Annotated in this window: 47 protein-coding genes and 1 pseudogene (1 of these 48 cut by a window edge); 31 read left to right on the forward strand and 17 right to left on the reverse strand. The window is 64.7% G+C overall.

What is annotated here, in order from left to right; translation table 11 throughout:
• The 3 genes in view from N511_RS0115345 to kdgT are tightly spaced (at most 46 nt apart) and all read right to left on the reverse strand, a layout consistent with a single transcriptional unit that may run on beyond the window.
• Positions 1-705: the 5' portion of an SDR family oxidoreductase gene (locus tag N511_RS0115345; RefSeq protein ID WP_027680123.1), read on the reverse strand. 54 nt of this gene lie to the left of the window's left edge; the window shows 705 of its 759 coding nt (coding positions 1-705); the start codon lies at positions 703-705; its stop codon lies off the left edge, out of view.
• Positions 702-1160 carry a nuclear transport factor 2 family protein gene (locus N511_RS0115350; RefSeq protein WP_027680124.1) on the reverse strand — a complete coding sequence of 153 codons (459 nt, stop codon included), beginning with the start codon at positions 1158-1160 and terminating at the stop codon, positions 702-704. The genes N511_RS0115345 and N511_RS0115350 overlap by 4 nt, the downstream gene beginning before the upstream one ends.
• A gap of 46 nt (positions 1161-1206) precedes the next feature.
• A complete protein-coding gene (gene kdgT / locus N511_RS0115355; protein ID WP_027680125.1) occupies positions 1207-2223 on the reverse strand; it encodes a 2-keto-3-deoxygluconate transporter in 1017 nt (338 codons plus the stop codon).
• Positions 2224-2501: 278 nt separating this feature from the next.
• Between kdgT and kduI the strand changes: the two genes are divergently transcribed.
• The 4 genes from kduI (at position 2502) to N511_RS0115375 (ending at position 6225) form a co-directional block, all read left to right on the forward strand.
• Complete coding sequence (gene kduI / locus N511_RS0115360; RefSeq protein ID WP_027680126.1) at positions 2502-3338, forward strand: 5-dehydro-4-deoxy-D-glucuronate isomerase; 837 nt, start codon at positions 2502-2504, stop codon at positions 3336-3338.
• 4 nt (positions 3339-3342) lie between these two features.
• The gene (gene kduD / locus N511_RS0115365; protein WP_027680127.1) at positions 3343-4128 is read left to right on the forward strand and encodes a 2-dehydro-3-deoxy-D-gluconate 5-dehydrogenase KduD; all 786 of its coding nucleotides are present in this window, start codon (positions 3343-3345) and stop codon (positions 4126-4128) included.
• 83 nt (positions 4129-4211) lie between these two features.
• Positions 4212-5063: a DNA-binding transcriptional regulator KdgR gene (gene kdgR, locus N511_RS0115370; protein WP_027680128.1), complete on the forward strand. Its 852-nt coding sequence runs from the start codon at positions 4212-4214 to the stop codon at positions 5061-5063.
• A gap of 109 nt (positions 5064-5172) precedes the next feature.
• Positions 5173-6225, forward strand: coding sequence for an aldo/keto reductase (locus N511_RS0115375; protein WP_027680129.1), 1053 nt, complete (start codon positions 5173-5175; stop codon positions 6223-6225).
• Here N511_RS0115375 and prfH read toward each other — a convergent pair.
• The 5 genes and pseudogenes from prfH to N511_RS0115400 all read right to left on the reverse strand — a co-directional run bounded on the left by prfH (position 6222) and on the right by N511_RS0115400 (position 11095).
• Positions 6222-6839 (reverse strand): annotated as a pseudogene (gene prfH, locus N511_RS24310) (peptide chain release factor H). The gene N511_RS0115375 and the pseudogene prfH overlap by 4 nt on opposite strands.
• Positions 6839-7966 carry an RNA ligase RtcB family protein gene (locus N511_RS0115385; RefSeq protein ID WP_027680130.1) on the reverse strand — a complete coding sequence of 376 codons (1128 nt, stop codon included), beginning with the start codon at positions 7964-7966 and terminating at the stop codon, positions 6839-6841. Before N511_RS0115385 ends, prfH begins: the two are co-directional and overlap by 1 nt.
• Positions 7967-8228: 262 nt before the next feature.
• Positions 8229-8435: a DUF2783 domain-containing protein gene (locus N511_RS0115390; RefSeq protein WP_027680131.1), complete on the reverse strand. Its 207-nt coding sequence runs from the start codon at positions 8433-8435 to the stop codon at positions 8229-8231.
• An 18-nt stretch (positions 8436-8453) separates the two neighbouring features.
• Positions 8454-10133 (reverse strand): FAD-dependent oxidoreductase, encoded by a 1680-nt coding sequence (locus N511_RS0115395; protein WP_027680132.1) that lies wholly within the window; start codon positions 10131-10133, stop codon positions 8454-8456.
• A 2-nt stretch (positions 10134-10135) separates the two neighbouring features.
• Positions 10136-11095 carry an MBL fold metallo-hydrolase gene (locus N511_RS0115400; protein ID WP_027680133.1) on the reverse strand — a complete coding sequence of 320 codons (960 nt, stop codon included), beginning with the start codon at positions 11093-11095 and terminating at the stop codon, positions 10136-10138.
• Positions 11096-11392: 297 nt separating this feature from the next.
• Between N511_RS0115400 and N511_RS0115405 the strand changes: the two genes are divergently transcribed.
• From N511_RS0115405 to N511_RS0115420, 4 genes are all read left to right on the forward strand, one after another.
• A complete protein-coding gene (locus N511_RS0115405) occupies positions 11393-12277 on the forward strand; it encodes an IclR family transcriptional regulator (RefSeq protein ID WP_027680134.1) in 885 nt (294 codons plus the stop codon).
• 114 nt (positions 12278-12391) lie between these two features.
• Positions 12392-13444: a branched-chain amino acid ABC transporter permease gene (locus tag N511_RS0115410; protein WP_027680135.1), complete on the forward strand. Its 1053-nt coding sequence runs from the start codon at positions 12392-12394 to the stop codon at positions 13442-13444.
• Between the two features lie 4 nt (positions 13445-13448).
• Positions 13449-15275 (forward strand): branched-chain amino acid ABC transporter ATP-binding protein/permease, encoded by a 1827-nt coding sequence (locus tag N511_RS0115415; RefSeq protein ID WP_027680136.1) that lies wholly within the window; start codon positions 13449-13451, stop codon positions 15273-15275.
• Between the two features lie 11 nt (positions 15276-15286).
• Complete coding sequence (locus tag N511_RS0115420) at positions 15287-16030, forward strand: ABC transporter ATP-binding protein (protein WP_027680137.1); 744 nt, start codon at positions 15287-15289, stop codon at positions 16028-16030.
• 18 nt (positions 16031-16048) lie between these two features.
• Here the strand turns inward: N511_RS0115420 and N511_RS0115425 are convergent, their stop codons facing one another.
• Both N511_RS0115425 and N511_RS0115430 read right to left on the reverse strand, forming a co-directional pair.
• Positions 16049-16387 (reverse strand): hypothetical protein, encoded by a 339-nt coding sequence (locus tag N511_RS0115425; protein ID WP_027680138.1) that lies wholly within the window; start codon positions 16385-16387, stop codon positions 16049-16051.
• A gap of 104 nt (positions 16388-16491) precedes the next feature.
• The gene (locus tag N511_RS0115430) at positions 16492-17001 is read right to left on the reverse strand and encodes a GNAT family N-acetyltransferase (protein WP_027680139.1); all 510 of its coding nucleotides are present in this window, start codon (positions 16999-17001) and stop codon (positions 16492-16494) included.
• A 164-nt stretch (positions 17002-17165) separates the two neighbouring features.
• Here N511_RS0115430 and N511_RS0115435 point away from each other — a divergent pair, with 164 nt between their 5' ends.
• Positions 17166-18038: a D-amino-acid transaminase gene (locus tag N511_RS0115435; RefSeq protein ID WP_027680140.1), complete on the forward strand. Its 873-nt coding sequence runs from the start codon at positions 17166-17168 to the stop codon at positions 18036-18038.
• A 67-nt stretch (positions 18039-18105) separates the two neighbouring features.
• The gene (locus N511_RS0115440; protein WP_027680141.1) at positions 18106-18660 is read left to right on the forward strand and encodes a surface-adhesin E family protein; all 555 of its coding nucleotides are present in this window, start codon (positions 18106-18108) and stop codon (positions 18658-18660) included.
• Between the two features lie 48 nt (positions 18661-18708).
• On the opposite strand, the gene N511_RS0115445 is transcribed toward N511_RS0115440, so the two are convergent.
• From N511_RS0115445 to N511_RS0115455, 3 genes are all read right to left on the reverse strand, one after another.
• Positions 18709-18933, reverse strand: a complete 225-nt coding sequence (locus tag N511_RS0115445; protein ID WP_009239764.1) for a hypothetical protein — start codon at positions 18931-18933, stop codon at positions 18709-18711.
• Between the two features lie 188 nt (positions 18934-19121).
• Positions 19122-20072 (reverse strand): alpha/beta fold hydrolase, encoded by a 951-nt coding sequence (locus N511_RS0115450; RefSeq protein ID WP_027680142.1) that lies wholly within the window; start codon positions 20070-20072, stop codon positions 19122-19124.
• 80 nt (positions 20073-20152) lie between these two features.
• Complete coding sequence (locus tag N511_RS0115455; RefSeq protein WP_027680143.1) at positions 20153-21073, reverse strand: LysR family transcriptional regulator; 921 nt, start codon at positions 21071-21073, stop codon at positions 20153-20155.
• A gap of 106 nt (positions 21074-21179) precedes the next feature.
• Here N511_RS0115455 and N511_RS0115460 point away from each other — a divergent pair, with 106 nt between their 5' ends.
• From N511_RS0115460 to N511_RS0115475, 4 genes are all read left to right on the forward strand, one after another.
• Complete coding sequence (locus N511_RS0115460; RefSeq protein WP_027680144.1) at positions 21180-21431, forward strand: DUF2798 domain-containing protein; 252 nt, start codon at positions 21180-21182, stop codon at positions 21429-21431.
• A gap of 403 nt (positions 21432-21834) precedes the next feature.
• Positions 21835-22929 (forward strand): hypothetical protein, encoded by a 1095-nt coding sequence (locus N511_RS0115465; protein WP_027680145.1) that lies wholly within the window; start codon positions 21835-21837, stop codon positions 22927-22929.
• A 79-nt stretch (positions 22930-23008) separates the two neighbouring features.
• Complete coding sequence (locus tag N511_RS0115470) at positions 23009-23476, forward strand: GNAT family N-acetyltransferase (protein ID WP_027680146.1); 468 nt, start codon at positions 23009-23011, stop codon at positions 23474-23476.
• Positions 23477-23626: 150 nt separating this feature from the next.
• Positions 23627-29035 (forward strand): PIG-L family deacetylase, encoded by a 5409-nt coding sequence (locus N511_RS0115475; protein ID WP_027680147.1) that lies wholly within the window; start codon positions 23627-23629, stop codon positions 29033-29035.
• Between the two features lie 29 nt (positions 29036-29064).
• On the opposite strand, the gene N511_RS0115480 is transcribed toward N511_RS0115475, so the two are convergent.
• A complete protein-coding gene (locus tag N511_RS0115480) occupies positions 29065-29649 on the reverse strand; it encodes a hypothetical protein (RefSeq protein WP_027680148.1) in 585 nt (194 codons plus the stop codon).
• A 248-nt stretch (positions 29650-29897) separates the two neighbouring features.
• On the opposite strand from N511_RS0115480, the gene N511_RS0115485 reads away from it, so the two are divergent.
• The 15 genes from N511_RS0115485 to N511_RS25610 all read left to right on the forward strand — a co-directional run bounded on the left by N511_RS0115485 (position 29898) and on the right by N511_RS25610 (position 44646).
• Positions 29898-30203 carry a recombinase-like helix-turn-helix domain-containing protein gene (locus tag N511_RS0115485; RefSeq protein WP_027680149.1) on the forward strand — a complete coding sequence of 102 codons (306 nt, stop codon included), beginning with the start codon at positions 29898-29900 and terminating at the stop codon, positions 30201-30203.
• A gap of 79 nt (positions 30204-30282) precedes the next feature.
• A complete protein-coding gene (locus N511_RS0115490) occupies positions 30283-31350 on the forward strand; it encodes an aromatic ring-hydroxylating oxygenase subunit alpha (protein ID WP_027680150.1) in 1068 nt (355 codons plus the stop codon).
• Entirely contained in the window at positions 31343-32116 is a 774-nt protein-coding gene (locus N511_RS0115495) for an SDR family oxidoreductase (RefSeq protein ID WP_027680151.1), read from the forward strand. Before N511_RS0115490 ends, N511_RS0115495 begins: the two co-directional genes overlap by 8 nt.
• Positions 32117-32148: 32 nt before the next feature.
• Positions 32149-32685 (forward strand): cupin domain-containing protein, encoded by a 537-nt coding sequence (locus N511_RS0115500; protein ID WP_004634817.1) that lies wholly within the window; start codon positions 32149-32151, stop codon positions 32683-32685.
• A gap of 4 nt (positions 32686-32689) precedes the next feature.
• Positions 32690-33592: an alpha/beta fold hydrolase gene (locus tag N511_RS0115505; protein ID WP_027680152.1), complete on the forward strand. Its 903-nt coding sequence runs from the start codon at positions 32690-32692 to the stop codon at positions 33590-33592.
• Between the two features lie 12 nt (positions 33593-33604).
• A complete protein-coding gene (locus N511_RS0115510) occupies positions 33605-34432 on the forward strand; it encodes an IclR family transcriptional regulator (RefSeq protein WP_024974095.1) in 828 nt (275 codons plus the stop codon).
• Between the two features lie 2 nt (positions 34433-34434).
• The gene (locus N511_RS0115515; protein WP_027680153.1) at positions 34435-35238 is read left to right on the forward strand and encodes an SDR family oxidoreductase; all 804 of its coding nucleotides are present in this window, start codon (positions 34435-34437) and stop codon (positions 35236-35238) included.
• Positions 35231-36958, forward strand: coding sequence for a thiamine pyrophosphate-binding protein (locus tag N511_RS0115520; protein WP_027680154.1), 1728 nt, complete (start codon positions 35231-35233; stop codon positions 36956-36958). The genes N511_RS0115515 and N511_RS0115520 overlap by 8 nt, the downstream gene beginning before the upstream one ends.
• A 32-nt stretch (positions 36959-36990) precedes the next feature.
• Positions 36991-37794, forward strand: coding sequence for an aspartate dehydrogenase (locus tag N511_RS0115525; protein WP_027680155.1), 804 nt, complete (start codon positions 36991-36993; stop codon positions 37792-37794).
• A gap of 16 nt (positions 37795-37810) precedes the next feature.
• Positions 37811-39313 (forward strand): aldehyde dehydrogenase, encoded by a 1503-nt coding sequence (locus N511_RS0115530; RefSeq protein WP_027680156.1) that lies wholly within the window; start codon positions 37811-37813, stop codon positions 39311-39313.
• A gap of 149 nt (positions 39314-39462) precedes the next feature.
• A complete protein-coding gene (locus tag N511_RS0115535) occupies positions 39463-40425 on the forward strand; it encodes a VOC family protein (RefSeq protein WP_027680157.1) in 963 nt (320 codons plus the stop codon).
• Between the two features lie 21 nt (positions 40426-40446).
• Complete coding sequence (locus tag N511_RS0115540) at positions 40447-41397, forward strand: PDR/VanB family oxidoreductase (RefSeq protein ID WP_027680158.1); 951 nt, start codon at positions 40447-40449, stop codon at positions 41395-41397.
• Positions 41398-41573: 176 nt separating this feature from the next.
• Positions 41574-42674 (forward strand): porin, encoded by a 1101-nt coding sequence (locus tag N511_RS0115545; RefSeq protein WP_027680159.1) that lies wholly within the window; start codon positions 41574-41576, stop codon positions 42672-42674.
• A 71-nt stretch (positions 42675-42745) separates the two neighbouring features.
• Positions 42746-44149: an MFS transporter gene (locus N511_RS0115550; protein WP_027680160.1), complete on the forward strand. Its 1404-nt coding sequence runs from the start codon at positions 42746-42748 to the stop codon at positions 44147-44149.
• A gap of 374 nt (positions 44150-44523) precedes the next feature.
• Positions 44524-44646 carry a hypothetical protein gene (locus tag N511_RS25610; protein ID WP_004634792.1) on the forward strand — a complete coding sequence of 41 codons (123 nt, stop codon included), beginning with the start codon at positions 44524-44526 and terminating at the stop codon, positions 44644-44646.
• Here the strand turns inward: N511_RS25610 and N511_RS0115560 are convergent, their stop codons facing one another.
• Both N511_RS0115560 and N511_RS0115565 read right to left on the reverse strand, forming a co-directional pair.
• Positions 44647-45165, reverse strand: a complete 519-nt coding sequence (locus N511_RS0115560; protein ID WP_027680161.1) for a cupin domain-containing protein — start codon at positions 45163-45165, stop codon at positions 44647-44649.
• Between the two features lie 17 nt (positions 45166-45182).
• On the reverse strand, positions 45183-46388 hold the full coding sequence (locus N511_RS0115565) for a sterol desaturase family protein (RefSeq protein WP_027680162.1): 1206 nt from the start codon (positions 46386-46388) through the stop codon (positions 45183-45185).
• A gap of 298 nt (positions 46389-46686) precedes the next feature.
• Here N511_RS0115565 and N511_RS0115570 point away from each other — a divergent pair, with 298 nt between their 5' ends.
• Together N511_RS0115570 and N511_RS0115575 are read left to right on the forward strand one after the other, a co-directional pair.
• Positions 46687-47259 carry a DUF4337 domain-containing protein gene (locus tag N511_RS0115570; RefSeq protein ID WP_027680163.1) on the forward strand — a complete coding sequence of 191 codons (573 nt, stop codon included), beginning with the start codon at positions 46687-46689 and terminating at the stop codon, positions 47257-47259.
• Positions 47260-47364: 105 nt separating this feature from the next.
• Positions 47365-48084: a hypothetical protein gene (locus tag N511_RS0115575; RefSeq protein ID WP_155954052.1), complete on the forward strand. Its 720-nt coding sequence runs from the start codon at positions 47365-47367 to the stop codon at positions 48082-48084.
• A gap of 196 nt (positions 48085-48280) precedes the next feature.
• Here N511_RS0115575 and N511_RS25530 read toward each other — a convergent pair.
• Positions 48281-48640 (reverse strand): hypothetical protein (locus tag N511_RS25530; RefSeq protein ID WP_231479624.1); only part of this gene is annotated, 360 nt, incomplete at its 5' end.

A 48640-nucleotide genomic window follows, 5' to 3' on the forward strand; every position in this document is an offset into this window, starting at 1 on the left:
CTCGTCGGAAGCCAGATAGGCGGCCAGCGCGGCAATCTCTTCCGGCTGCCCGAGGCGCCCCATCGGCTGGCGTGCGACGAACGCCGCTTCGACTTCCGCGCGCGGCTTGCCTTGCGTGCGGGCTTGTTCATCGATGCGCTGGGCGAGGGATGGCGATACCACCGTGCCGGGGCAGATCGCATTGCAGCGGATACCGCGCGCCACAAAGTCTGCCGCCACGGATTTGGTCAGCCCGATCACCGCCGCCTTCGATGCGCCATACACAAAGCGGTTCGGCACGCCCTTGATGCTCGACGCGGCGGACGACATGTTGATGACACTGCCGCCGCCGCGTTCCAGCATGCCCGGCAGGAACGCGCGCAGGGTGCGGTACATCGACTTGACGTTGAGGTCGAACGAGAAATCCCACGCATCCTCATCGCACTCCAGCACCGAGCCGGCGTGTACGAAGCCCGCGCAGTTGAAGAGGATGTCGATGCCGCCAAGCTCGGCAGCGAGCGCATTGACCTGCCCGGTATCGCGCACGTCGAGGCGGTGGACCTCGAACGGCACATCGTTCAATGCATCGATGCGCAGGTCGGTGGCGATGACGCGGGCGCCTTCGCGGGCGAAGCGCTCGGCGCAGGCGCGGCCGATGCCTTGCGCAGCGGCTGTCACGAGCGCGGTCTTGCCCGCCAGGCGCCCGGGGAAAGCGGCGCCGCTCATTCTTTGGGCAGCAGGTAGGCCTGGCGCGCAAACAGGCGCCAGCCGTCCGGATGCTTCTTCCACACCTGCAGCACGCCGATATGCGCGGTGCTCGTCTTGCCGTCGGGCAGGTTGTTGACGGAGTCGAACACGTGACGCACCCAGGCGTTGTCGCCGTTGACCTGCACGGCCTGGTTGGTCAGCGCAATCGACTTGAATGAATTCGTGCCGTCCAGCGTCTTGAGGAAGGCTGCGCGGTCTTCCAGCTTGCCCGACGAGTGGCCGTAGGTCAGATCGTTCTCGATCAGCTTGGTGAGCGTGGCGCCGTCGCTGGCCACCATGGCAACGCGCAGGCGCTCCACGGCTTGCGCAACCGTGTCGGCATCGGTGGCGGCATGGGCGAGGGCGCTGCCGGCAGCGAGCGCAGCGGTCATCGCAACGCCCGCAATGCGGCGGACAAACGTGTGCAACAGCATGGGCAATCTCCTCTCTGATGGTGTGTGCGCTGCATCGCAGGCGGGGTCAGAAATGGGCTTCGCGGTGCGCGGCCTGTGGCGGCAGGCTTGCGGTTTCCGGCTCGGGCAACGGGGCCGCGCGGCCCACACGGCGCACCCACATCGCGGTCAGGATCGGCACGAGAATCGCAGTGACGAGGCACGCCGTGGCCACCAGCGCCGTGGCAGCCGGCACCATGGGTTTGAACCGGGGAATCATCTCGCCGATGATGGCCGGATTGGCGACCGCCGCTCCGGCCGTGGACGATGCCGCCAGCCCTGCGGCGCCATTGCCGCCGGCGATGAACTTGTCCGCCAGAATGAGCGGCACGCCTGTGATGACGATCACCGTCAGGCCGAGCAGCAGGCCCGAGAGCCCGCTGTTGGCAATCACGTGCAGATCGATGCCGTTGCCCAGCGCAAAGCCGAAGAACGGAATGAGCGGATGCACGCAGCGGCCGAACAGCTCGCGCAATTCACTGTCGAGATTGCCCAGCGTAAAGCCGATCAGGAACGGCAGTACCGCCCCCACGAACAACCGAGGCTCGAACACCGCAACGCCCGTCGCCCCCAGGATCAACATGCTGACGAGCGGGCCCGATTCGACCGACATCAGCACGAACGCGCCGGCTTCTTCCTTGGTGCCGTACTGCTGCATGACGGCGGCGTAGAGGCCGCCGTTGGTCATGTCCATCGACGTGGTGATGGCCAGCACCGACAGCCCGGCAAGGATGCCGGTCTTGATGCCTTCGTCTGGGATGAACTGCGCAGCCACCAGCGTCGCCAGCCACGCCACGGCAATCTTGGTGACGAGCAGCGTGCCCGACTTGCGCAGCACCACGCCGGTGGCATGCAGGTCGATGGTCGCGCCCATGCAGAAGAACCACACCGCCAGGATCGGCACCGTGCCGGTGATCAGGCCGTTGGTGAACGAGCCGAAGTACTTCCCGGCATCGGGCGCGAACGTATGCACGCATGCGCCCAGCAGCAGCGGCACGAGCATCAGCCCGCCCGGAATGCGGTCAATCGCCTTCTTGATCTTCACGTCTCCTCCATGAGCCTCTATGGGCTCGGTTGGTCAAGGTCCAACATCGTGGAGTGACTATAGCGGATGATGTGGAACGATGTTCCATATTTTTGACTTCGCGGATTTATCGTTTACCCTCGGCCGCAAATGTGTGCGGTGCAGCGTGCCCCAGCTTGATGCCGACTTCATCTCAAAAATATGGATCGACGTTCCGTATTTCTGTTTTTTGTGCTTCAATCCAACCCAGAACGGCCGGCGGCGCAGGACATGCCGGTACATCCCAACGGAGAAACGGCATGGAAGTGCGGCAAGGAATCCACAGCGAACACGCAAAAACCCTCGACACGGCGGGGCTGCGCCGGCAGTTTCTGGTGGAACAGGTGTTTGAGCGCGATGCGCTTCAGCTCACGTACAGCCATATCGACCGGATCATCGTTGGCGGCGCGTGGCCGGCGACGCGGCCGGTGGAGGTGCCGGCATCGCTGGCCAAGTCGATGGGCGTGAGTCATCTGCTGGAGCGCCGCGAGCTGGGTGCGATCAACATTGGCGGCGCGGGCTGGGTGGAAGTTGATGGCACGCGGCACGCCGTTGGCAATGAAGAGGCGATCTACATCGGCCAGGGCGGTCAGAACATCGTCTTCGGCAGCGACGATGCAGCGCGGCCCGCCAAGTTCTACATCAACTGTGCGCCGGCCCATACGGCGTATCCCACGCGCACGATCACGCTGGCGCAGGCGTCGCCCGAAACGCTGGGCGATCCGGCCACGAGCAACCGGCGCACGATCTACAAATTCATCGTGCCCGACGTGCTGCCCACCTGCCAGCTCTCGATGGGCATGACCAAGCTTGAGCCCGGCAGCCTGTGGAACACCATGCCGTGCCACACGCACGAGCGCCGCATGGAGGTCTATTTCTATTTCAACCTGCCCGACAACGCCGCCGTGTTCCACATGCTCGGCGAGCCGCAGGAGACGCGCCACATCCTCGTCCACAACGAGCAGGCGGTGATCTCGCCAAGCTGGTCGATCCACTCCGGCGTGGGCACCCAGGCGTACACCTTCATCTGGGGCATGGTCGGCGAGAACCAGGTGTTCCACGACATGGACCACATCGCCATCGCCGACCTGCGCTGACACCATGCGGCTCGAGAATCCCTATCTCCAGAGCGCAAGCCTGTTCGACCTGACCGGCAAGGTGGCCATCGTCACCGGCAGCAACACGGGGTTAGGCGCGGGCATGGCGACGGCGCTCGCGGCGGCTGGTTGCGACATCGTCGGGGCCAACCGCTCCGACCCGGCGGAGACGGCCGCGCGCGTGGAAGCGGCCGGCCGCCGGTTCGTCGACGTGCGCGCCGATCTGTCTTCTCTGGCGCCGATCGGCAGCATTGTCGAAGCCGCGATGGACACCTTCGGCCGCGTCGACATCCTCGTCAACAACGCCGGCATCATCCGCCGCTGTGACGCGCTGGAATTTTCCGAAGCCGATTGGGATGCGGTCATCGACGTCAACCTCAAGGGTGTGTTCTTTCTCTCGCAGGCGGTGGCGCGGCAGTTCGTGCAGCAAGGCGGGCGCGGCAAGATCATCAACGTGGCGTCAATGCTGTCGTTCCAGGGCGGCATTCGCGTGCCGTCTTACACGGCATCCAAGAGCGGTGTGCTGGGGCTCACCCGGCTGCTCGCCAACGAGTGGGCGGGGCGCGGCATCAACGTCAACGCCATCGCGCCGGGCTACATGGAAACCGACAACACAGCGCAACTGCGCGAAGACCGGCAGCGCAGCGAAGAGATCCTGGCGCGTATTCCGGCCGGGCGCTGGGGCGTGCCGGACGACCTTGCGGGCGCTGTGGTGTTTCTGGCGTCGGCCGCATCGGATTACGTGCACGGCCACACGCTCGCGGTGGATGGCGGCTGGCTGGCGCGATAGGCAAATCGGCGGGTGGATTGATGGAACGCGGTATGAGACCGGTTATGCTCTCTCCAGATTTTGAAATCACGGAACCACGAGAGATGAAAGCCACGCCCCGGCAACGCAAGCCGGAAGATCCGTCCGCCAATGAACCCCTTGATACCGGTGCGGATAAAGCCGAATCGGTCTCGGCGGTCGACAAGGTGTTCACCATCCTGGCCGCGATGGGGGAGCTTGGCGCCGTTGGCCCGAGCGAACTGTCGCAGCGCCTTGGCATGTCAAAGACGACCGTGCACCGTTTCCTGCAGTCGCTCAAAGGCCTCGGCTATGTTGCACAGGAAGGCGACACCGATCGGTATCGGCTGACCATCCGCCTGTTCGAGCTTGGCGCCAAGGCGCTGGAAAACGTCGACCTCGTCCGCGAGGCCGACACCGAAATGCGCCGCATCGGTCAGCTCACGCGCGAGGCCGTCCACCTCGGCGCGTTTGACGAAGACGCCATCATCTACATCCACAAGATCGATGCCGATTACGGCTTGCGCATGCAGTCGCGCATCGGCCGGCGCAATCCGCTGCACAGCACGGCCATCGGCAAGGTGCTGCTGGCCTACATGCCGCCGGAAGAGGCGCGCGAGGTGCTGTCGAAGGTCGAGTTCAGGAAGTCCACGCAGAAGACGCTCGCCTCCGCCGAGGCCGTGCTGAGCATCCTGCCGCGCGTGCGTCAGCAAGGTTTTGGCGAAGACAACGAAGAGCAGGAAGACGGGCTGCTGTGCATTGCCGTGCCGGTATTCGACCGCTTTGGCCGCGTGATTGCAGGGCTGTCGATCTCGTTCCCGACCATGCGTTGCGGCGCCGATACCAAGGCGCATTACGTTGCGCTGCTGCAGCAGGCAGGGGCGGCGATCTCGTCGCGCCTTGGGCATCACCCCGCATCCGCATCCGCATCTGACTGAGCGCTCTGCAGGATCAGCCAGTCCGTCCTATCCTCTGCGTTGTCTCTCGCATCTGAGATCTGAGCCTGTGCGCTCAGCATTCCATTCCCACCGTATTGGAGTCGATCACATGCGTTACAACCAGCTGGGCCGGACCGGCCTGTTCGTATCGGAGCTGTGCCTGGGCACGATGACCTTCGGCGGCAACGACGGCATCTGGCAGCACATTGGTGATTTGCAGCAAGCCGATGCCGAGCGCCTGATCGGGCGCGCGCTCGACGCCGGCATCAACTTCATCGACACGGCCGACGTGTACGCCAACGGCGCTGCTGAACAGATGACGGGGCAGGCGCTCAAGAACCTGAAGGTGTCGCGCGACAGCGTGGTCGTCGCCACCAAGGTGTTCGGCCAGACCGGTGAGAGCGTGAATGCGCGCGGCGCTTCGCGTTTCCACATCATGGATGGCATCAAGGCGAGCCTGAAGCGGCTGCAGCTCGACCATATCGATCTCTATCAGATCCATGGTTTCGACCCGGCCACGCCCATTGAGGAAACGGTGCGTGCGCTCGATACGCTCGTGCAGCATGGTCATGTGCGCTATGTGGGCGTATCGAATTGGGCGGCGTGGCAGATCGTCAAGGCGCTGGGGATTGCGGAACGCCTCGGCTGTGCGCGCTTCGAAAGCCTGCAGGCGTATTACACCGTGGCCGGCCGCGACCTCGAGCGCGAACTCGTGCCGATGCTCAAGAGCGAAGGCCTCGGCCTGATGGTGTGGAGCCCGCTGGCCGGCGGGCTGCTCAGCGGCAAATACACGCGCGAGCAGCACGGCGAGCAAGACAGCCGCCGCAACAAGTTCGACTTCCCGCCGGTGGACCGGGCGCGCGCCTACACCTGCGTCGATGCCATGCGCGTCATGGCCACGGCGCGCAGCGTGTCGGTCGCGCAGATTGCGCTCGCCTGGCTGCTGCATCAACGCGCGGTCACCACCGTGATCGTCGGTGCGAAGAAGATCGAGCAGCTCGACGACAACATTGCCGCCACCAAGGTCGAACTGACGGCAGAAGAGCTGTCGCAGCTCGACGAACTGAGCAAGCTTCCGCCCGAATACCCGGGTTGGATGCTGGAGCGGCAAGGCGAGTACCGGCGCGGGCAGCTTGCCGGAACCCGGCACGCTGCGCGCTAATCTGCCGGCTCAAAACCTTCGCCTTTGAAAACGCGGCGCGGGTTGCCGCGCTCCACCTGCAGATGGAGCGCGCGCCGCTGCGCACGCTGTGCCGCATCGGCAGCCGCATCGTGGTCCGCCAGCTTATGAGCGAGCAGCAGCACGGCCAGCCGCTTGTTGGCGTGCTGGCTGCGCTCCGTCTGCACCTTCACGCTGATGCCTGTGGCGATATGTGTGGCCCGTACGGCCGACTCCGTCTTGTTGACATGCTAGCCGCCCGGTCCCGAAGAACGTGTGGTCTCGAAGCGGATCTCGCCCGGTAGCGTTTCCGACGGCGCCGCACAGCGCGCCACCCCGGCGAACCAATTCTTGCGAGCGTGTCGCGGTCGATAGGGGCTCGGGCAGATCCATTGGATCGTGCCTTCCCAGGCTCGCGCCACGGTCTCCTCGGCATCGCCGTCCAGGCTGATCAAGGCAGAACGCAGGGTGCCGGCACGTTCACCGTCTTCCTGTTCCAGCAGTTCGAGCTGGACACCTGCGTCTGCGGACTCGCGTTGCAGGCGGTCCAGCGCTTTCGCCACGGCCAGCTCGCATTCGGCCGGCCCCTGCGCAGAAGAGAGTTGCAATAACACCATCAGCAGCACTCCCCGCGTGTCTTGTACGTCAGCACCGGGCGCAGGCGCGCGAGCACCTTGACCAGGCCGGCGTCCACCAGCGGCGCGATCACGCTCTCGATCGGCTTGTAGGCTTCGGGCGCTTCTTCGTAAATCAACTGCTTGTCTTCGCAGATGACGTGGCTGCCGAGCTTCGTGCGATTGAGCTGCGCAGGCGTGAAGCGGCGGATGAGCCGGTCTTTGCACTCGCTGCGCATCCACTTGCGACCCGCGCCGTGGGCGAGCGAGAACAAGCCGTGCTCGCTCGGGCGTGGCGCGACGAGGTAGCTGTAATCGCCACGCGAACCGGGAATGACGACCACGCCGGCATCCGACGGCGTCGCGCCCTTGCGATGCAGCCAGCCGCGTTCGCCAAACACCGTGGCCGGTGCGACAAAGTTGTGATGCACGTCGAGCAGCGCCTTGCCCTGCGCGTGCAGGCGGTCGAGCATGCGACGCGCGATCAGTTCGCGGTTGGCCTTGGCAAAGTGCAGCGCCGTGTCGTGGCGCGTCAGATAAGCGGCGCACGCCGCATCATCCTGCGCGAGCCCGGCGTGCCCATACGCGCGCACATGCTCATCGAGGATGGCTTGGCCGAGCCCGCGCGAGCCGCTATGCACGAGCAGCAGAAGCTGGCGCGGGTCCAGCGGCAGGTTCTCTGCATCGTAGATCTCGTCGATGCGCTGCAGCTCCGCAAAGTGGTTGCCACCGCCGATGGTGCCCAGCGCGGCATCGAAGCCCGTATCCGCCGGCGCCAACGCGGCGGCAAGCTCGCGCCAGCTTTCGTCGAGCGGCGTGTCGATGTTGCCCAGACGCTTTTCAAGCTTGTCGAGGCTGACTTTGCTGGCATCGAGGTGGGTGGACCACAGCGTCATGCCGCAGCCGATGTCGTTGCCGATTAGCGCCGGATACAGGCGGCCAACGGAGAAAAATGCGGCGCCAACGGGATAACCGCGACCGGGATGCAGGTCGGGCATGCCGGCCACATGCCGCATGCCGTCGAGCGCTTTGGTGGTTTGAAGTTGCCGGATCGCGTCGCCTTCGATCCAGGTGTCGTCCGAGGCGATCAGGGAGACGCCGTCGAACAAATGCAAGATGCAATTGCCCATGAATGGTCCATATCAGGTCTGAAAAAAAATCTGATGTGGCAGGCCGAAGGCCGGGGCAATGCGAAGACGCTGCGAACTACAGCGCGAGAGATTCGATCAACCCAGGCAAGGGCCTGCAAAGGGGAAAGCAAGGTGACGCATGATGTTTTTTCCTCCTATGCAAAATGGTTGATCGGTAAGCGGGGCGGATACTAGCACCGCGCTTTGCGCACTCGCAAGTACGATCAAACGTAAGTGTTGGATTGTTGAAACGCGACCGCGCTCAGGTGGCACCTGCTGGCAATGCCAGTCGCGCCGCGGTCAGCGCTTCGCGCAGGACCGCCATGTCGCCGATATGGTTTGCGAGCAGCAGGATGAGCTGCGCATTGAGCATCGCGCTGTGCTCGTCGCTCAGGTTGCGGTGCGCGTCGACCAGCGCCTCGTAGAAATCGTCCGGACGGGGCAGGTTGGGTTGCGTGTTCAGCGGCATGGTGATCGCGGTATTGGCTCAAGCGGAGACGGTCGCGCGCGACGTTGCCGCAGGCGCGGTCTGGCCGGTGGCGCGGAGCAACGCGGCGGCCAGCTTGGCCGGCGCCAGCGCGCGCCAGCGTGCGCAGACGTGCTGGTCCGGCCGGATCAGGTAGATCGTGCCGGGGCGCGCGTCATAGCGTTGCGCGACCAGCCCGTCGATGTCTTCCAGCGCCGTTACGTTGGCCGAGACTGTGCCCATGCCGCCGGCCGGGAAGATGGCCAGCGTCGGCAACGGCAGCGCGTCGACGTGTTCTCCCGCGCCGCAGAAGCGCAACGCGGTGAAGCTGCCGTGCAGATGGCTGAGCAGCCAGTCGGCGCGGCCATCGGCATGGCGTACCGGCGCATCGAGTGCGACAGCGCCGGGCGCGAGCGTGCAGGCGAAAGGCGCTTCATCCGCTGTCTGCAACGGAGAACCCTCAAGCACCGTCGGCATCGAGAGCCGCCCGCTGTTGACCAGCGTCCGCGCAAACGGATAGTGCTTGGCCAGGCGCAGCGTGGCATCGCGAAAGAGCCGGCTGACCGCGCTCTTGGGCGTGATGAAATCGGTCGAGCGTGTGGAGTGGCGGATGTTGTCGTCGGCGGCAAACTCGCGTTCGCTCGCGTACGTGTCCAGCAGCGTGTCGGGCGCATCGCCGGCCAGCACCATGCGCAATTTCCACGCGAGGTTTTCGGCGTCTTGCAAACCGCTGTTGGCGCCACGTGCGCCGAACGGCGAGACACGGTGTGCCGCATCGCCGATAAAGAGCACTCGGCCGTGGCGGAAGCGGTCCATGCGTTCGCACGAGAACGTATAGACGCTGACCCATTCCAGTTCGAAATCGACGCCTTCCCCCAGGAGCGCGCGCACGCGTGGGATGACGCGCTCGGGTTGCTTCTCGGCCACGGGGTCGGCGTCCCAGCCGAGCTGGAAATCGATGCGCCAGACGTTGTCGGGCTGATGGTGCAGCAGCACCGATTGATTCGGATGGAACGGCGGATCAAACCAGAACCAACGCTCGCTCGGGAAGGGCGCATCCATGCGCACGTCGGCGATCAGGAAGCGGTCTTTGAACGTCTGGCCGCGGGCTTCAAGGCCCATCATGTGCCGCACCGGGCTGCGCGAGCCGTCGGCGGCGACCACGTATTGCGCGCGCTGCTCGTACGTGCCGTCGGGCGTCTCGATGCTGAGCGTCACGCCGTCGGCATCCTGCGTGAGGGCCGTCACCTTGTTCTTCCAGCGCAGTTCGATGTTCGGCAGGGCTTGCGCGCGTTCAACGAGAAAGCCCTCGACGTAGTACTGCTGGAGGTTGATGAACGCCGGCCGGCGGTGGCCGGTTTCGGGCAGCAGGTCAAAGCTGTAGAGCAGTTCGTCCTTCAGGTAGACCTTGCCGACGTTCCAGCTCACGCCCTTGTCGACCATGCAGTCGCCGCAGCCGAGCCGATCGAAAATCTCCAATGACCGCTTGGAGAAACAGATCGCGCGCGAGCCGGTCGACAGCGTGCAATCGTCGTCAACGACGACCACGGCCACACCCTGCTGCGCCAGATCGATGGCCGTGGCCAACCCAACCGGCCCCGCGCCGACGATGACGACGGGGCGAGCCGCACGTGCCGCGCCGGGCTGCTGCTCGGCGCACGGCGCATACGCGAAGACGCGATTCTGGAAGTCGGGATTCATGTTCAGCCTTGCAGGGCGGCCCACATTTCCTTGTCGCGCTCGGCTGTCCAGATGCGCGGGTGCTTGATGCCGCTGGCCTCGTCAAAGGCGCGCGTCACGTCAAACGGCAGGCAGTGCTCGTAAATGAAGACGCTGCCGAATTTCGGGTCCATGGCCGCGCGGGTGTGCGCCATGGCGGCCTTCAGGTCCATCTTCTGCGCGACGGCTTCCTTGCCACGTTGCAGCAGCGTGGACACGAAATCCCGCGTATAGGCGAGCCCCTTGTCGACCTCGGCCGGATTGAGCAACGCGGGGCCGCGGCCGGGCACGAGCTTGTCGGCGCCGAGCGCGCGCAGCGCATCGAGTGTGGCGGGCCATTCTTCGAGCTGCGCATCGCCGCAGTAGCAGGCGGCGTCGTATTCGACGAGGTCACCGGAGAACAGCACCTTCTGCGACGGAATCCACACCACCGTGTCGCCCTTCGTGTGGCCGGGGCCGAGGTGCAGGATCTTCACTTCCAACTGGCCAAGGAACAGCGTGAGTTCGCGCTCGAACACCAGCGTCGGCCAGGTCAGGCCGGGCACGGTTTCAACGCCCGCGAACAGGCGCGGAAAGCGCTCGATCTCGGACTTCATATCGGCTTCACCGCGCTCGACGATCATTTCGTACGTGCCGCGGCTGGCAATGATGTTCTGCGCACCCTCGGCAAAGTAGGCTGACGCGCCGAGCACGCGCACCGCGTGATAGTGCGACAGCACCACATGCTTGATCGGCTTATCAGTGATGGCGCGGATGCGTGCGATCAGGTCTTGCGCCATCGCAGGTGTGGCGGTGGTGTCGACGATCAGCACCGAGTCGTCGCCGATGATGACGCCGGAGTTGGGGTCGCCCTCGGCGGTGTAGGCGTAAGCGTTGGGGGAGAGCTGGGTGAAGGTGACTTGTTTGGCCTCGAGGTCGGCTTGCGAGGCGAAGGCTTTGGCCATTCTGTCACTCCTGGTGTAGTGGATTACGGTTGGGGGAATTGTTCTTCAACGTGTATGGGCCCAAAAGCCAGGGTTGGGGTGCGGTAATACCGGGCCATACCGAACGCTGGCAATCATAGACCGCAGGGTCTGGAGATGCGCCTAGGGTATACGTGAATTATGATTAGAAGCATGGTTTCTACAATGCATAAAAATCAAAAAATAGCCGTCAGAGCGAGGCTGCGTGCTACGCTCGCAGCACTTTCTCGGCCCGACCCGGGCCAGCCCAGCCCAGCCCAGCCAATACGCCCCCGAGACATGGAGACCACGGAAGTCGAAGACGACCTGCCACCCGATGGCGATGCGGAAGACGCGCGCGCAAGCCGTGACCGCTCGGGCATCCAATCCATCGAAGTCGGTGCGCAATTGCTGGTGGCGCTCACGCGTGCCATGCGGGCGATGGCGCTCGGCGATCTGGCGCGCGCGGCGGGCATGCATCCTTCCAAGGCGCACCGCTATCTCGTGAGCCTGCAGCGGGTGGGCGCGGTGTCGCAGGACCCGCTGACTGGCCGCTACGAACTTGGCCCGTTTGCGCTGCGCCTGGGCCTCGCCAGCCTCAACCGCTCCGATGCCATCGTCCGCACACGCCCGTTGCTTGCCGGCCTGCGAGACCAGACCGGCCACACCATCGGCATTGCGGTGTGGAGCGATCGTGGCCCGACCGTCGTGCATTGGGAAAAGGCCGGCGGCGCGCCTGGCGTGAACCTGCGCATCGGCGACGTCTTGCCGATGCTCAATTCCGCCACCGGCCGCCTGTTCGGCGCCTATCAGCCGATGGAACAGACGCTGCCCTTGGTGGAACGCGAACTGCACGAGCGTGCCGGTGACGACCTCCCCGGCCTGCCGCGGTCTCTGACGGATTACTACCGCCTGTGCGAAGACGTCCGCACCGAAGGCGCATCGTGGGTGTCGGGCAGTCTGCTGCCGGGCGTGAACGCGCTGTCGCTGCCGGTGTTTGGCGCGCGCGGTCAACTTGTGCTGGTGTTGATCGCGCTGAACTTGCAACCGCTGTTTCACGCGCAGCGCGGCGGCGAGCTGGAACATACGCTGCGCACGTTCGTGATGCGCGTGTCTGCCATGCTGCAGGCGCCTGCGGAAAGTCCTCCGAAGGCCGGCGGCCGGCGGAGCAAGGCGGCGCGTTAGGGTTGTCGCCAATTTCATCCTGTCGTAAGAAATTTACTATCTCGTAACTCGTGGCGCCCCCTTGCCCGGTCGACATCCGGTGCGAACTCCACGACTACAAGAACGAGGAGCTTCATGGACTTGTCGATTGCCGCCATCCTGGCGCAAGACGGCGTGACATCGGGCGCGATCTACGCGCTGCTGGCGCTGGCGCTCGTGCTGGTGTTTTCCGTCACGCGCGTGATCTTCATCCCGCAGGGCGAATTCGTCGCGTATGGCGCGCTCACGCTGGCGGCCATCCAGGCCAACAAGGCGCCGCTCTCGGCCAGCATGCTCGTCGCGCTGGGCGTGCTGACGTTCCTCGTCGAGATGGGGCGCACGTTGCTGCAACCTGAACTGCGCCTGCATGCGCTGCGCACGGGCGCCATCTATGCGGGCAAATACCTCGTCTTTCCGGTTGCCGTGTACATCGCCGCCCGCATGCTCGCCCCGATGACGCTGCCGATGATTGCGCAGGTCGCGTTGACGCTGCTGATCGTCATTCCCATGGGCCCGATGATCTACCGCCTGGCCTATGAGCCGTTGGCCGAAGCCACCACGCTGGTGCTGCTGATCGTTTCGGTGGGCGTGCACTTTGCAATGGTCGGCCTCGGTCTCGTGATGTTCGGCGCGGAAGGCTCGCGCACGGATGCGTTTTCCGATGCGCGCTTTGACCTGGGCGCGCTCAGCGTGTCGGGCCAGAGCCTGTGGGTGGTGGCCGTGTCGGTGCTGATGATCGTGGGGCTGTACTTCTACTTTGGCCGCACGGTGTCGGGCAAGGCGCTGCGCGCGACGGCGGTGAACCGGCTTGGTGCGCGGCTGGTCGGCATCGGCACCACGCAAGCCGGGCGCCTGGCGTTCACGCTGGCGGCGGCATTGGGCGCCCTGTGCGGCATCCTGATTGCGCCGCTCACCACGGTCTACTACGAGTCCGGTTTCCTGATCGGCCTGAAGGGCTTCGTTGGCGCCATCGTGGGCGGGCTCGTGAGTTATCCGGTGGCGGCACTGGGCGCGCTGCTGGTGGGGCTGCTGGAGTCGTATTCATCGTTCTGGGCGTCGGCGTTCAAGGAAGTGATCGTGTTCACGCTGATCATTCCGGTGCTGCTGTGGCGATCGCTCACCACCAAGCATGTCGAGGAAGAGGAATAAGCCGATGAACACGCTGACCAAATCTTCCGAAGGCACGGCGCAGCGCGGCTGGCTGTCGCGCAACCGCGTGCTGACCGCGTTGTTCGTCGTTGTGCTGGTGTTGATCCCGATCGTGCCCACGCCCGAGTTCTGGATCACGCTGCTGAACTACATCGGGCTCTATAGCCTCGTGGCGCTAGGGCTGGTGCTGCTCACGGGGGTGGGCGGGCTGACGTCGTTCGGGCAAGCGGCGTTCGTTGGCCTCGGCGCATACAGCACCGCCTATCTGACAACGCAGTACGGTGTCTCGCCGTGGATCGGCTTGCTGGCCGGGCTGGCGATCACCGTGGTCAGCGCCTACGTGATCGGCCTGATCACGATGCGCATGTCGGGGCACTACCTGCCGCTGGCGACGATTGCGTGGGGCCTGTCGCTCTTCTTCCTCTTCGGCAACCTGGAATTCCTCGGCAAGTACGACGGGCTGAACGGCATTCCGGTGCTGAACGTGCTGGGTAAATCGCTGCAGACCGGCCGCGAGATGTTCTACCTGATCTGGGCTGTCGTTGTCGTGGCGGTGCTGGCGGTGCAGAACCTGCTGAATTCGCGCCCAGGCCGCGCCATCCGCGCGCTCAAGGGCGGTGGCACGATGGCCGAGGCGATGGGGGTGAACACCGCGTGGATGAAGGTGGTGATCTTTGTATTTGCGGCGGTGCTGGCGTGCATTTCGGGCTTTCTCTATGCGCATCTGCAGCGCGCGGTGAACCCCACGCCGTTCGGTCTGAACTACGGCATTGAATACCTGTTCATGGCGGTGGTCGGCGGCGTGGGACACGTGTGGGGCGCGGTGCTTGGCGCGGGTTTGCTGACCATCCTGAAAGACAGCCTGCAGAGCGTCCTGCCGAAACTGCTGGGCTCCAACGGCAACTTCGAGATCATCGTCTTCGGCGTGCTGCTGGTGCTGTTGCTCCAGTACGCGCGTGATGGCGTCTGGCCGTTCATCCGCAAGCTTTTCCCATCGGCCCCCACGGCCCATGCACCCGACGACGCCCCGGCACTCAAGCAGCGGGAGAAGCCGCAAGCCGGTGAACTGATCCTCGACGTGCGCGCCGCTCGCAAGGAGTTCGGCGGCCTGGTTGCCGTGAACGACGTCAGCTTCCAGGTGAAGGCCGGCGAGATCATCGGCCTGATCGGCCCCAATGGCGCGGGCAAGTCGACCACCTTCAACCTGGTGACCGGCGTGCTGCCTGTCACGCGTGGCGAGGTGCTCTACCGTGGCGAGCGCATCAGCGGCAAGCCTTCGCGCGAGATCGTCAAACGCGGTATCGGTCGCACCTTCCAGCATGTGCAATTGCTGTCGGGCATGACTGTCTTGGAAAACGTAGCGCTCGGCGCCCATCTGCGCGGCGATTTTGCAGCGCAGGGCGGCGTGCTCGCCAGCGTGGTGCGCATGAACCAGGCCGAAGAGCAGAAGCTGCTGTTTGAAGCACGCCGCCAGCTGGAGCGCGTGGGCCTGGCCGATTGCATGTACCAGGAGGCCGGCAGCCTCGCGCTGGGCCAGCAGCGCATTCTGGAAATCGCTCGCGCGCTGTGTTGCGACCCGGCGCTGCTTTTGCTCGATGAGCCGGCCGCCGGCCTGCGCTACAAGGAAAAGCAGGCGCTGGCTGCGCTGCTTACCAAGCTCAAGGCCGAAGGCATGAGCGTGCTGCTGGTCGAGCACGACATGGACTTCGTCATGAACCTCACCGATCGGCTGGTCGTCATGGAGTTCGGCACCAAGATTGCCGAAGGGCTGCCGCAAGAAGTGCAGCAGAACCCCGCGGTGCTGGAAGCCTACCTGGGCGGCGTGGAATAAGGAGAACGCGCATGTCAGTCATCCTGGAAGTGAAGGACCTGCACGTCCGCTACGGCAAGGTGGAAGCGTTGCACGGCGCCAACCTGAAGGTAGAGGCGGGCCAGATCGTGACCGTCATCGGCCCGAACGGCGCAGGCAAATCGACCATGCTGGGCGCCGTCATGGGTGCGCTACCGACCAACGGTTCGGCCAGCGGCGTGGTCACGTATCTCGGCCACAACCTGACCGGTTTGCCGGTGGAAAAGCGCGTGGCGCGCGGCATGTGCCTCGTTCCGGAAAAGCGGGAGCTGTTTGCCACCATGAGCGTCGAAGACAACCTCGTGCTTGGCGCGTACCGCCGTAAGCGTGCGGGCGAGCGCAACTATCTCGACCAGATGGAAGTGGTGTACGACTTGTTCCCGCGTCTGAAAGAGCGCCGCGCGCAGGAGGCCGGCACGCTTTCGGGCGGCGAGCGCCAGATGCTGGCAGTGGGCCGTGCGTTGATGGCCAAGCCCCAGTTGCTGATGCTGGATGAGCCAAGCCTCGGCCTCGCGCCGCTCATTGTCAAAGAGATCTTCCACATCATCAGCGACCTGCGCAAAACCGGCGTGGCAACGCTGCTGATCGAACAGAACGCACGTGCCGCGCTGCAGGTGGCCGACTACGGTTATGTGCTGGAAACGGGCGACATGACGCTCGAAGGTCCGGCGCAGGAATTGGCCGTCAACCCGCGCGTGATCGAAACCTACCTGGGTCTGGCCAAGAAGGCCGCTTGAGCGCGGCCCGGTGCAGGATCAATCGTCGTAATCGCGACGATGATGCCGGCGCCATTCACGCTCGCGCCAGCGTTGTTCGCGCCATTGGCGTTCCTGCCATTCGCGACCGCGCCCATCGTCGTAGTAGCCCGGTGCAACGATGACCGGCTGCGGCGCGACATAGGCGGGCGGCGCGTAGTACGCCGGGGGCGGGGGCGGGGCGTACACCGGCGCCGGTGCATAGACCGGCGCGGGTTCGACATAAACGGGCGCGACCGGCACGCCGATTCCAATGTCGACATTGACGCGGGCCAGAGCCGCCTGCGACGACAGTGCGGCAGCGGCTGCCAGCACGTACAGCGCGAAGTTCTTATGCATGTGGGAATTCCTCAGGACGCCGCACTGTAGTGGAACCGGGCGCGCGCAGTCTTACAGAAGCGATACGGATGTTGCAAATTGTAACGGAGTGACGCCATGGCCGCTCACAGCCACGCGCGCTCCATCAATTCCGCGTCTGTTCCGTAAATGGCGCGCAGTGCTGCCGATGCGGCGCTATCCACCTCGGCGGACCGATAACCCAGGCGCCGCCAGAACACATCCGCGCCTTGCACCGCCACCAGCCGAGAGTGGCGCAACCCCTGCGCATGGGCGCTGGCGAATGCCGTGGCGTAAAGCTGCTCGCCCAAACGCTGGCCGCGACCGGCCGGCGCGATGGCCATGTCGTGCACGAACCAAAGCACATCGGCCGCATCCGCAACGGGCAGCGGCACGTGCAGTTTGGGCGGCGTCCATGCATGCCACGCATGCGAAAGCAAGTAGCCCACCACCTCGCCGCCGCGCAAGGCGACCAGGCACAGGGCCGGACTGCGCGCCCAGCGGCTGGCAAGCGCGTCGCCCGGTTCGAGAAAGCCGTCTCCGTAACACGCCTGCTGCACGGCCAGGATGCCCGGCAGGTCCTCTGCAAGGATCGAGCGGATGACGAGTTCGGGCATGGGTGTGCGGTCGGACGAAAACGGCAGAGTTTAACGGAGCGGTTTCGCGCATCATGCCGTTTTCGCATAACGTGGCCACACATCGGTATTCGCGGCATGGCGCACGTATCCTATAGATTCGTTGGCAGGGCAGTCCCGCCCACACTTGAATCCTCTCTCCCAGCATGTCGCGAATCCTCTTCCTGAACGGCCAATACGTGCCGGCCGCCGAAGCCACCGTCTCTGTCATGGACCGTGGCTTTACCTTTGCCGATGGCATCTATGAAGTGACCGCCGTGGCGCGCGGCAAGCTCGTCGATAGCGACGCGCACCTCGCCCGCCTGACGCGTTCGCTGTCCGAGATTGGCATCGACAACCCGTACACCGCTGCTGAATGGACGCGTGTGTGCGAAGAGCTGGTGGCGCGCAATGGGCTGGAAGAGGGCGTGGTCTACATGCAGGTCACGCGCGGCGTGGCTGAGCGCGATTTCGGCATCCCGGCCGACATCACGCCGACGGCCGTGGCGTTCACCCAGGTCAAGTCCATCGTCAACAGTCCGCTGGCCAAGAAAGGCGCAACCGTGGTGACGGTGCCCGACCTGCGCTGGAAGCGTTGCGACATCAAGAGCGTCGGCTTGCTGCCGCAGGTGATGGCCAAGCAGATCGCCGCCCGCGCCGGCGCGCATGAAGCCTGGATGACCGACGGCGACCGCGTGACCGAAGGCGCGTCCTCAACCGCGTTCATCATCACCGCCGATAAGCGCCTGATCACGCGTCCGCTGTCGAACGCTGTGCTGCCGGGCATCACGCGTGTGTCGATCCTGACGCTGGCGCGTGAACATGGCCTGACAATGGAGGAGCGCACCTTTACCGTCGCCGAAGCTCAACAAGCCGCCGAAGCGTTCTATACGAGCGCGTCGACGTTCGTGATGCCCGTCGTGTCCATCGACGGCGTGCAGATCGGCAGCGGCCAGCCGGGCCCGCTCACGCAGGCGCTGCGCACGCTGTATCTGCGTTTTGCCGGCGTGGACGTTGCCGAGCCCGTCGACCAGATGTGACGTAAGCGGTTGCGCCAGCGCGGTAGAATCGCCCGCTGAGTTTTTTTGCAGCAAGGCGAGACACCCCATGAACACAGGAGGCTGGCGCTGGCAAAGCGCCATCGCGGCGACCGCTCTGGTTGCCGCGCAGTGGGCAGCGATGCCCGTATCCGCACAAACCATTTCTGCGTCGGCCGCTGTGCCGACGGGGGCCGCGCAAGCCGTTTCGGGCGATGCGGCACCCGCCCTCGAATCCGCCAGCGCCGATTCCCGGTGGCGCCGGTTCGAGAGCATCAACGGCATCGTTTCGTACATTGACCGGCAATCGGTCAAGCCGCAGCCCGGCGCCGCGGCGGATGCCAATTCGTCCACCGTGCACTTCCGGCTGCTGCGCAACGTGCTGCCCGACTTCACGATCAAGACAGCCGATGGGCAGCCCATCCGCTCGTCGGTCAAACAGGTCGTGCTCGATTGCGCGCGACACAGCTATACGGTGATTGCGCAAACGCTCTATCGCGCGCGCAACGCCACCGGCAAGCCGCTCTACCAGATCCACTACGGCGACGAAGCGCAAAGCCGCTCGCTGCGCGAAGGCAGCGTGTTCGAGTGGATCGCCGGGCGCTTTTGCGGGGCGGGCCACTAACGCTTGGGTCAGCATGGGCGGCGTAAATGCCGCCCGGGGCGTTCCCGTTCAGATGGGCGCAGCTTCGCGGCTGTCGCTTCCGTTCTCGCTTTCCTCGCGGCCCCGCGCGTAGGGCTGCCGCTCCTGCTCAAGCTCCGGATAACGGCGTGAGGCGAAGCCCATGGCGGCTTCGTACGAGCCAAACTGGTTCGATTCGGCGGCCACGCCGTCGTTGACCAGGATTGCGTACCACTTCCCGTAGAGCGGGCCGTACACCACGACCTTGCTTTTCATTGTCTTGTCCCTGTTTCTTGTATCGATGGCCGGCAATGCGGTTTGCGCGAAGCGGCGGCTCGAGCCGTCCGGGCGCCAGGTCATGGCGCGCCGTCAGCGTGGTGGCGGACGATGATTACAGTGTGTTACACGCGCGTCAACGTTTGCGTTGGGCGCAATCCTCTAGTGACGTAGGTGCATTAGGCGCATCAGGCGGGGCCCAGCGTGCCGGCCACGCGGGCCCGCTGCAGTTCAGCGGGCTCCTGCCCTGATTCGACATAGTCGGCAAAGCGGCGGATGTAGTCGGCGACCCACTCGGGGCGACGCAGGGGCAGCCAATGGCCGGCGTCGACCTCGTGGCGCCAGTAATGCGACACCCAGGCCTCCACAGCGCGCGTCACGGCGGGGCTGACGTAGCGATCGCGCGTCGGCACGATGAGCTGTACGGGCGCATGCGGCGCACGCGCCTGCGGGCGGGCGAGGCGGTCCCGAAAATTTGCGCGGTACATTCGCACGCCGTTGCAGGCATCGCGCACAAGCGTCGGTCGCTGGGTTTCGATGCGGATGCCCTCCGTTTTGTGCAGCCACCACGGCCAGGCGCGCGCGACCCACAGCCGCCACGACCATTCCGGCACCAGCGGCAAGTGGAAATACCCCACATACCAGGATTGCAGCCGCTGCTTCCACACTGCACGTTTGGCGGTCCATGTGCCGGCATCGAGCTGCGCGCGCATCCAGTGGCCGACGTGGTCCAGGCACGGGCCCGAGATCGACGTGTAGGACGCGATGCGCCCGCGCAGCCGATCGGTGGTCACCGATTCCCAGCTGTGGATGGAGCCCCAGTCGTGCCCGACCAGATGAAAGCGCTCGCCCGGCAGCAGCGCGTCGGCCACGGCGGCAAGGTCGTCGACAAATTGGGGGATGCGGTAACCGGCGGTGTCTGCGGGCGCATCTGACAAGCCGGCACCGCGCACGTCGAATGTGAGCACGCGGCGGTCGCGCGCCAGGGTATCGCGCACGCCGTGCCAGACGGAACTGTCGTCCGGATAGCCATGCACGAGCACGATGGCGGGGCGCTGCCGCGCGGACGCGTCGGCGGGCAGGGTCATGCGGGCATGCAGGCGAAGGTTGCCGGAGCGCACCACGTGGCTGCTGTGCATCGGGTCTCCAGTGAAATGGGCGCGGAGTCTCCAGCCTACGGGGTGATCGGCTGATGCGGCAACGCGTGTTTTTACCCGTTTCAAGCAGTGCCTGAGGCACTCGGGGCGGGTTCGGCCTGCAGCAGTGGTGTCGCTGCCGTGAAGGCCGCCAGATGCTCCAGCAACGTCCGCACCTTGCGTGGCAGCTGTTGCTGCGGCCACACCGCATAGATGGGCCGCTGCGGGGTCCGCCATTCCGGCAGCAGGCGTATCAGCCGGCCCGCCTCCAGCGCCTGGTGGCAGAGCGTGTGCGGACAGTACAGTAGGCCGAGGCCCGTTTCAGCCAGCGTCACGCCCAGTTCGATGTCGTTCAGGTCGCAGCGTCCATGGGGCTGCAGTTCGATGGTTTCCTCACCGTCGGGTGAGGTGAAGCGCCATGTCGAGAGCGGCGACGACACCAACAAGCGATGCGCTTGCAGGTCATGCGGATGGCTCGGCGCGCCATGCGCGGCCACATACGCAGGCGACCCCACCAGCACCATCCCGATCACGCCGAGCCGCCGCTGCCGCAGCTTCGGGTCGTCTTGCTGGCCGACGCGGATGGCCATATCGGCACCATGTCGCCACACGTCTTCATTGCTGTTGCTGAGCGACAGCTCCAGCCGGATCTCCGGCCATGTCGCCATGAAGCTCGCATAGGCAGGCGCCAGCAGCCCGCGCGACAGGTTCAGCGGTGCGAGCACGCGCAGGGTGCCCTTGACCTGGTTGAGATCGTCGTCGAGCGTGGCCGTGGTTTGCGCAAGCGCGGTCAACAGTGGGCGGCACTGCTCGTAGTAGAGCTGCCCCTCCGGCGTCGGTTTCAGGCTGCGGGCGCTGCGCAGCAGAAGCTGGCAGCCCAGCGAGGTCTCCAGCTTCTGCAGGCGTCGTGTCAGCGTGGCGGGTGGCAGGTTGGCGTGACGCGCTGCGGCCTGCAGGCTGCCGTGGTCCACGATGGAAACAAAGAGGGCCAGATCGTCGAGCATGATTCCATTTATGGAATTTAAGTTTCAATAAACGTTTATAGTTTCTTGAAAAGCGGTTGTCTAGCATACCGTCAATCACATTTGATGGCTTGCAAGGAGAACCGCCATGTCGACGCCTGTTTCCACTGCCACGCGGCTGCGTGTCATTTTTGCCTGGCTGATGTCGGGCCTGATGTCGCTGTTGATGACGGGCTGGATCGGCTGGATCAACGCCGGTATCAGCCCCGACTTTCTTGCCCGCTGGGCGCATGCCTTCGTGCTCGCCTGGCCGGCTGCCTTCACCATCGTGCTGGTTGCCGCGCCGGTGGTGCAGCGGCTGACACAGCGCCTCGTCGTGCCCAATCCGGTGCAGCCCTGAAAAGAAAACAGCCCACCGGGAGGACGGTGGGCCGCAAGGTTGACAGCAGGAAAGACCGATGGAAACGGACGCCGGACTGACATCCCGTAGAGTCCGGCGATGCGGCTGGTACAACACCCGACCCTTATCGTAGTGACGCCGATGTGCGTGGAGATCGCACTGCCCGATACCGGGTCGTGACCGGGCCATGGAGCGCACTGTAGAGGGTCGATGCTTTCATCAAACTTTCTTTCCGCGGTGGTTCTTCTGCGGACAATCCCTAGGGTATGAGCGTGGCACGGACGCTCCAATGGCGTGCGCTGCACATGGCAGCCGACCAGGCGCGCAGGCACGAGTTGGCGTAGTCAACATCAGCGCGCGGTGCCGTTAGGCTGATCCGCTTCTCAACGCTAAGGAAAACAGCATGACGATGATGATCGACGGCCATGGCCCTGGGTATCACGCGGTGCAAACGCGGCCCAGCCTTGAGGATTGCCAAAGGACGCTAAAGAAATTTGTGGATGAAGCTGCCTCACCAGCGGTGAGCGTGCAGGATCTGGTCGTGGCCAGCCGGGCCACAAAAGACAGAAACATACAGTGGTCGAATCAGTTGCCATTTACGCTACCCGATGATCTGAGTGACGCCGACATTGACGCAGCGCGCACGCGAGTCGGCCACGCAATGCTGGACGAGCAGGAGGCTACGGTGGCACTGCGCAATCTGTATTCGTACTTCGAGGAAGGCGCGTTGGGCGATGTTCCCGAGAGTGGTCTGGACTACCCCATAGGCAAAGGCGGCAAAAGCGGTGTGAGCGACGACGTGGGCAAGCGCTGTAAAAATGATTCGGGCGACAGGGTGAGCGAGGACTGCAAAAAGGATTTGGGTAACCTCGTGGCCACTGCTGCCATGAAGATCACGTTGACCAGCAGCGAAGCCCTGGAGGCCCTAATCGCAGTGGTGAAAACGCGCGAAAATGGTCAGACGGACTGGGCGAAGTACCTGGGCTACCACTGCAGCGAAGCGATTGCAGCGGAAAAGATTTCTTCCCCGATCGAGCAGATGTTTAGCAGAGGGGCCAACCCAGGACCGGAAGCGGACGGTGCTGCTCAAACAGTGCGCGCTGTAACGGGACAGTTGACCGACGCTGCTGCAACGGCGCGTGCGTTGCGGGAAGCCGGCGTCCCCGTTGATGCACCGCAACGGCTGGCGAGCGTGCAGCAATTGCAGACGGCGCTCGTGAGCGGCAGTAGCCGTGTCAACGACGCCAGACAGGTGCTGAGCAATGTGAGCGACGCGTCAGCGGATCTGCGCAACGCGGATCGCGATTTTGCATACCTGTACAAGACAAGCCTGCTGGACGCAGCTGACCAGCGCACCCAGGCGTTTGCTCAGCAACACGTGCCTCCCGGATACTTGAATACGATCGACTACGGTTCGCCTTACAGCCATGCGCTGGAAGCGGTTCAGGCCGAGCTGAAGCTGGATGGCGTCCATCCTTCCGCTTTCGGCCCGCGCTAACCCATCGGTAGGAAAGCCGGCTGCATGTGGAGCAGCCGGCTGGCAGAATGCCGGAGCGTTGCCACCCGCCCAGCTGACCATGACCGCACCTGCCGACCTCCACATCCGCCCCATCCACCAAGACGACTTTGCCGCCTGGAAACCGCTCTGGGATGGCTACAACGCCTTCTACGGCCGTGCAGGCGAGACCGCCTTGCCCGACACCGTCACGCAGACGACATGGCAGCGCTTCTTCGACGAAGCGGAGCCCGTCTACGCGCTGGTGGCCGAGCGTGGCGGCGAGCTGCTCGGCATCGTGCATTTCCTCTACCACCGCAGCACCACGCAAATCGGCATGAGTTGCTATTTGCAGGATCTGTTTACGGCGCAGGCAGCGCGCGGGCAGGGCGTGGGCCGGGCCTTGATCGAAGCGGTGTACCGTCGCGCGCAGGCCGACGGCTTGCCACGCGTCTATTGGCAGACGCACGAGACCAACGCGACCGCCATGCGGTTGTATGACACGTTGGCGGACAAGTCGGGCTTCGTGGTTTATCGCAAATTGTTCTGAGCGGCTACGGCATCCAGTAAGGCCTGAAGTGCGCGTGCGGCACCGGCCCGCGCGCAACTGGCATATGTGCTCGCTGCATTAGCAAAATCCGGAACACCGCATGTGCGGGCGGCACGTAAGGTCGCGGCATCTGAGCTTATGTGCTGCTGTATGCCTGTCACCTTGCCTGCGTTGGTGGACGCGTCCACTGCGTCGTCTTCTCTCGTTTTTTCTTCCGATCAGCAGGCGCGTCTGCGCGACCTCGCCGCGCAGATTCGCGACGCACAGCGCGCGGTGACAGCGGCGCAGCCTGCTCAGCCCATCGACCCCGAGACGACCGACCCCGCACGGCAACTGGCGCAAGCGGCTTACCTAGCGGCGCAGTTTGCCTTGCAGGCGCTGCAGGCCGAGCGTGCAGCATTGATCGCGCAGTCGCGTGGGCAACACGCCGAAGAAGCGGCCGCCCAAGCCGCGCGGCAGCAGGCGCAACGCAATGGGCAACTGGCGACCGACATGGCCGCCGCAGCCCGAGCACATCTGCAGGCCGATGCCGTGGCTGCGGCACAGCCTGGCAACCATGTTCAGACCGTGATGACGGTGCAGCAGAAGCAGCGCCAGGAGGCTGCAGTGCCCGCGTTGGTGCTTGCACGGGCACGGGCGGACGAGGCCGACGCGCGCGTTGCCCAGGACATGGCGCAGCGCGAGCTTGACGATGCGCGGCAAGTGCTGGATTCGGCCGAGGCCAGTGACCGCGCCGCGCGGCCGCCGGTGCGTAACTTGCCCGACGAGCCCTCCCAGGCCACCTTGGATGCGCGCACGCAATGGAGCGCCGCTCAGGCGGCGGCCCGCAATGCCACGCTCGTCCTTAACCACGCGCACGACGCGGTGCATGCCGACGCATTGGCCGTGCTTTCTGACGCCGCCAACCGCGGCGACTGGCAGACGTACCACGATGCCGTTGTCGCCGGCCGCGCCAGCGGGGCCATCCCCGACGACGAAGCGCAGAACCTCCAGCAGGCCGGCGACGATGCGCTCGTCAAGGCGCAAGCCGACGTCGCTCCAGAGCAGCGCGTTGCCGACGCACAGTACGCCGATCAACAAGCCCGACGGCAGCAGATTCTGCAGTGCCAGCCCCGCGCGCAGGCGCTGCCCACCACGGCGGCGCTTGCGCAGGCCCGTCAGGATGCGGTGCCGACGTGGACGGCTGCCTTCCTGGCTGCCGACAACGCCAAGACGCTCACCGGCAAGTTGGCGGGCGACGCGCAGCGACAGGCTGCGCACTCCCAGGCCACAGCCGACCGGGCGCAGGCGGAGCTGACGCGGCAGACTGCACAGCGCACGCTGCATGGCGCCGAGCAGGACTTGCACATGGCTCAAGCCACCGGCGCCGATGCGAAGACGCTTGCCGACCTGCGTGCGAAGGTCGACAGTGCCCGGCAAGGCACGCAAGACGCCACCCGCGCGCGTTTGCAAGCCCAGACCGACGAGGCCAGCGCGCACGCGCAGGATCTGCTTGCTGCGCTGTCACCGGCCCAGCAGGACGACGCGGACGCCCGTTTCGAGCTGTTCCGAACGCACGGCCAGGCGTTGGCCCGACCGTATCTCCAGCAGTTTTTCCTGCAGTTTGGCGATCAGGCCATCACCGTATCGTCGGCCGATCAATTGATGAATCTCGCGGGCCTGGCGTTCGGCATCCTGCCCGTGAACGATCTGGATGCGCCCACGCCGCAGGCACTTGCCGAGGCGGCCCGGCAGGGGCGCTGGTTTGCCGCGGCACCGGCCGATGTGCGGGCCCAGCTTCAGCGGATCGTTGACCGCGTCTATGGCGATGCCGATCGCACGCGGCCGCTGCAGGTGAACTTTCTGCCGTTTGTCACGGCCATCAAGCCCAGCTCCGAGCTGACGCCCGCCGACAGCGTGATCCAGGACGGCGCGCTGATGCAGTTCACGCGCGCCGATGGCACCACCGGCTGGGTGGATGCCGGCGCCAACCGCACCTACGATTCGCTCGACGACTTCCGCCATGCATGCGACCTGCCCGTCGGCGGCGATGCCGCATTGATGGTGGCGCCGGACTGTGACGCGCAAGGCGCCGATCGCTTCGATGCCGATGGGCAACTGCGTCTGTTCATGGGCGAGGCGCGCATCGAGAGTGTGTTCGAAGCGGCGAACCGTACGTTCCATCTGGACGCTGTGCTGGCGGGCGGTTTGTTGGCTGCGGGTGTGCTGACCGACGGCATCGTGCCGTTGCTGGCCGGTGCGGCGGGCCTTGTCTACGGTGCCGCGCGCTCGGACCTGCCGCAGATGATCTCGCACGACGAAGACCTCAACCCGCTGACGAGCGACCACGCGCGTCAGGTGTGGGGCACCGTGCTGACCGAAGGCCTTGGCGGCGCCGCGACGGTTGCGCTCGGGCGCGCGCTCGTGCTCGGTGCGCGGGCGGCGGCGGAGGGTGCAGAACTGGAGGCGTCGGCCGCATCGGCGCTGAACACGTCGCTTGCCCGTACGACTACCGTGGCCCGGGGGCTCGGCAGGGCGGCGGGCGTGGCGGGCGGTGTCAACCTGGCGGATGGCGTGGCCGAAGCCTTGCCGCATTTCGACGAGATGAGCGAGCACGATCGCGACGATTTGTGGGCGCAGCTCGTTCCGGACGTGGCGACCATGCTGCTGACGCACGCAGTCGACTACGTGGCGCCGGCGGAGCGCGCCACGCCGGCAGCGTGGTTGCATCCGGAGTTTGGGACGACGCGCGTGCCGCGCAGCGGGACCGGCGCCACGGAAATGGGCGTGGCGATGACAGCGGCCGAGTGGCGCGCCGGGGGCACGCCGCGCACCAAGCGCCAGCGTGCGGAGGCGCAGCCGGCCGGGGTGAACAAAATGCTGGTGGTGCTGGCGCACCCCGACGACGACACCATCATGGCCGGCATGCTGCGGCGGGCCATCGCGGCAGGCACCGAGATCCACGTGGTGTACATCACGCGTGGCAACGGCGGGACGATCTTCAGCACGGAGTCCGGCATTCCACTGCCGGTGTATGGCGGCGACGGTGCGGAATTTGCCGAGCCCGGCGCACTGGGCCAGTTGCGCGAAGAGGAGCTGCGTGCGTTCTATGCACGGCTGGGTGGCGGCTCACGCGTGAAGGTGACGGTGCTGCACGGCAACGCCGACATCAACCCATGGCGCAGGCCCGGCGAGCGCGTCCTGCGCTACAGCATCGTTGCCAGATGGAACATGCGCTTCATCGTGCGCTACCTGGCCGAACGCATGCGTACGGAGCAATACGATCTGGCCGTCGGGCTGCGTATCAACCGCAACGTGCATCCGGCCCACGCCGAAAGCAGCCGCCTGATGCGCCAAGCCGCGCGTGCGTACCAACGTTCCACAGGCCAGGCGATGCCTTTGATGTGGGCCAACGAGATCGGCTGGTATCCGACCTCCGTGCTGAATCTGCGCGGGCGGACCTGGACGCTGCAGTTGAACGATGCGGAGCGCAGGCTCAAGGCCGATGCCATCGCTGCCTACGCCTCGCAGCCACCCGCACATGCCCACCACTTCGGCAACGAGCGGCCTTACGAACAATTCACCTTTGCCGCCGGAACACCGGCCCAGGTGCGGATCGGCATTCAACGGTATTTCCTGCGCCGAGCGGCCGATCGCGATGCCGCGCCAGGAACAGCTCCCGCCTTCGAAACCGTGACCACGCCGCCTTTGCGATACCGGAAGGACTGGGGCTTCGCGCGCGTGGAAACCGTCGAACCGCCGTTGCCGCTACTCAAGCCGGCGCTGCCCAATCCGTCCGTCGATGCCGATGCCGCCGTCGAGCGCGCCACTGCATTTGCGTTGCGCGGCGAGGGCGTAGACCCCGAGCACATTTCCGACGAGCAGGAAGCGTGGCGCATGTTCTTGAGCAACCTTCAGCCGCGTCCGCTGGAGTGGCAGCCGCTTTGGCGCCGTCTGCTCAATGGCTTCTCGAACGAGCCCGGGCGATTCTGGGCTTCCCGTCAGCCGGAGACCGCGGTATTCGTGACAACCTCGCGGCCGCCGCAAACTGTTTTTGGCGAGCAGGGCATCGGCCTGGCGCTGGACGCTTCCGATACGCAGGTGTGGTCGTCGATCACGGCGGCGCGCGGCGATGCGGCGCGCCAGATCGCGCAGGCTCCGGGCGGGCGAGGCGTGCGGTTTACGTACCCCGTTGTGATGGGCGCGCGCGATCTGGGCCGCATGCTCAAGGTGGGCTGGCTGCCGCCCGAGTCGCCGCAGGGGGCCATCGTGACGGTAGACGCCAACAGCCGGCGTCATCACGAGAGCATTCCCAACCCGCGCAACGCCTACGGACCCAAGCCCGGTGAGCCCTATACGCCGCCGACCGTTTCCGGCGGCATGAAGATCCGTGGTCCGGTGTTCCGCGCGTTGACGTCGACGGCCACGATCGCGTCCGCCACCTACGCCGGCGTGCGCTACGGTCTACCGACTTTCACGCTGGCGGACTGGAACGCTTTGGGGCTCGGCATGCTTGGCCTGCGGTCGACGTTGGGGATGGTGTCGGATGGCGTGCGCGTGCGCATCGCGCGTCAGGCCGATGCCTCGCCGGCTTCTACGTGGCGCCTCATGACCGGCTGGCGCGGCACGTTGCGCGGTGTATCGAAAGCCGACCGGGACCGCTACCGCACGCTCGGCATGTTGCTCAAGGTGAATCCGCACGACAGCGATGCCCTGCGGCAGGTGGACGCCGCGCCCGGGCAGGTTTTGTCGGCCCGCAGCGAGCTTGGCTGGCTGCTTGAGACGATTCGCATGTGGAGCTACGGCCCGAACGATGTTTCCAACGTGTTGCACCTGATGCATCCGGGCTTCTTCGATCCGTCGTTCGCGTCGTTGCAGGCGGCAGGCGAGACGTTTTCGAATCTCGCGACGCTGATCTTTTCTGCTGTGCATCCGATGGCCAGCATCAGTGCGCGGCTGGGCCGTACGCTGAGCCTGCGGGCGGATCGGCTGCAGCAGGACCCGACCGTGCGGCCGGCAGGCGCCAGACTGCCCTCGATGTTCGGCGGAACAGAGCATCTGCCCCGGCCGCTGCAATGGCTGGTCGCCCTCGGGCATCGTCCGCTCGTCGTGTATCCGTTCCTGCCGGAGGTGGGCACGCCTACCAGCAAGCCGGTGCCTGTGACGTTGCTGCAGGAGTGGTCCAACAAGCTGGCCACGCTCGGCGTCTTGCCCTTTACCGGCGCCGACGCCGCCCATCTGCTGTTGGCAGCCGGCAGCAACCATTGGTCATCAGCACTCGTCGAACTTGGAAAGGTATCGGCGGACTGGTGGTTCTTCCGCGCGTTTCAGCAGATGCATGTCGATGCCTACCGCGCCCGGCGTGATCTTGGCCGGGTCGTGCGCCACAACAGCTTGCTGCCGTGGTGGCGCATGCCGGTCGGCGGCGCGGTCAAGGGGCCGAACGTGCCTGCAGCGGACGACTTTCTACTCGACAAGGGCGGGCTGTCGACGTTCCAGCCGGCACTCGTGCTGGGCGTCGGCATTGGCGCGCGGGCGCTGCTCGGGCTGCTGGCGCCGTGGACGGATGGCAATGGCTAGCGGTCGCGCCGCGCGCGCAGGGAGGTCGCCTAACAACCGTATTTCGGCACGTCGAAATGGCTCCAATCGCTACCGCCCTCGGCGCCGTAGCTGATGTGCTCATCGTTCGGACCCTGCAGCTCGACGCTGGTCCTGTACGTCGGCGGGTTGTTGCCCAACATCGACAGCAATTGATGTTCGTCGATGGTCTTGTCGATCTTGACGGAATAGCCGTCGCCGAGGTCCAGCGAGGTTGCCGTACCGTGCCCCCAAAGGTCGAGCAGCGAACTGTGGGAATCGATCTTCAAGTCGTTGGAATGCGTGCCGCCCACGACCTTGAGGGCGTCTTGAACACCGCCGATGTCCAAGTCGGCCAGGGTGGTCTGCTGGCCGTCAGGTCCGACCTTGTCGACCTTGATGTGGTGGCCGTCCTGCTGGATGACGGCAATCTTCTGGGCTTGATCCGTTCTCACCTCCATCGTGGCCTGGTTGGCCAGGGTGGGGGTGTTGATGGGCTCGCGGCCGTTGCTGTATGCGACGTAGAAGTTGGTCGGCGGCAGCGCGCAGACAGAGATGTTCACGCTCATGATGATCGACAGGTGCGGATTGAAGGAACGTCGATCGTAAGACGTCATTGCCGCGACAGAGGCCACGCAGCTTCGTAAGTCAGCCGGCGCACCGCACCGCGGGCGCGGTACCAAGACCGTTGTCCAGTGGGCAATCCGGCGGAGCCGCCGTCCACCGCCGCCGCATTTTTTCCGCGAACCATAGGGTAATCCCGCATCTGCGATTTCGAAGACGCGGTCTATAGTTGCACCTGTGTTCCAGATATTAACAGACGTTTCATAGGTAAAACAAGCGAAACGTGATGGAGTCGACAGAAATGCAATTGCAATACAACCCCGACCTCGCTCCGTGGGAGCCGATTTCTCCGAACAACGTCGCCGGCAAGGGCCGTGTCGAGCGCCCTGGCCACGTCGTCAATCTGGTGTGGCAAACGCGCGCTGCCGAGCCGACCGCCTATGAGAACCAGTTGGCCGATTCGCTGGAAGCGGCATTCCTGGGCGGCGCCCAAACGCCGGCTGACATCGTGGTCGTGCTGAATGAGCGTGGCCCGCGCAATGCGGCCGGTGGCGAGACCTGGACGGAAGACACCTTCCTGGCCGAGATGCGCCGCCTGGGCGCCTGAGACGAGGCCGGTTCCAACACGATTCGACGCCGCATTGCCCGCAGAGGCGCACGGCTCAACCCATCAGAAGAGGCAAGCAATGGAAGGCAACAAGGAAGCGCAGAAGGAAGCGCGCATCAACACCGGTCTGCGCAACTACTGGTATCCGGTGGCGGCGTCGTGGAATGTGAAAAACGCGCCGGTGGGCATCACGCGTTTGAGCCAGAACATCGTGTTGTGGCGTGACACCGCCGGCCAGGTCCATGCGCTGGAAGACCGCTGCCCGCATCGTGGCGCGCGCCTGTCGATGGGCTGGAACCTGGGCGACCACGTGGCTTGCTGGTACCACGGCGTTGAAGTGAACGGCCAAGGTACGGTGACCAGCGTGCCGGCTGTTGACGCTTGCCCGATGGAAGGCAAGACCTGCGTGCGCAGCTACCCGGTGCAGGAACGCGCCGGCGCCATCTTCCTGTGGTTTGGCGACAAGGCTCCGTCAGAGTTTGACGACGCGGTCGGCACGCTGCGCTTGCCTGAAGAGCTGACCAGCGACGAGCACAGCCACTTCCTCTGCTTCGCGCATTGGAACGTCAACTACCGCTACGCCATCGACAACGTCATGGATCCGATGCACGGCGCCTACCTGCACGCCGTGTCGCACTCGATGGCCAGCGGCGAGAAGAAGGCCGTGATGGAAGTGGTTGAAACCGACCACGGGATCATGTTCCAGAAGACCGGCCAGCGCGGCGTGAACTTCGATTGGACCGAGTTTGGCGAGACCGGCACGATGTGGCTGCGCCTGTCGATTCCGTATCAACCGAAGGTCGGTCCGGGCGGCCCGTTCACCATCATCGGCATCGTGACGCCGGTGGACGAGGATCACTGCATCGTCTACTTCTGGCGCACGCGCCACGTGCAGGGTTGGCAGCGCGACGTGTGGCGCTTCCTGTATCGCAATCGCCTCGAAGGCCTGCACTGGGATGTGCTGGAACAGGACCGTGTGGTGCTGGAGTCGATGGCGCCCGAGGCGCGCGAGCACGAGACGCTGTATCAGCACGACATCGGCATCACGCGTATCCGCCGTGTACTTGCACGCCGCGCCGCCGCTGAACTGGCCGACGCGCCTGTCGCCATGCTCAAGCCCGTTCCCACGGAAGCCCAACATGCCTGAGCGCAATTCAACTGCCGGGCTGCTGGCTGGCCGCAAGGTGCTCGTGACGGGGGCCGCGCGCGGTCTGGGTCTGGCCTTTGCCAAGTCGATCGCCGAAGCCGGCGGCGCCGTTGCGCTGGCCGACATTCTTGGCGAGCGCGTGCAGGAAGAGGCCGCAGCGCTGCGCGCGGCAGGCTTCGATGCGCATGGCTTCGCGCTCGATCTTGGCGATCCGGCTTCCATTCAGGCATGCGCCGCAGCGGCTGCGCAGGCGCTGGGCGGGCTCGACGGGCTTGTCAACAACGCGGCCATCACGAACTCGGGCGGGCGCGATGCATCGTCGATCGACATCGAGACCTGGGACCGCGTGATGAACGTCAACGTGCGCGGCACATGGTTGATGACGACGGCTTGCCTGCCGGCGCTCAAGGCTTCGGGCCGCGGCGCCATCGTCAATCTGTCGTCTGACACCCCGCTGTGGGGTGCACCGAACCTGCTGGCGTATGTGGCCAGCAAGAGCGCCGTCATCGGCATGACCAAGTCTCTGGCGCGCGAATGCGGCGCAGACGGCATCACCGTCAACGCCATTGCGCCCGGCCTGACGCTGGTGGAAGCCACCGAATACGTGCCGGCGCACCGCCATGCGCTGTACCGCGACCAGCGCGCCATTTCGCGCGATCAACTGCCCGACGACGTGTGCGGCGCCGTGCTGTTCGCGTTATCCGACCTTTCCCGATTCGTGACGGGCCAGACGCTGGCCGTCAACGGCGGTTTCGTCATGCAGTAATGCATCCACACATCATTCAGAAGAGGTATTCGATGAGCGATCTCTCCGAACAACAGCAAGTGCAACGCACGTGGGACCGCCCGGAAGGCGCGTCGTTTGAAGACTGGATGAACAGCCGCGTCGCGCGTTTTTCCACCCGCCGCTACGACTGGGACGCCCTCAAGTTCCAGGCCGACTTCGACCCGAAATACCGCCGTGCGCAAATGCGTTACCTCGGCACCGGCGGCACGGGCGTGGCCGCTGACACCAACACGGTGCCGGCGGAGCACTTCACGTTTTCGACGATGGTCATTCCGGCCGGCCATGAAGGCCCGTCGCATCTGCACACCGATGTGGAAGAGGTGTTCTTCATCATTCGCGGCAAGCTCAAGCTGGTGCTCGAGAAGGACGGCGAGCGCTACGAAACCATCCTGACCGATCGCGATCTCGTCTCGGTGCCGCCCGGCGTGTACCGCGAAGAAATCAACATCGGCGATGAAGATGCGCTGATGTGCGTGATGCTCGGCGCCAAGAAGCCGATCACGCCGACGTATCCGCCCGAGCATCCGCTCGCCAAGATCAAGCGTTGATGCCATGAGCGCGCAGGCTGTCATGTCTTCCCATCCGTTCCGCGTTGCCGACGCGCTTGCCGTGCTCGGCGCCGGGTTTGCCGAACGCACCGTCGCCATCAACGCGCACGGCGACCGCATCGGCTATCGGCAATGGGGCGAGCGCGGGCCGGTGGTGGTGCTTTTGCACGGCATCAGTTCCAGCGCTGCGTCATGGCTGCCGTGCGCGCAGGTTCTTTCGCACAACATGCGCGTGCTGGCATGGGATGCGCCGGGCTACGGCAGTTCCACGCCGCTTGCAGACGTGGCACCGCGCGCCGCCGACTACGCGCTGCGGCTGCAGGCGTGGCTTGCCGCGCTGGATGTGATGCCCGATGTGATCGTCGGCCACTCGCTGGGCGCGCTGATGGCGTCGGCGTATGTGGCCGCCGCGCCAGCGGCGATGCAGCCGAAGTGCCTGCTGCTGCTGAACCCCGCGCGGGGCTACGGCCAACCGGGGCAGGAAGACAAGTCCCGCAGCGTGCAGGCCCAGCGTCTTGCAACGCTGGACCAGCTTGGCATCGACGGCATGGCGGAGTCGCGCCACGCGCATCTGCTGCGCCCGAATGCCACCGACGAAGAACGCGCCTGGGTGCGCTGGAACATGAAGCGCCTCAACGACGGTGGGTATCGCCAGGCCGTGGCGATGCTGAGCGGCGACGACATCGGCACCTATCTGAGCAAACGCCCCGCATCCACACCCGCGCAGATCGCGTGCGGCGATGTCGACGGCATTACGCCGCCGCTGGGCTGCGAAGCGCTGGCGAAGACGTTCGATCTGCCATTTGCGCTTGTGCCGTCAGCCGGGCATGCCTCCTATATCGATGCGCCTGACGCTGTTGCAGGCTGGATCGAACATGCGGTTCTCTCCCAATCCCAAAACGCCTAAGCGCCAAGACGTATGAGCAACGATCTCATCCCAGAAGACGTGCAGGAAAAGTACATCGTGCCGGGGCTCGAACGCGGCCTGCGCCTGCTGTGCGAGTTCAGCCACAAAGATCGTGTGCTGTCTGCGCCGGAACTGGCGCGCCGCCTGAAGGTGCCGCGCTCCACGGTGTTCCGCCTGCTGACCACACTTGAAGTGATGGGCTTCATCGAACGCGTTGACGGCGGCCGCGATTTCCGCCTCGGCATGGCGGTGCTGCGGCTGGGCTTTGAATATCTCGCGTCGCTGGAATTGACCGAGCTGGGCCGCCCGCTGCTCGATCGTCTGCGCGACGAGATTCACTACCCGTGCAACCTCGTCGTGCGCGATGGCCGCTCGATCGTCTACGTGGCGAAATCCGTCGCGCCCACGCCGTTCACCAGTTCGGTGAATGTCGGCACGCGCCTGCCGGCTCACGCCACGGTGCTGGGTCGTGTGCTGCTGGCCGATCTGTCGCTGGCTGAGCTGCGCCAGCTGTATCCGGAGCCGCAGCTGGAAGTGTTTTCCGCCAACACGCCGCGCACGGTGGAAGAGCTGTTCGAGATGGTCCAGCGCGACCGCGAACACGGCTACGTGCTGCAGGAAGGCTTCTTCGAAGCCAACATCTCGACGATTGCTGCGCCGGTGCTCGACCGCGCCGGCAAGGTGGTGGCCGCGCTCGGCACGACGATTCCGTCGCCGCGCATTGAACCTGCACAGCTCGATCTGATGATCGACAAGGTGCGCGCCGCTGCCGGCGAGCTGTCTTATCTGCTGGACTACCGCCCCGCAGGCGGCAAGGTCGTCAACCTGTTCCGCGAATGACCATGCCGATGATCGACCTGACTGGCAAGACCGCAGTAGTGACGGGCGGCTCCTCCGGCATCGGCCTGGCCACCGTTGAACTGCTGCTGGAAGCTGGTGCCGCCGTGGCGCTGTGCGGCCGCAATGCCGAACGCCTCGCGCAAGCCGAACAAGGTCTGCGCCGCCGCTTCCCCAACGCCCGGCTCTTTGCTGCAACGTGCGACGTGCTTGACGCGGCGCAGATGGCAGCGTTTGCCGACGCCGTGGAGCAAGCGCTGGGCCCCGTCGACATGCTGGTCAACAACGCGGGCCAAGGCCGCGTCTCGACGTTTGCCGATACCGACGATGCCGCGTGGACGCAGGAACTGCATCTCAAGTTCTTCTCGGTGATTCATCCCACGCGCGCTTTCATGCCGCAACTCGAGCGCTCGGCGCACGGCGCGATCGTCTGCGTGAATTCGCTGCTCGCGCAGCAGCCCGAGCCGCACATGGTGGCCACCTCTGCCGCGCGTGCGGGTGTGCTCAATCTCGTGCGTTCGATGGCGACTGAATTCGCACCGAAGGGCGTGCGCGTCAACGGCATCCTGATCGGCCTGGTGGAGTCCGGCCAATGGCGCCGCCGCTTCGAGGCTCGACCCGAAGAAGATCGCCATCTCGACTGGGCTGCGTGGACGCGCCGCCTGGCCGCGCAAAAACACATTCCCCTTGGACGCCTGGGCCAGCCCGAAGAGGCTGCCCGCGCCATTCTGTTCCTTGCCTCGCCGTTGTCTTCGTACACCACGGGCAGCCACATCGATATCTCCGGAGGACACTCCCGTCATGCTTAAACGACAACAACAGGAACAACAGCTGGTCACGGTGGGCCACGCGATTGCAGCCTTCCTGGAGGCCTGCGAGGTCAGGGCCGCTTTCGGTGTCATCTCGATCCACAACATGCCCATCCTCGATGCGATGGGCGAGCGCGGCAAGATCCGCTTCGTCATGGCGCGCGGTGAAGCCGGCGGCGCCAACATGGCCGACGCCTATGCCCGGACCACGGGCGGCCTGGGCGTCTGCCTGACCAGCACCGGCACCGCGGCCGGCAATGCGGCAGGCGCCATGGTCGAAGCCCTGACCGCCGGCACGCCGCTGCTGCACATCACGGGCCAGATCGAAACGCCGTACCTGGACCAGAGCCTGGCGTACATCCACGAAGCGCCGGACCAGCTCACGATGCTCAAGGCCGTCTCCAAGGCTGCCTTCCGCGTGCGCAGTGCCGACACGGCTATCAGCACGATGAAGCTGGCCGTGCAGACCGCGTTGACGGCCCCGGCCGGTCCGGTGAGCGTGGAGATTCCCATCGACATCCAGGCGGCGCTGATTCCCATGCCGGATGACCTGCGCCCGCTGCTGGTGCCGCAGCATGTGCCGTCGGCCCACGCGCTGGACGAACTGGCTGAACGTCTGTCGCGCGCGCGGCGTCCGATGCTGTGGCTGGGCGGTGGTGCCCGCCACGCTGCGAAGCAGGTCAAGCGCCTGATGGACCTCGGCTTTGGTGTGGTCACCAGCACGCAGGGCCGCGGCATCGTGCCGGAAGATGACCCGCGCTCGCTGGGCGCATTCAACCTGCACAAGCCGGTCGAAGCGTTCTACCAGACGTGCGATGCCATGGTCGTGGTGGGCTCACGCCTGCGCGGTAACGAAACGCTGAAGTACGAACTGAAGCTGCCGCGTCCGCTGTACCGTATCGATGCGGATGCATCGGCGGAGGGCCGTTGCTACGCCAGCGACTACTTCGTGTGCGGCGATTCGGCGCTTGCGCTGGATGGCCTGGCCGACCGGCTGGAAAAGAAGATGCAGATCGACGCGACATTCGCGGCAGACCTGCGGGCGGCACACGAGGCGGCCGTAGGCGCGCTGATCGACGGCCTCGGTCCGTACGCCAAGCTGGTGGAGGCTTTGCAAGCCGCCGTGGGCCGCGAATTCAACTGGGTGCGCGACGTGACGGTGTCGAACAGCACCTGGGGCAATCGCCAGCTCCGCATCTTTGACTCGCGCGCCGGCGTACATGCGCTGGGCGGCGGCATCGGCCAAGGTTTGGCGATGGGCATCGGCGCGGCCATCGGTGCGGCTGCAACCGGATCGGGCAAGACCACGTTCTGCCTGGCCGGCGATGGCGGCTTCATCCTGAACCTGGGTGAATTGGCGACTGCGGTGCAGGAGCGCGCCAACCTCGTCATCGTGCTGATGAACGACAAGGGCTACGGCGTCATCAAGAACATCCAGGACGCGCAGTACGGCGGCCGCCGCCATTACGTGGATCTGCACACGCCGGACTACGCGGCGCTCGCCCAGTCGCTGCAACTGCGTCATCGCCGCGTCTCGGATCTGGCAGACGTGAGCAGCGCGCTGAAGGAAGCCACCAGCGGCGAGGGCCCGTTCCTGATGGAGATCGACATGCTCTCCATCGGCAGCTTCAAGACGATCTTTGCAGGCCCGCCGGTCAACCAGCAGGCCAAGGACGGCCAGGGCGAGCGCGCAGCCGAGCGCACGACGGTGGTGGCGTGAACCTGCAACCGAGCCAATTGAAGGAGCCGGACATGCTGCATGTATCGATGGTCGGGTGCGGAGCGATCGGGCAGGGCGTACTGGAACTGCTCAAGAGCGATCCGGATGTGTGCTTTGACGCCGTGATCGTGCCCGAGCACGCGATGGACAAGGCGCGCGAGGCCATCGCCCCGTTCGCACCGAATGCGCGTGTCACGACGCATCTGTCGGCCGACGCGCATCCTGATCTGCTCGTCGAATGCGCTGGCCATGATGCGCTTGAGGAGCATGTGTTGCCGGCGTTGGAGCAGGGCATCGACTGCCTGGTCGTATCGGTGGGTGCGCTGTCGGAACCCGGCGTGGCGGAACGGCTGGAGGCTGCGGCCCGCCGTGGCAACGCGCAGGTGCAGCTGCTGTCGGGCGCCATCGGCGCCATCGACGCACTGGCCGCTGCGCGCGTCGGCGGGTTGGACGCCGTGGTCTACACCGGCCGCAAGCCGCCGCGCGCCTGGAAGGACACGCCGGCCGAGCAGCAGTTCGACCTCGATGCGCTGCGCGAGCCGACTGTGATCTTCGAAGGCAACGCCCGTGAAGCTGCGCGTCTGTTCCCGAAAAACGCCAACGTGGCGGCCACGCTGTCACTGGCGGGCCTCGGTCTTGAGCACACGCACGTCAAGCTGCTGGCCGACCCAACGGTAGACGAGAACATCCATCACGTCGAAGCGCGCGGTGCCTTTGGCGGCTTCGAGCTGACGATGCGCGGCAAGCCGCTGGCGGCCAATCCCAAGACTTCTGCGCTGACGGTGTTCAGCGTGGTGCGTGCGCTGGGCAACCGCGCGCACGCCGTTTCGATTTAAGCGAGGCCATAGCGCCATGACTGTTTCCAACCCGAACGCAACCGCAACGTCCGTGTTGCCCATCTGCATTGCCGGCGATTGGCGCCTCGGCACGGGCGAGCGCTATGCCACGCGCTACCCGGCCACCGGTGAAGTCGTTGCAGAACTCAATGCCGCCAGCGTCGCCGATGTGGAAGAGGCTGTGGCGGGCGCCTACCGAGCCTTCCTGTCCAGCGGCTGGGCGCAGCGCAAGCCGCACGAGCGCGCGGCCGTTCTGTACCGCGTAGCTGAGCTGATCCGCTCGCGCAGTGAAGCGTTGGCACAACGCCAGCGCTTGGATAACGGCAAGCCGATCAACGAGACGCGCGCGCTGGTGGCAAGCGCTGCGGCCACGTTCCAGTTCTTCGGCGCCGCATGCGAGACGCTGGAAGAGTCGCTCACGCCCATGCGTGGCGATTGCCTGACGATGAGCGTGCATGAGCCCATGGGCGTGGTGGCCGCCATCACGCCGTGGAATTCGCCGATTGCCAGCGAAGCGCAAAAGATGGCGCCCGCGCTGGCCGCGGGCAACGCCGTCGTCGTCAAACCGGCGGAGGTTACGCCGCTGATGGCGCTGGAACTTGCTGCCATCTGCGAAGAGGCGGGCGTGCCCAAGGGCATGATCAGCGTGCTGCCCGGCAAGGGCTCCGTGATTGGGGATGCGATTACGAAGCATCCGCTGGTGCGCCGTGTGTCGTTCACGGGTGGCACGAACACGGGCAAACACATTGCCCACATTGCCGCTGACAAGATGATGCCCGTGTCGCTGGAACTCGGCGGCAAGTCGCCGACGATGGTGTTTGAAGATGCCGACCTCGACCACGCCGTGAATGGCGTGCTGTACGGCATCTTCAGCTCGTCGGGCGAGTCGTGCATCGCCGGTTCGCGTCTGTTCGTGGCGCGTTCGCTGTACGAGCGCTTCATGGATCGCCTGGCCGCTGCCGCAGCACGTCTGCGGGTCGGCAATCCGGCCGATGAATCGACGCAGATGGGCCCGCTGATTACCGATCGCCACCGCGAGACCATCGAGTCGTACGTCGCGATGGGCGTGGCAGATGGCGGCCACCTGCGCACGGGCGGTTTGCGCCCGGCAATTGCCGGCTGCGAGTCGGGCTATTTCTACACGCCGACCATCATCGAAGGGCTCACCAACAGCGCCCGCATTTGCCAGGAAGAAATCTTCGGCCCGGTGCTCGTCGCCATGCCGTTCGACGATGAAGACGAATTGATCGAGCAGGCCAACGACAGCGTCTACGCGTTGGCCGCCGGCATCTGGACGCGCGACTACAAGCGCGCATGGCGCATCGGCCGCGCAGTGCAGGCCGGCAACGTGTGGATCAACACATACAAGCAGTTCTCGATCTCGACGCCGTTTGGCGGCTGGCGCGACAGCGGCCTGGGCCGCGAGAAGGGCCGACTCGGCATCCTGCAATACATGGAGCAGAAGAGCCTCTACTGGGGTTTGAATGCACAGCCGCTGGCCTGGGCCAACGCCAACTAAGCGCCGCTAACAAAACCCTCCTGGCGTCGTTGTGCCGCCTTGCCGTACTTAAGTACTGTCTGCGGCGGCACGCCTAGCCAGGACCGCTTCGCTGGGTCTTGTTACCGGCTCTAACGCCGAAGCAAACACCCAGACCACAGGAGATCAAGATGAACACGATTCGAGGCATCGACGAAATCGTCTACGGTGCCGACGACCTCGCCGCCTGCCAGCAGTTCTTCCTGGATTGGGGCCTCGCCCTACAATCGGAAGACGCCAGCGGCCTGCTGTTCGAGACGCTCAACGGCTGCCGCGTGCGCGTCAAGCGCAGCGGCGATGCCGCGCTGCCGCCCGCCATGGAAGCCGGCCCGACGCTGCGCGAAGTGATCTGGGGCACCGATTCGCAGGCTGTGCTCGATCGCCTAGTCGACACGCTGGCTGACCAGCCCGGCTACGTGCACGCCGACGGCCGCGTCGGTTGCACCGACCCGAACGGCCTCGCCGTGCGCGTGCAGCTGTCCACCAAGCGCGACGTCGACGTGCAATGCGCCGCGATGAACACGTGGACGGACAAGCCGCGCCGCAACCAACCGAGCCCAATCTACGAACGTGCCACGCCCATCGAAGTCGGCCACGTGGTCTTCTTCGTCAAGGACGTGGCGGCCACGGAGCGCTTCTATGTCGAGAAGCTCGGCTTTGTGCCGTCCGACCACTACCCGGGTCGCGGGGCGTTCCTGCGCTGTGAGCCCGAAGGCGGTCATCACGACCTGTTCCTGCTGCAGACGCCGCAGGCCAAGAGCGGGCTCAACCACGTGGCTTTCACCGTGCGCGACATCCATGAAGTGTTCGGTGGCGGCATGCATGTGTCGCGCTGTGGGTGGGATACGCAGCTGGGCCCGGGCCGTCACCCGATTTCGTCGGCGTACTTCTGGTACTTCAAGAACCCGGCTGGCGGCCTGATCGAGTACTACGCCGATGAAGACCAGCTCGACGCCGACTGGCAGCCGCGCGATTTCGAGCCCGGCCCGACCGTGTTTGCCGAATGGGCCATCGACGGCGGCATTGACGGCAACACACGCCGGCAGAAGAACGTCGCCGGCCCCGAAGGCAAGTTCCTGACGGAAAAGCGCTGAAACGTTGCAGAGAGACGTGCTATGAATTCCCCCCTCAACCTGCGTGTGCATGCCATGCGCTACGAAGCCCAAGGCATCGTGAGCGTGGAGCTGCGCGATATCGACGGCAAGCCTTTGCCGGAGTACGCACCGGGCGCGCATATCGAATTGCATCTCGGCAACGGGCTGGTGCGCAGCTATTCACTGTGCGGCGCGCCAGAGGTGCGTGACCGTTACGTGGTCGGCGTGCTGCTCGATCGCAACAGCCGCGGCGGCTCGCGCTATGTGCACGAGCAGTTGCGCGTCGGTTCGATGCTCAAGATCGGCGGCCCACGCAATCACTTCGAGCTGGACGAAACGGCGCCGCGCACCGTGCTGGTTGCAGGTGGCATCGGCGTGACGCCCATCGTCTGCATGGCGCGTCGCCTGGCCGAGCAAGGCAAGACGTTCTCGATGCTGTATTGCGCCCGCTCGCGTGCCGAAGCGGCCTTTGCCGATGAGCTGGCCGCCCATGGCGAAGCGGTGCGTTTTCACCTGGACGCAGAAGTCGGTGGCCCCCCCGATCTGAAAGCGCTGCTTGCAGGGCATCCGGCCGATACGCATTTCTATTGCTGCGGCCCCGGCCCGATGCTGCGGGCATTCGAGGCGGCCTGTGAAGCGCTGGGCTACACCAACGTCCATATCGAACGCTTTGCAGCCGACCCCGGCGTGGAATCGGTACAGGAGGGCGAATACCAGGTCAAGCTCGCGCGCAACGGTGCTGAACTGTGTGTGCCGGCAGGCAAGTCGCTGCTCGACGCGCTGTTGGAGATTGGCGTCGAGGTGGAACACAGCTGCAAGGAAGGTGTGTGCGGCTCGTGCGAAACGCGCGTGCTCGAAGGCGAGCCCGACCACCGTGACAGCGTGCTTTCCAAGAGCGAGCGTGCCTCCAACCAGACGATGATGGTTTGCGTATCCGGCTGTAAGGGCAAGCGCCTGGTGATCGATCTGTAAGCGCAGGATGGTTTAGGCGCCGGCCTGACCAGCCGCGCCGTCTTTTTTTGCGCCCTGTTTTTCTTTTAAACGACGTTTCGTATACGAAACAAGGCAAGAACCACAACCAGCTCGTCCACCAAGACGGCGATAACAACTGGCGGGGCGGACACCTTGTCCAGTGGAGGAAACTGCAAATGAAGACAACCTTGTTCACCCTTGCGGCGATGAGCCTGGCCGGCACGGCGGCGGCCCAGAGCAACGTGACGCTGTACGGCAGCATTGATGAAGGCGTGGCCTACATCAGCAGCCTCAAGAGCGGCGCGTCTAGCGGCTCGGCGCTGCGCATGGACCCCGGCACGATGCAGCCGGACCGCTTCGGCCTGCGCGGCTCGGAAGATCTCGGCGGCGGTACGCAGGCCATCTTCCAGTTGGAATCGGGCTTTCTGGGGGACACCGGCAGCAGCGTGGTTGCCGGCAAGCTGTTCAACCGCACGGCGTGGGTCGGCCTGACGAACGATCGCCTGGGCAACATCCAGCTTGGCCATCAGGCGGATTTCATGTTCGATTACCTCGGCCGCCTGAGCAACGGTTTCCAGCTCACCAACTTCTACCTGTTCCACCCCGGCAACTTCGACAACCTGGCCAACCAGTTCCAGATCGACAACGCTGTGCGTTACGTCTCGCCCATCTTCGGCGGGCTGCAGCTGGGCGGCATGTACGGCTTTGGCGAGGTACCCGGTTCGCCGTCGAAGAGCCGCAGTTACAGCCTCGGCGCGTACTACACCAATGGCGGTTTCCGAGCCGCCGCGGCCTATACCGCGTCCAACGACCGCGCGCTGGACATCGCGGGTCGGTTGGGTATCACGAACACGCTCGGCACGACGCTCGTGCCCGGCGTGATGACGCCGATGAGTTCGGTCAAGTCGTTCGGTGCCGGCGCGCTGTATCAGTTCAGCGGCCTGCCGGTCCAGATCAACGCGGTCTATACGCAAACGCGCATCACGCTGGGTGGCGCCAACGCCCGCGCACAGAACGTCGACCTGGGCACCGCGTGGCATTACAGCGCCGCGAATACGCTCAACGTGGGCTATACCTTCAGCAAGTACGAGGGCGCCCGCTGGAACCAGTTCAGCCTCGGCAACGTGTATGCGTTTTCCAAGCGCACGCAGGTGTACGTACAAGGTACGTATCAGCGTGCGTCCGGCGATGCGCAGTCTGCTGCCATCAACGGCGTGGGTGTAGCGGCGCAGCGCAACCAGGTCGTTGTCAGCACCGGGGTGCACCACTCGTTCTGACGTCCTGACCCAACGCGCGCCGCTGGGCAGCGACCCGGTGGCGCATCAACTTCCTCGGGAAGGAGCTTCACATGAAGCCAGGTGTTTTGATTGATAGCGGAATTGACCACGATGCGTCGCGGGGTGCGATGAGCCTGGGCAAGATCGTTGCCCGCATCGAGCGGCTCAAGAGCAACGGCATGCACGTGCGTGCGCGTCTGCTGATCGGGTTGGCGACATTCTTCGACGGCTTTGACGTCATCGTCATCGCGGCCACGCTGCCGCTGCTGATTGCGCAGTGGCATCTGACGCCGGCCCAGATTGCGTTTGTGATCGGTGCCCCCGGTATCGGCCAGTTGGTCGGCGCGTTGGTGTTTCCCATGCTCGCCGAGCGATTCGGTCGCGTGCGCATGATCGGCTATAGCGCGGGCATCATCGGCTTGATGAGCCTGCTGTGTGGCGTGGCGCCCAGTTTTGCCGTGTTTGCAGCGCTGCGTATCGTGCAAGGCGTTGGCTTGGGCGGCGAGCTGCCCGTGGCGGCAACGTACATCAACGAAGTCACGCGCGCACATGGTCGCGGGCGCTTCGTGTTGCTCTACGAGGTGGTGTTCCCGATCGGCCTGCTGGTGTCCAACGCGTTGGGCGCATGGCTGGTGCCGCATTTCGGCTGGGAGGTGATGTACTTTCTCGGTGGCATTCCGCTGGTCCTGTTCTTTACGCTGCCCAAGGCCGTGCCGGAGTCCCCGCGCTGGCTGGCCACCAATGGCCGCATGGCTGAGGCCGACGCTGCGCAGGCTCGCTTTGAAGCCAAGGCGAAGGAGCCGCTACCTCCGCTGGGCGATACCTCGGCCTTCGAGCAGATGTCGCACCGCCACCCGAAGCGGGGCATGCGCGATCTGTTCGGCCCGGTGTACATCAAGCGCACGGTCGTTGTAGCCATGCTGTGGGCAACGTGTGGTTTCATCCAGTACGGTCTGTCGACATGGCTGCCCACGGTCTACAAGACGATCTACCATGCGCCGCTCCAACTGGCGCTGAATCTGGCGGCGCTGGCGTCCGTGCTGGGTGTGGTCGGCTCGTTGGTGTGCGCGATGATCGTCGACAAGGTTGGCCGCAAGCCCGTGATGGTGGTGTCGTTTGTGCTGTGCGGCGTCTCGCTGGCGCTGGCCGGGCTGCTGCACGAGCAGTCGCTCTATGTGGTGGCAGGGTTGTGCTCGTTGGCGCTGGGGTTGATGGCGTGCGGCTTTATCACCGCGTATGTCTACACGCCGGAGCTGTACCCGACCAACATCCGCGCGATCGGCTGCGGCATGGGCGGCGCGTGGCTGAAGATTGCGGCGATCTTTTCGCCGATGCTGATCGGTTCGACCATCGGCTCGGGCAACGTCAGCAATGCGTTCCTGCTGCTGGCCTTGGTGCCCATCCTGGCGGCAATCACCATCTACTTCCTCGGCATCGAGACCAAGGGGAAAGTGCTGGAGCAGCTCGAGCTGTAAGCCGGAAGCGCTTGATGGTCACAAGACGGCGAGGGTAGCGCTCGGTAGGCGCGCCCTCGCCGTTTTTGTTTCAGCCGATAGTGTGATCTGTCAGCAGCTCCAGCCCGTGCCTTAGGTGCTTGGCGCGCGCACATGGAAGCTGCTGCGGAGTAGCGGTATCCGACAGGGCGACCGGTCGCCCCGGGCTGTGCGCTCGGAGATGCATGAGAGATGCGCCCGGTGGGCGTTTGCGACGCGCGATGCCCTTGAGAAAGCGGGGTCTCGAAATAGCGGGCAAGAAGCGTCATTGCTCGTGCAATGACTTTGAGACCCCCTCTCATAGACTGAAAACGTGCCGATAAGAAGTCATCGGGCACGCCGAGATGGGAGGGAATATGTCCACCACAGCAGCCAACTGGATCGTCGTTCTGACATGTGCCTACATGGAATACAGCACATGGCGCGGCATGAGCGTCTACCGCCGCACGGTGGGCTATGAAAGCGTGGTGTGGTGCTGATCAGGCGCCGCGGGGCTTGGGCAGCAACCTGCGGACGAGATCGCCATGTACCGAATACTTCCCCAGCAGCGCGTCGCCGTCAGCCAGTTCGAATTCGCTGAACTCGAACCCCGGCGCAACGGTGCAGCCGACGAGCGTGTACCCATGCTCGCCCGGCACGCGCTCGGCTGCAAACCAGCGGCCAGCCGGCACCACCGCCTGGTACACCGCCGTCGCATCATCGGCCGCGTGGCCCAAATGATGCGTCTTCACCGTACCGTCTTCCTCCAACACATGCACATTGAGTGAGTCCCCCGCATGGAAGTGCCACAACTCGTCCGACTGGATCCGATGCCAGGCGGAATATGCATCATCCGCCAACAGGTAATAGATGGCGGTGGCGGCCGCACGTTCGATGGGCGGGATGCCTCGCTGGACGCGTTCCTCGCTGCGATAGGTCTCGCGATAGAAGCCGCCTTCCGGGTGCGGTTCGAGACCGAGGCGGGTGATGAGGTTCTGGGCGGCGAGGGCGAGCGGCATGATGGGAAACCTTCGACTCAGTTCTGCTGACGGCGGAACGGAAAGCGCTGCTGGTTGACGAACCCGTCGGGCATGTAGTCGCCCACCACGCCGTACTTCTCCGGGAGGGCCTTTTTCGATTTCACCGCGGTACCGAACAGGTAATCGATGAAGGCGAAATGTGCGGCGTAGTTCTTGTCGATCGCTTCGTCTTCCGATGAATGGTGCCAGTGGTGGAAATCCGGCGTCACGAAGATGTACTTCAGCGGGCCCCACGGCAAGTGCACGTTGGCGTGATTGAACACCGCCTGGAAGCCCACGATGATGATGTAGACATCGACCACGGCCTTGTCGAAGCCCAGCACGAACAGCGGCCCCAGCACTGCCACACGCGTGACGATCAATTCAAGAATGTGCTGGCGCGAGCCGGCCAGCCAGTCCATTGTCTTCACGCTGTGATGCACGGCATGGAAGCGCCAGAGGAACGGCACCTCGTGATACGCGCGGTGCGTGACGTACTCCATCAGATCGGCCACCAGCATGCAAAGCAGCAACTGCGGAATGAACCAGATGTGCTGCACCATCTGCTGGAAGTCTGCATGCACCATCCAACCGAACACGCGGTGGATCAGGAAGTTCACCACCAGCAGCACCAGCCCTACGATGAAGTGGTTCACCGCAAAGTGGACCATGTCGGTCTGCCATTCGGGGCGGAACACCGGCTGCTTCTTATAGAGCGGGAACAGCTTCTCGAGCAGCACGAAAATCGCCGTCGAACCGAGCAGGTCGAGAATGAACCAGTCCATGCCGATATACGGCGTGTGGTCCGGAAAATCACCAACCGGCACGCGTGAGCCGCCCAGCGCGACAGCAACCACCACGAAGAGGAACGCCAGGCCGTTCAGGCGACGGCGGTTATCCAGCACGATATTCGCCAGAGATAACCCGCCGGAAATCAACAGCGAGACAAACAGGATCTGCCGAATCACATCTACCGAATACGCGCGGCGTAATTCCGGCGTCGTCAGATACTGCGGAAAGTGAAAGGCCAGCACGCCCAGCAAGCACAGAAAGCCCAGCACCAGCGCCAGGATCGTACCGATCATGCCCCGGCCGAACTTCAGGCCGCCATTGGCATGCAGCAGCGCATTGGCATCGCGGATCGTCGCGTCGGCCACGCGGACAATGGCGGGGTGATGTTCCTTTTCGGGCATTGGCGCCAAAGGCTGTTTAGACGCATCCATGGATCTGACTCGCAGTATTGTTTTGTTTTATTAACAATGCGATTGCCAATCGAGTGCTGGCCCTCATTCGCATTGCGGCGCGATTATACGGACCGGTTTCACACATTCAAACGAGCTTTTTCGCGCGTAACAATCATCTGCGATTGCCACGCTTTTCTGTTGTGTGTCCGAGTCACGAATCCGCATCTGCAGCGTTGGATGCGCAACGCAGGGCGTTGCCTTTCCGTGCAAGGCGATGCATTGTGAGGCCCGCGCCTGACGGGCGCGCGACGATATAAGACTGAAAAGGGGAGCAACCATGTCCGAAGGATTTCACGTTCACGGTGCGCATGATCATGCGCTCGAGCACGCAGCAGAGAGTGGCCACGCCGACAGCTTTGCCGGGCGAATTGCTGTCATGACGGCGATTCTGTCGACGGCCGGCGCTATCTTCGGTTACCAGGGCGGGGCGACGCAAAATGCCGCGCTGCTTGCCAAGAATGAAGCCGCCATTCATAAGACCGAGGCCGCCAACCGCTGGGCCTATTACCAGGCCAAGGGTCAAAAGCAGGCGATTGCTGAGCTGACCGCCCAACTTCCCGGTACCGATCAGGCCGCTGCCAAGCGCGACGCCCAGCGCTACGCCGCCGAGAAGGAAGACATCCGCCGCCAGGCCGAAGACCAGGAGCGTCTTGCCAAAGAAGCCGACGAGGCCAGCGAGCTTGCCGTCCACCATCACCACCGGTGGGCGCAAGCCGTGGCCGCCATCCAGGTGTCGATCGCCCTGGCGGCCATCACCTTGCTTTCTCGCCGGCGCTGGATGCAGGTGCTTTCGTACGGCGTTGGCGCTGTCGGCGGTGTCGTCGCCGTGCTGGCGCTGCTTCACATCTGACCGCTTAGGTGCGCTGCTCACTGGCGGTTGCGAGGGAACATACCCAGCCGCCAGAATGGCGCGCTTGAAGGAGGCATCCCGCCTCCATGCATCAGGAATGAACAGATGACACGTGGAATGTGGATGTGGCGCACATTGATGATCGCAGGCTTGTTGGCCAGCGCATGGGCCATGGCGGCCGGCCCGGCCGTCGAGCCGGGCGAGTACGTCTACATCCTGGGCGGCAGCGCGAGCGGCACGATGACGGTCAAGGGCAGCAGCTTCAACATCACGACGATTGGCGGCAACTGCCACACGTGCGCGATCGAAGGCACATTCCGTGGCCGCGTTGGCGTTGACAAGGATGAAGGCACGTGCCGCATCGCCGTGTCAGGTAATAAGGATGCGCTCAAGCTGGATTCCTCCGCCACCGCCGAGGCCTGCCGAGCTTTCTGCGGCATGCGCGCCATGTTTGATGGCGACTACCGCCGCGCACCCGCCGCCTGCACCGACCGCCAGCGCCAAGCCCGCATCGGCCAGGCCCACAAGCAATATGCCGCCAAGGACTACGACGCAGCACGCACAACGCTGCGTTCGCTGCTTTCCGAGTGCGATCCCTTCATGGACTGGATCGAGCGCGACAAGGCCCGTAGTGATCTCGCCGTGACTGAATACCATCGCGGTGACAATGCCCAATGTTTGGCTGTGTTGTCCGAAACGACTGCCGTGAAGGCGCAGAAGGATGCATCACTGAGCCTGCCGCCGTGCGACGCCGACAATTACGCGTCGACCAGCAAGGCCATCCTCTACAACCAGAAGCTGTGCCAGTCGCCGGTCAAACATTGATGCCAACTGCATCTCTATAGGTAACGAGGCGACGGGCGACGGGCTGGCCCAATCTGTGTCGCAGACTGGGCGGTCGCGGCGTTCGCCGGCGTCTCAACCGTGCCATGACGCGGCAGCCCATGGCGATGCAGGCCGGTGATCAACAAGATTTTTTCGAGCGACTCACAAAAGTGCTTGCCAGCCGCGCGTCCACACATTAGTATTCGCCCCTCGCTGCAAAACACAGCGCCGAAACGCAAGTGGCGGTGGTGGAGTTGAGTGGTGGAGAAGCAGGTGTGGAGCGGGTTTGCGGTCGATCGGGTGGTAGGTGATTGGCGGTGGATCGAGTGGTAGTTGGCAGCGAGTTGATGGATAAAAATTCTTCGACGAGTTGTTGACAGCGACGAAAAAGCTCTGCATAATCTCGTTTCTCTGCTGCAGACAACGCAGCGACGCGGTGAACAAAGTTGATCGCGAAGTTCTTTAACAAGCAAACAGCCGATAAGTGTGGGCGCTTAATACTGGATGCGGCGGATTTCGATCCGCTAGCTAACAAGTAATGAAGTGCTCGCACAGA

The organism is Ralstonia sp. UNC404CL21Col (genome assembly GCF_000620465.1).
Taxonomy (GTDB): Bacteria; Pseudomonadota; Gammaproteobacteria; order Burkholderiales; family Burkholderiaceae; genus Ralstonia; species Ralstonia flatus.

Excerpts from the sequence above, each read along its gene's own strand:
- N511_RS0115350 (WP_027680124.1), bottom strand. The coding sequence starts at position 1,160 with ATGCTGTTGCACACGTTTGTCCGCCGCATTGCGGGCGTTGCGATGACC.
- N511_RS0115530 (WP_027680156.1), top strand. The coding sequence starts at position 37,811 with ATGACTGTTTCCAACCCGAACGCAACCGCAACGTCCGTGTTGCCCATC.
- kduI (WP_027680126.1), top strand. The coding sequence starts at position 2,502 with ATGGAAGTGCGGCAAGGAATCCACAGCGAACACGCAAAAACCCTCGAC.
- N511_RS0115460 (WP_027680144.1), top strand. The coding sequence starts at position 21,180 with ATGTCGACGCCTGTTTCCACTGCCACGCGGCTGCGTGTCATTTTTGCC.
- N511_RS0115500 (WP_004634817.1), top strand. The coding sequence starts at position 32,149 with ATGAGCGATCTCTCCGAACAACAGCAAGTGCAACGCACGTGGGACCGC.
- N511_RS0115570 (WP_027680163.1), top strand. The coding sequence starts at position 46,687 with ATGTCCGAAGGATTTCACGTTCACGGTGCGCATGATCATGCGCTCGAG.
- N511_RS0115495 (WP_027680151.1), top strand. The coding sequence starts at position 31,343 with ATGCCTGAGCGCAATTCAACTGCCGGGCTGCTGGCTGGCCGCAAGGTG.
- N511_RS0115420 (WP_027680137.1), top strand. The coding sequence starts at position 15,287 with ATGTCAGTCATCCTGGAAGTGAAGGACCTGCACGTCCGCTACGGCAAG.
- N511_RS0115385 (WP_027680130.1), bottom strand. The coding sequence starts at position 7,966 with ATGGGCAATTGCATCTTGCATTTGTTCGACGGCGTCTCCCTGATCGCC.
- N511_RS0115560 (WP_027680161.1), bottom strand. The coding sequence starts at position 45,165 with ATGCCGCTCGCCCTCGCCGCCCAGAACCTCATCACCCGCCTCGGTCTC.
- N511_RS0115575 (WP_155954052.1), top strand. The coding sequence starts at position 47,365 with ATGACACGTGGAATGTGGATGTGGCGCACATTGATGATCGCAGGCTTG.
- N511_RS0115450 (WP_027680142.1), bottom strand. The coding sequence starts at position 20,072 with ATGCACAGCAGCCACGTGGTGCGCTCCGGCAACCTTCGCCTGCATGCC.
- N511_RS0115550 (WP_027680160.1), top strand. The coding sequence starts at position 42,746 with ATGAAGCCAGGTGTTTTGATTGATAGCGGAATTGACCACGATGCGTCG.
- N511_RS0115540 (WP_027680158.1), top strand. The coding sequence starts at position 40,447 with ATGAATTCCCCCCTCAACCTGCGTGTGCATGCCATGCGCTACGAAGCC.
- N511_RS0115395 (WP_027680132.1), bottom strand. The coding sequence starts at position 10,133 with ATGAATCCCGACTTCCAGAATCGCGTCTTCGCGTATGCGCCGTGCGCC.
- N511_RS0115440 (WP_027680141.1), top strand. The coding sequence starts at position 18,106 with ATGAACACAGGAGGCTGGCGCTGGCAAAGCGCCATCGCGGCGACCGCT.
- N511_RS0115400 (WP_027680133.1), bottom strand. The coding sequence starts at position 11,095 with ATGGCCAAAGCCTTCGCCTCGCAAGCCGACCTCGAGGCCAAACAAGTC.
- N511_RS0115410 (WP_027680135.1), top strand. The coding sequence starts at position 12,392 with ATGGACTTGTCGATTGCCGCCATCCTGGCGCAAGACGGCGTGACATCG.
- N511_RS0115425 (WP_027680138.1), bottom strand. The coding sequence starts at position 16,387 with ATGCATAAGAACTTCGCGCTGTACGTGCTGGCAGCCGCTGCCGCACTG.
- N511_RS0115565 (WP_027680162.1), bottom strand. The coding sequence starts at position 46,388 with ATGGATGCGTCTAAACAGCCTTTGGCGCCAATGCCCGAAAAGGAACAT.
- N511_RS0115415 (WP_027680136.1), top strand. The coding sequence starts at position 13,449 with ATGAACACGCTGACCAAATCTTCCGAAGGCACGGCGCAGCGCGGCTGG.
- N511_RS0115520 (WP_027680154.1), top strand. The coding sequence starts at position 35,231 with ATGCTTAAACGACAACAACAGGAACAACAGCTGGTCACGGTGGGCCAC.
- N511_RS0115445 (WP_009239764.1), bottom strand. The coding sequence starts at position 18,933 with ATGAAAAGCAAGGTCGTGGTGTACGGCCCGCTCTACGGGAAGTGGTAC.
- kdgR (WP_027680128.1), top strand. The coding sequence starts at position 4,212 with ATGAAAGCCACGCCCCGGCAACGCAAGCCGGAAGATCCGTCCGCCAAT.
- N511_RS0115375 (WP_027680129.1), top strand. The coding sequence starts at position 5,173 with ATGCGTTACAACCAGCTGGGCCGGACCGGCCTGTTCGTATCGGAGCTG.
- N511_RS0115470 (WP_027680146.1), top strand. The coding sequence starts at position 23,009 with ATGACCGCACCTGCCGACCTCCACATCCGCCCCATCCACCAAGACGAC.
- N511_RS0115480 (WP_027680148.1), bottom strand. The coding sequence starts at position 29,649 with ATGACGTCTTACGATCGACGTTCCTTCAATCCGCACCTGTCGATCATC.
- N511_RS0115390 (WP_027680131.1), bottom strand. The coding sequence starts at position 8,435 with ATGCCGCTGAACACGCAACCCAACCTGCCCCGTCCGGACGATTTCTAC.
- N511_RS0115465 (WP_027680145.1), top strand. The coding sequence starts at position 21,835 with ATGACGATGATGATCGACGGCCATGGCCCTGGGTATCACGCGGTGCAA.
- N511_RS0115545 (WP_027680159.1), top strand. The coding sequence starts at position 41,574 with ATGAAGACAACCTTGTTCACCCTTGCGGCGATGAGCCTGGCCGGCACG.
- N511_RS0115535 (WP_027680157.1), top strand. The coding sequence starts at position 39,463 with ATGAACACGATTCGAGGCATCGACGAAATCGTCTACGGTGCCGACGAC.
- N511_RS0115510 (WP_024974095.1), top strand. The coding sequence starts at position 33,605 with ATGAGCAACGATCTCATCCCAGAAGACGTGCAGGAAAAGTACATCGTG.
- N511_RS0115405 (WP_027680134.1), top strand. The coding sequence starts at position 11,393 with ATGGAGACCACGGAAGTCGAAGACGACCTGCCACCCGATGGCGATGCG.
- N511_RS0115490 (WP_027680150.1), top strand. The coding sequence starts at position 30,283 with ATGGAAGGCAACAAGGAAGCGCAGAAGGAAGCGCGCATCAACACCGGT.
- N511_RS0115475 (WP_027680147.1), top strand. The coding sequence starts at position 23,627 with ATGCCTGTCACCTTGCCTGCGTTGGTGGACGCGTCCACTGCGTCGTCT.
- N511_RS0115455 (WP_027680143.1), bottom strand. The coding sequence starts at position 21,073 with ATGCTCGACGATCTGGCCCTCTTTGTTTCCATCGTGGACCACGGCAGC.
- kduD (WP_027680127.1), top strand. The coding sequence starts at position 3,343 with ATGCGGCTCGAGAATCCCTATCTCCAGAGCGCAAGCCTGTTCGACCTG.
- N511_RS25610 (WP_004634792.1), top strand. The coding sequence starts at position 44,524 with ATGTCCACCACAGCAGCCAACTGGATCGTCGTTCTGACATGTGCCTAC.
- N511_RS0115430 (WP_027680139.1), bottom strand. The coding sequence starts at position 17,001 with ATGCCCGAACTCGTCATCCGCTCGATCCTTGCAGAGGACCTGCCGGGC.
- N511_RS0115485 (WP_027680149.1), top strand. The coding sequence starts at position 29,898 with ATGCAATTGCAATACAACCCCGACCTCGCTCCGTGGGAGCCGATTTCT.
- N511_RS0115515 (WP_027680153.1), top strand. The coding sequence starts at position 34,435 with ATGCCGATGATCGACCTGACTGGCAAGACCGCAGTAGTGACGGGCGGC.
- N511_RS0115505 (WP_027680152.1), top strand. The coding sequence starts at position 32,690 with ATGAGCGCGCAGGCTGTCATGTCTTCCCATCCGTTCCGCGTTGCCGAC.
- N511_RS0115435 (WP_027680140.1), top strand. The coding sequence starts at position 17,166 with ATGTCGCGAATCCTCTTCCTGAACGGCCAATACGTGCCGGCCGCCGAA.
- N511_RS0115525 (WP_027680155.1), top strand. The coding sequence starts at position 36,991 with ATGCTGCATGTATCGATGGTCGGGTGCGGAGCGATCGGGCAGGGCGTA.